Source organism: Nostoc sp. FACHB-280 (genome assembly GCF_014697615.1).
Classification (GTDB): Bacteria; Cyanobacteriota; Cyanobacteriia; order Cyanobacteriales; family Nostocaceae; genus Nostoc_B.
In genome coordinates, this window is record NZ_JACJSD010000050.1 from 1 (window position 1) to 49,841 (window position 49,841).

A 49,841-nucleotide genomic window follows, 5' to 3' on the forward strand; every position below is an offset into this window, starting at 1 on the left:
GATTTCGGCGTTTGAGTAAGGATTACGAGTTGTACACAGAGTTAAGTGAAGCGATGATTTATGGCTCATTGATTCGTCTGATGGTCAAGCGAATGGCATCTTAAGCTTTTGTTTACGAATCAGCTCTCAGTAATCAAGGAAAAATGCAGGCTATGTTTGAATTAGGCGATTTAAAGCAAACACGATTTTATCAAGAAGCTTTTCAGGAAGGCAAAGAACAAGGTAGACAGGAAGGTCAATGACAAGAAAAGTTGAGAATGGTCTCTCGCCTTTTGAGGTTGGGTTTGACTGTGGAACAAGTAGCGGCGGAACTTGATTTAAGTATTGAAGAAGTACAGCAAGCTGCACAAAATTCATGAGTAATCAAAATTAAGCAATATCTGGGTTTGATTGTTACTTCTTGGGAAGAATTATTGGTTAATTTTTGTTAATATTGGACACGGTGTTGGTACTTCGTCCTTAACCATCAATTTCCTACCCTGAGAGAAACTCGATGCTGCGACTCGAACATATCAGTAAAATTTATCCCACAGGCGAAGTCCTTAAGGATATCAACTGGGAAGTAAAACCAGGCGATCGCATTGGCTTAGTTGGCGTTAACGGTGCGGGAAAATCTACCCAGTTGAAAATTATCTCTGGGGAAATTGAACCTACCGCCGGCGACATTATTCGTCCTGCTAGTTTACATATTGCTTATCTCAATCAAGAGTTTGAAGTCGATCCTACCCGCACTGTTAGAGAAGAATTTTGGACAGTATTTAAGGAAGCCAACGAAGTACAGTTAGCTCTGACGCAAGTGCAACATGATATGCAAACTGCGACACCAGAGGAACTGGATAGACTAATTAACAAGTTGGATCGTTTGCAGCGTCAGTTTGAAGCTTTGGATGGTTACGGTTTAGAAGCACGCATCGGCAAGATTTTACCAGAGATGGGATTTGATCAAGAAGATGGTGATCGCCTCGTCAGTGCTTTTTCTGGTGGTTGGCAAATGCGGATGAGTTTGGGTAAAATCCTGCTGCAATCACCAGATTTATTACTGTTAGACGAACCGACTAACCATTTAGACTTAGAAACTATCGAGTGGCTAGAAAATTACCTCAAAGGCTTAACAACGCCAATGGTGATAGTTTCCCATGACCGCGAATTTTTAGACCGCCTGTGTACTCAAATTGTCGAAACTGAACGCGGTGTTTCTAGCACCTACTTGGGTAACTATTCTGCTTATTTGCAACAAAAAGCCGAAAATCAAGTAGCGCAGCTGAATGCTTACGAACGCCAACAAAAGGAAATTGAGAAACAACAAGCTTTTGTTGACAGATTCCGCGCTAGTGCTACCCGCAGTACCCAAGCAAAAAGCCGGGAAAAGCAACTCGAAAAAGTTGAACGCATCGAAGCACCCACATCTGGAGTCAGAACCTTACATTTTCGCTTTCCCCCTGCACCCCGCAGTGGTCGGGAAGTTGTGAAGATTAAGGATTTAACGCATATCTATGATGATAAAATCTTATTCCTGGGTGCAAATTTGCTGATTGAAAGGGGCGATCGCATCGCTTTTCTAGGCCCCAACGGTGCAGGGAAATCCACCTTATTGCGAATCATTATGGGTACGGAAACACCTAGTGAAGGCATCGTTAGCTTAGGCGATCATAACGTTATTCCGGGTTACTTTGAGCAAAATCAAGCTGAAGCTTTGGACTTGAAAAAGACCGTGATGGAAACAATTCACGATGAAGTTCCTGACTGGAAAAACGAAGAAGTTCGCACGCTGCTCGGCAAGTTTTTATTCTCAGGTGACACTGTATTTAAATCGGTTGAAGCCTTAAGTGGAGGAGAAAAAGCACGTTTAGCATTGGCAAAAATGCTATTGCGTCCAGCTAATTTACTGATTTTAGATGAGCCGACTAACCATCTCGATATTCCAGCTAAAGAGATGTTGGAAGAAGCACTGCAAAACTATGATGGGACAGCGATTGTAGTTTCCCACGACCGTTATTTTATTTCCCAGGTGGCTAACAAAATTGTGGAAATTCGGGATGGGGAATTCCGGGTTTATTTAGGAGATTACCACTACTACTTAGGAAAAATTGCCGAGGAAAAAGAAGAAGCCAAATTAGCGGCGATCGCTGCGGAAAAAGCTGCGAAGAAAGCAGCCAAAGCAGCCAAAACTTCTGGCAAGAAAAAGTAAAATATCAAGTTAGTAGTAGTACCTTTACTTAACTACTAACTAATTTATTCATTGGCGATATCACAAAATATATGCAACAGCTGCGAAAAGTAAAAAAAGTCTAAAAAATCTCTCAATAAGTCATAAATTAAGTTAATAAGCACAAATTCACTTGCACCTGTGGTTAGCAGTGGTATCATTCGGGTATTACAAAAAGTAAAGGGCAGTTTTACTATGACCAAAGCACCTGTTGCTCCTGTGGTGCTAGTCATTTTAGACGGATGGGGCTACTGCGAGGAGACACGAGGAAACGCTATCGTTGCTGCTAAAACGCCAATTATGGACAGCTTGTGGGCGGCGTACCCGCATACCCTCATCCGCACATCCGGAAAAGCCGTAGGCTTGCCAGAGGGTCAAATGGGTAACTCAGAAGTTGGTCATTTGAATATTGGCGCTGGGAGAGTTGTACCACAAGAACTTGTACGCATCTCGGATGCAGTGGAAGACGGTTCAATCCTTAGTAACCCTGCACTGGTTAAAATTTGCCAGGAAGTTCGTTCTCAAAATGGCAAGCTGCACTTAGTGGGTCTTTGTTCTGATGGCGGGGTACACTCACATATTACCCACCTGTTCGGACTACTTGACTTAGCAAAGGATCAGCGAATTTCAGAAGTTTGTATCCACGCGATTACTGATGGTCGTGATACCTCACCCAACGAAGGTATAAAAGCGATTCAGGCAATTCAAGATTATACTAATCGCGTAGGGATTGGGCGCATTGCTACCTTGAGCGGTCGTTATTATGCGATGGATCGCGATCGCCGTTGGGATCGTGTTCAAAGAGCCTATGATGTTATCACCCAAGATGGTGCAGGCGATGGACGAACAGCCGCACAAGTCTTGGAAGCATCTTACGCCGAAGGGGTGACGGATGAATTTATTAACCCAGTCCGTATTGCTCCCGGTGCAATTGCTCCCGGAGATGGGGTAATATTTTTCAACTTCCGCCCTGACCGTGCTAGACAGTTGACTCAAGCCTTTGTTAGTCCCGAATTTACAGGCTTTGAGCGACAGAGAATCCAGCCATTATCTTTCGTGACATTTACCCAGTACGATCCAGAGTTACCCGTGACAGTGGCTTTTGAACCGCAGAATTTAACCAATATTCTCGGTGAAGTCATTGCAAATCATGGCCTAAAACAGTTTCGGACTGCGGAAACAGAAAAATACGCCCACGTCACTTACTTCTTCAACGGCGGTTTAGAAGAACCTTTTGCGGGCGAAGACCGAGAACTTGTCAGCAGTCCAATGGTAGCGACTTATGACAAAGCGCCAGTCATGTCAGCCGCCGCCGTCACCGATGTAGCGATCGCTGCCATTCAAAAAGGCATATACTCCTTAGTTGTGATTAACTATGCTAACCCAGATATGGTAGGGCATACTGGTCAAATGCCAGCCACAATCACAGCGATTGAAGAAGTTGACCGTTGTGTAGGTCGCCTTTTAGAAAGCATTATCAAAGCAGGCGGGACAACAATGATTACCGCCGACCACGGTAACGCTGAGTATATGCTAGATGAAGAGGGTAACTCTTGGACAGCCCATACTACCAACCCAGTACCCTTGATTTTGGTGGAAGGCGAAAAAGCCAAAATTCCTGGACATGGTACCAATGTCGAACTACGTAATGATGGCAAGTTAGCCGACATTGCACCTACCATTCTGGATATTTTACAGCTACCACAGCCACCAGAAATGACAGGGCGATCACTAGTCAAACCAATAGAGTTTGACTTAAAACGCGATCGTACTCCTATGCCAATTGGTCTGTAAAATAGTGCTGAGTTGAAAGTGCTGAGTGCTGAGTAAAGTCAAAATTACTCAGCACTTAGACCTCAAAACTAATTATGCTAAGAATCTTAGGAGTTAAGATTTAAAAGTAATAAAATAGAGTTTTTGAAGCCTTAACTTCCGACATCTGTTTTCAAACCGCCATAAATGAGATTGCGAACATGACAGTTACAAATATCGTACAAATTGTTTGGGCATTAGCCGCCCTGGGAATGATTGTTTTAGTATTGCTGCATAGCCCTAAAGGCGATGGGATTGGTGCTATTGGTGGACAAGCCCAATTATTTAGCAGTACCAAAAGTGCAGAAAACACCCTCAACCGAATTACTTGGGCTTTAACAGTAATTTTTCTCGGCTTAACAGTGGTTTTAAGTGCAGGTTGGCTACCCAAATAAGTATAGGGAAATGGGGAAAATGACCCTAAACCCAACACCGAATATGAGAAAAATCCTAACAGCCTTTGTCTTAACTATAAGTACAGGGCTGTTAATTATTTTTGCTCACTTTTCATCTAGCGCCACTTCTTTACCTCAAGCAAAACCTCATCCCTTACCACTTACGCTAGTTCAGTGGAATGATAATACAAACAGTGGTGATTACTTTGCTCAAGTTGCAAAAACAGAAATAGGCTATTTAGTTTGGTCACAATTTCCAGTTAAAGTTTATATAGAACGACCAATAAATGTTAGCAATCAACAGGCGGAAGACTGGGTGAAAAGTGTTATCCAGGCTGTAAATGAATGGAATATTTACTTACCTTTAAAAGTAGTAGAAAAGCCAGAATTTGCTGATATTAAAATTGAGCGAAAAGCACCACCATTACAATTATCACCAGATAAAAAAATTCCACGGGCGCGTTCTGCGTTAACTACATACCAGTTGTATACCAAGAACAACCTTTTATTACACCGTTTTACTATTCTCTTGAGTCCTAGTCAGACTGGTAATTATGTTGTTGCATCCGCACGCCATGAACTTGGTCACGCCTTGGGAATTTGGGGTCATAGTCCATCACAAACTGATGCTTTATATTTTGCCCAAGTCCGCAACCCACCGACTGTTTCAGCTAGAGATGTGAATACTTTGAAGCAAGTTTATCAACAGCCAACAAGTTTGGGTTGGGCTTTAAAGGATGAATTTATCAACAGGTAGATTATTCAAGTCAATAGTCAAATAATGAAAAAGCCGTACCAAATTGTACTCGATACAAATATATTACTTACTGGTTTACGGTCTAACCAAGGGGCATCTTATAAGCTGCTCACAATGCTGAATGATAGCCGTTGGCAGTTAAATATTTCTGCTACTTTAGTATTTGAGTACGAAGAAATTCTCAAACGAGAAAAAGAGCAGCTTAGATTGAGCAATGAAGATATTGACACCATTATCGAAGCTATTTGTAGCATTGCCAATAAATGTAGTATTTTTTATCTATGGCGACCAATAGCACAAGATCCTGATGATGATTTTATCATTGATTTAGCTGTTGAATGCCAAGCCGATTTTATCATTACTTACAACCACAAAGACTTACAAAATGCAAAAAAATTTGGTATCAGGATAGTTTCACCCAAAGAATTCTTACAAATAGTAGGAGAAATCCAATGAATAACATAAATGTACAGTTACCGGAATCTTTGTATAAACAAATTGAAGCTTTAGCTGCCAAAGAAAATATTTCTATTGAACAACTTGTAGCTATTGCTTTATCAGCACAGGTTTCTGCCTGGATGACCAAAGACTATTTAGAAGAAAAAGCCAACCGTGGTAGTTGGGAGAAATTTCAGCAAGTTTTGAGTAAAGTTCCTGAAGTAGAACCAGAAGAATACGATAAATTTTAGAATTAGTAAAATATAGCGGTTCTCACTCTAGCGAGGTACAAGCAAGAATAATTAACCGCAGATGTAGACGCGCAAGCGGCTTGCCGCAGGCTACGCGGATGAACGCAGATGGAAACAGATACGTTTGTACCTCAGTAGAATAGGAAACTCTATAGCTGTAATGATTTGCTACAGTTGGTTTTAAATTTTGTATATTCACTTTATAAAAGCTTATAAATTAAAGAACTCTGAAGAGAAATTTGCCACTTTAATCAATCAATCACGCACTGAAAAATTTGCTCAACAGTTAGATTTAAATTTAAGAATGTTGGGGATTCTATACGTTCATTTCCTCTAAACTGTTTACCACGATATTCCCCTTCTTCACTTAAAGAGTAAATTGTGATTGTTGACTGTTTAGGGTCGCCTATTAACTCTTTACTACCCAAAGCTGCATAATCTACAATCCAATATTCTGGGATACCCATTTCTTCATAGTCAGCCAACTTTTTATGATAATCATCTCGCCAATTAGTACTGACAACTTCGATGACTAATGGGATGGAATCTGATTGACTGAGGATTGATTGTTTCTCCCACAGTGGTTCATTGATCAAATTAGAAAAATTCATTAATAAAACATCTGGATAGTAACCTGATATTTTATTTGTTGGCTTCACTGTAGCGGTTTTAGGTATACCGTAATTCAGCTTCAGACGAAGACACTCATACCCTAAAATCATTGTTAAAAATGCTACTATTTGCTCATGCTTCCCTGGTGGTGGCGGCATTTGAACAATCTCTCCATCGTGTAATTCATAACGAATATTTTCTGGTTGTGTAGCCAAAAAATCTAAAAATTCATTAAATGTAAATAATTTTTGGAGAGATTGTGTCATTCTTTCTACGTCAGTTTAAATATGAAATGTCCTAAGCTCCCCAACTCAGACGTACAGGTCGCTCGACTAAAACTTCCTTATACAATTCTTCTAACTGTGTAATATTTTTATTTAATGTATATCGCTCTAAAACGCGATTTCTAGCTTTTTGTCCTAGCAGAGTTGTTAATTCTGGATGATCTTGGCAGAGTGGTAGAAGGGTTTTTAATTGCGATCGCACTGTTTTAGTACTTAAAACTATACCAGCCCCTTTCTCTAAAACTTCTCCGTCCGCACCAACATCTGTAGCTATACAAGCCCCTCCACAGGCCATTGCTTCTAACAAAGACAAAGACAATCCTTCTACTAAAGATGGCAAAATAAACACATCGGCACCCCGTAAGATTTCGATGCGTCTTTCTTCTTCCGCCACAAAACCTAACCAAATAACGCCGTATTCTGCGCCATAAAATTGCTCTAAAGAAGCTCTTAAAGGGCCATCCCCTACAATTAATAACTTACTCCCCTCGCTCATTCCTGACTGTTTCCAAGCCCGCAAGAGAGCTTCGACATTTTTTTCTGGGGCTATGCGTCCTTGGTAAACAAATAAGCGTTCTGCTTGAAATTCTGCTTTAACTGTCGAATATCCTGGTGAATATTTAACTGTATCTACACCATTGGGAATAACTGCAATATTTTTGTCTCGTACACCCATCCGTGCCAATAATTCTCGCTGAATTTGCGAAAATACAATCACGCGATCGTAGTTATCTAAAAAAGGTGCGTACAACTGATAAGCTATAAGCTGGGTTCCCGATATCAGTTTTGCCCCTTTACCAGCAAACGGCGTATGAAAAGTAGCAACTAAAGGTAAATTTAGTTGTTCGCAAATTTCTGGCAAAACAAAATCCAGCGGCGACAAAGTTAAAGAAGCATGAACAATATCCGGCTTAATTTCTCTTAAAGATTCTGTTAAAACTTTTGTCGCTTTCAGTGCCGGAATTGTATAAACTTGAGATTTATAAATAAAAGGTAACGATACTTCTTGGAATTTCGGCCAGTTATCCGGTTCAGGTTCTTCTTGGGCAAAGTGCAGAAAACTAACTTCATGTCCCCTATCTAGTAAGGCATTGGTTATTTCTCGGCTATAGGTGACATTGCCACAAAACGGCGATTTTTTTCCAATCCAGGCTATACGCATTCTTTAAAATTAGTTATAAGAAAGCTGGTTTTATTTTATTTATGATTTTTGCGCCTTAGCTGTATTTGACTAGAACCTGATTTTACTAAACAATTTTGTGCTGAAAAAGCACCGATATCAACTATTACTCACTTTGCTGATTAGCTGATGAAAACAATCGATGTTCGGATTGATTAACTTTAATGAATAAGCTGTGAATTTTACACTTGGAATACAACTTTATTCTGCGTAATCTCAGGTTTATTCCCAGCGAAGAGGCACGAAATTATTGATGAGTTCAGTTTACCATGAAATCAAAGTCAATAATAAATTCTTGTTTTTGTCAAGCAGACTTATGGGAATTATACCAAGTTAAAATCCCACCAAAAAATGCGATCGCAGCTAGTCCCAAAAAGACAGCTTTCAATCCAACAAAGGTTTCGGCTACGCCTGCTAGTGCTAAAGGTAAAGTTAAGGCAATATTAATGACATTATTTTGCAAACCAAATACTTTACCCCGCATTTCTGGGGGAGTTTCTGTTTGAATTGCAGTTTGCATTGGAATGCCAACTAACGCGCCAAAAATCCCTAAGATAGCCACAAACAATAATACCAACCACAATTGTGTTGTAAATAAAGCCAAACCAATTAAAGATGCTGCCATTCCTAAACAACCATACAAGCCGAGTTGAGAATAGGAAAAGCGTTGTCCAAACTGTCCTAAAATTGTTGCGCCAACGGCAATTCCTACACCACCTGCTGCTAGTAAAAAGCCAAATTGCGAAGCTTTTAAATTCGGTATAACTTCTGCCATCCGCACTGCCAACACTGTTAAAGCGGCAAAGACAGAAAACAAAATAATCAGTCTGACTAAAGCATTCCGCACTTGATGATTAGCTTTGAGGTAAGCAAAACCATCACGTAAGTCTGAGAAAACATGAGGAAATTCCGTATCGGGAGCGTGGGGTTTTTCTTTAGTAGCCAATAACATTAAAATTACACCTGCGATCGCATAACTGCCACCTACTAAAATTTCTTTACCCAAACCATTGCTACCACCAAACTGCGCCCATATACTATCTGCGATCGCTAAAATCGGTTCACCGATGGCAAAGCCAATAATCACTGAAGCCATCATAGTTGTTGTATACAGGGAGTTTGCCGAAAGTAAGTGCTGTTCTTCGACTACCAACGGAATTGCTGCTTGTTCCGCTGGTGCAAAAAACTGTGTCAGTGTGGAAACCAAAAAAGTCACACCTAAAATTATGGCAAAACCTACTGGTAAAACTCCGATGGGTTGCCAATCATGAGTTAACCACAACAATAAAGGAATCACCAAAACCAAAATACCCCGCCAAATATTTGTTGCAACTAAAACTGCTTTTTTTGACCAACGATCTACAAATACTCCAGCCACCGAACCAAATAATACGGCTGGAATCGTAAATGCCATCATCAATGCTGATACCCAACCACTAATGCTTTGACTACTTGCTTGAAAGTGACTATTGATTAAAGCAATCATCAATACTAAGTACACTTTATCAGCCAGTTGGCAAAACACTTGCCCACCCCAAAGTGCTAAGAAATTCGGGTTTTTTAATACAGGTAAAAATCCCTGCTGTTGTACTTTGTCTGAATTCGCTTCACCGCCAGAACCATTCCCAACTGTTTTTTCGGTTGCAGCTGCGACTGGTAAACTTTTTTCCTTGCGACTGGGGGCAATATTGACAACTGTATCCGATGTCCATTCTTTATCATTGGTTGAAACATCGGGTTTAGAAATTTCTTGGTTGTAAATTTGACTATTTGTAGATATGGGAACAGACTTCAAATGATTAGTCACATTAGAAGTATTTGCCCGACTCGGTTTTTTGGTGTGGTTTGGTGATAAGGGAAGGATTTTTCGATCCAAATCAGATGGTTGCATCATGGTTGGTTGGCAGCAAAATAAGAATCTATCAGGGTAGCGGAGCGAATAGAATGGCCTAAATGATACTGAGCATACTGACGTAAAATCTGCTCAATCGATAACCAGCCATTATCTCTAATTCCATCAATTTGCATTATCTCTGGTTGTGACAGTTGTTGGAGCAGAGCCAATTCTTTAGCACTCAAACGACAGGAAATAACTGGAATTTCTTGTCGATGGACAACAGTCTCGTAACTAGGGATAGGAGAATTTGCTGATGGGGAAAATTCGGAATGATTTCTATTTTCCCATTTTTCTTTCTCGCGTTTTCTGCGTAAACTTTCCCATGCCTCTAAACAAATTACCCCACCAGCAGGAACACTAAATCCGACTTGCCAGTAGGGCTTAGTCAAGTCTGGCGTGAGAAGCTTTTGAGTTAAACAACAGGTTTGGATTTGTGGTGTTAGTCCTGCCAAAACTAAAAGTTGAAACACGCCCAAAGCCAGATATGCGTACACAGATGATATTTCAGCTTTTGGGATGATTTCTAATTGATGAAGATGTGCATTCAGTAACTCATAAAGTTCTTCTTGGGGTTGTTCACTCAAAGCCTGAGACAAGGCGATTTCTGCTAAATATTGACCTGCGGCTAATTTGCCTAAATCTTGAGCTAAACCAGGGTAGGTTTTTAGGGTTTGTGCTTGAGTAATTTTATCGAGCGATCGCCCTTTAGCAATCAGTAGTTCATTCACAACAAACATTCCACTCCGACCACCCAGGCTAGAGTTATGCTTACGCGCCCCTGGTGCAACTGCTCGAATCAGACCAAACTCTCGTGTCAAAATTGTCACTATCCTGTCTGACTCGCCCAGCACCTGAGTTTTAAGATTAATACCAGTTGCTTTATAAGTTTTACTCATGAATCATTAGTCATCAGTCACTAGTCATTAACAGCCAGTGTATGGGGTGGTTTCGCCGACTTTCTCACTGGCGTTCATTAGCTGCGGAGGAAAGACAAAGGACAAATGACTATTCCCCTTTCTCCAGATTATCGCGCTGGCGGAGCAAATCGATACCACGAGATGTCCCCAATCTTGTAGCACCCGCTAGGATTAAGTCTAAAGCTTGTTCGTGAGTCCGAATACCCCCAGAAGCTTTAATTCCTATGCTGTCTCTAACTATTTCTTTCAAAAAACGCACATCTGCTAATGTAGCACCGCCATTCCAACCTGTACTGGTTTTTAGAAATGCTGCACCCGCATCCATACATATTTCTGCTGCCAGCCTTTTTTCAGCATCTGTCAGTAGACTAGTTTCTAAAATTACCTTGACTGTTTGCCCTGTTTCTTCACAAATCTCAGCAATTTCTCGGTGAACTTCCTCTGTTTTCCCCACTTTCAACCAGCCTAAGTTAAGCACTAAATCTAACTCAGTAGCGCCATTTTCTACTGCTTCTTGCGCTTCATAAAGCTTAACGGCTGAAGTTGTGGCTCCCGTCGGAAAACCAATCACAGTACAAACTTTTGGCTTTTTGTTTTGTAGGAGTTCAGCTGCTTGTTTAACGTGGGTGGGGTAAATGCAAACCGCCGCAAAGTTAAATCTATATGCTTGTTCACACCATTGCTCAACCTGCTCTGGAGTAGCCGTTGGCGTTAACAGGGCGTGATCGATAAATGGCGCAATATCAATATCTGGATAGTCTGCTGCCATTGAACTTTTGCCTATGAATGATTATTAAGCTTTATAAAAAATTAAGACATTTATTATATATTAAACCACATTAACTAGGAATTTGACTCCAAAACTAGCTAATTATTCAGATTATATTTGGAGATATTTTGATTTTATTTAACTATTGTAACTAAATTTATGGATTTTTAGACAATTTGTGCTTGCAGCAATGCCACAGTTTTTTCTTAATTAACTCCTAAAAAATCAAGAATAGTTTTAGCTAATGCCTGAGACAGCAAGTAAGGTACACCATTACCAATGGATTTAAACATATTAGTCAAAGACATTAGATCAGGAAGTACAAAATTTTCTGGTAAAGATTGTATGGCTAAAGCTTCGGCTACAGAAATTCGCCGCATTTTATAAGGATGTAAATGTACTTCATTATTGCCATAGCAAGCTGTGGGAGAATAACGCCAACGGTGCAGACGTTTAAATGATTTTTTAGAATCATCTCCTTCATCAACAGTCGCAAATTTACTCATCCCGGCTCTGGGTTGAAAATAATGCTGAGTATTAGGATGATGCTGAACGTTATTTTTTCTAAACCAAAACTCCACAGTTAATTCGGGAATAATATGATCAGGACAAGGTAATAAAGAATCCACTTGAAATGATTGATATTTTGGCCAAGAACAAGCTGAGATTCTTACTTGAGAATGTGTTATGTATTTTTGCCATAACCCTAGATTTAGTTGTTTTTTTATTTGATTTTGATTGATAAAATACTGATGAAAACCTATCAAAATAATTCTTTCTCTATCTTGAGGTACACCATATTCAAGAGCATTAATTAAGCGTTCGGTTAAAACATAGCCAGCTTGCTGCAACCGAATTTTTAAAGATTCAAAAAATAACCGATGTTTTTTGGTTCGCCATAATCCTTTAACATTTTCAAATAAAAAGAAATCAGGCAGATTCTGGCAAATAAGTTCAATATAAACTTCAGATAGTTTCCCGTTACTGCCCAAGTAGCCTTGATTTTTGCCACCAACTGAAAAATCAGGACAAGGCGGCCCACCAATGAAACCAATAATATTATGAGACTTGCGACAATCTTTGACTAGTTCTAATAAACCTTGTGCTTGTATTCCCTCAAGCAACTTACTGACATCACCGGTTTCTCCATAATGATATCCATATTCAGGCAGTGGTAATTGAAGTAATTCTCTAGAATAGCGGTAAGCAGCCATGAAAGGTGAGAAAATTTCATTGACATACACAATCTTAAAACCGCTATGTTCAAAGCCTAAATCGAGAAAACCAGCACCAGCAAAAAATGAGAAAATTGCAGGGCGATCGCTATTCATTAGCAATTTTAATCAGGACACATTTAAATTTACCATTTATCGCATTGGTATCTCAATCACAAACTCAGTACCCTGATTTAATTCAGAATGATAAAATAAATTTCCTTGATGCTTGTCAACTACAATCTGGTAACTAATTGACAACCCTAAACCAGTACCACCACCTACATCTTTCGTGGTAAAAAATGGGTCAAATATTTTTTGACTAATATCTTCTGGGATACCACTACCATTATCTGCGATCGTAATTCTGATCATCCGGGATGCTGTCAGTTCTGTGCAAATTTTAATTTGAGGATGCTCATTATTTTGTCTATTTTGCTTATCTACAAAATTACCTCTAACAGCATCAATCGCATTACTCAAAACATTCATAAAAACTTGATTCAGTTGGCCTGCATAACAATTTACTTCTGGTAAATCAGCATATTCTTTAATTACAACAATTTCATGTAAAGTATTTTTTTCTTTTAATTGATTTTGCAGAATCATTAAAGTATTATCGATACCCTGATGAATATCAACAGGTTTCATATCAGATTCATCTAAGCGAGAAAAGTTCCGTAAACCTAAAACAATATCTCGAATCCGGGAACTACCCATTTTCATCGAATCTATTGTTTTAGGTAAGTCATCAACCAAAAATTGCAAATCTATTTCTTCAGTTTTTTCGGTAATTATCGGTGTTGGCTCTGGATATTCTTGTTGATATAAATCCATTAATTCTAGTAAATCACTTACATAATCACTAGTATGTACAATATTGCCATGAATAAAATTGATGGGATTATTAATTTCATGGGCAATACCTGCAACCATTTGACCCAAAGAAGACATCTTTTCACTTTGAATTAATTGGGCTTGAGTTCTTCTTAACTCCTGGAGTGCTTGTTGCAATTTATCATTTTTATCTTTAAGTTCATTTGTTCTTTCTGCAACTTTTGCTTCTAAATTATGATTATATTCTTCTAATTGCTGCTTAGTTTGATTTAAATTTTCATAGAGTATAGCATTCTCCAGAGAAATTGTAGCTTGACTGGTTAAAAGTTTGATAACTTCTAGGCGATCGTTTGTAAAGGCAGCTGTAGCTAAATTATTTTCTAAATACAGTATCCCAACTAATTGATTTTGATTAATCATCGGAATACACAACAAACTTTTTGGTTGCTGTCGTATAACATACATATCTGTTGCGAGAAATCCTTGATTTATTGCATCATCAATCACTAATATTTCTCGACTACGTTTAACATAGTTAATTACTGCCAGTGGCACATCACTGCAAGATTCTAAATCAATTGAAGTAAATTCTGTATAGACAGAGGCTAAATTAGCGATCGAACTAATAGCTCTGACAGTGAAACCGGAATTATCCGCTTCATTCAAAACTAGAACACATTTAGATGCACCTACATTCTCCATCACAACTGTCATCAGAGTTGACAGCAAATCTTTAAGATTAATTTCTCCTGATAGCGCCTGAGAAGCTTTAATTACCGATGCTAAATCTAGCATATCTGAAATACTAGTGTTAGAACTCACAAAAGTGTTATGACTGCTGAGAGAAGTCTGTACATTATGAGTCGATGATGTACTTAATTCTGGTTCTCTGTATTTCTTGATATCTTGGCTGAGTTTTTCTTCCTGAATAATGGAAACGAGTAAATAAGGATAGCGTTTTTGCAAATCTTGAGCTTTAGTTAATGCTCCCCAACGTACATAACCGTAGTAAGCATCAGTTAAGTAAGTTTTAGCAATCTTTTCTTTACCCCAAGTTAAATAGAAATTAGCAGCCAATTCATTAGCTAAGGCCTCTTCATGGATAAATTCATTTTCCTTTGCCGAAGAAATAGCAAGATCATAAAACTCTATTGCTTCTAGATATTGGTTTAAAACTCGATATCTTTCAGCTTCTACTAAATAAAATTTATTCAAGTAATTGCTAGATGAACTTATTGACCACCTTTGCATTCTTTCTTGATTCGCTCCAATCTTAGCCAACATTTCCGCCTGTTGAGCAGAGTCAACCTCATGATATATAGCTAACCGAGCTAGGGAATCATAAAAGAAAAATTGTGGAAATGTAAATTGACCAATTCCCCCAGATAAATACTTTTCTGCATTGATTGCATAATCAATGGCTTCATAATATTCCTTTAGTAAATAACATAGATGTAGCTTACATAAATAAAAATATAACAGAGCATTTATATCGTTAGCTTCTCTGTGGATAGAAAGTAATTTTTCCTCATTGTAAATTTCACCTATTAAAAAACAAGGATTTTGAACATTATCTTTTAAATTTAAAACTGTCTGTCGATATATTTCAATCCAGTAGAAAACCCTATCTTGCTTAATATGCTTAACAGCATAACTGTAGTTTGCCATTTCTATTTCTAGAGAGTTTAGTACTTTCCCACTAAAATATGAAATATAGCAGTATGCTTTTAGAGAATAGGCAGCAAATTCTAAATCACCAGCTTCTAAACCTAGCGAATAGGCTTCTAAAAGATATTTTAAAGATTCCCTAACAGGGTCTTGCCAATGTTTGACATGGGCGTTAAATGTCTGGATAACCTTAGCATTAATTTCTTTATTGTTGAATTTAGACAATAAGCTTGTAGCTAATTTGCCAAATTTATAGCCAGATTCAATATCTTCTACTACTCCACAAAGCATAAATCCATAACAAACATACACATACGATGAGAATGAAGAATTACCATATTCCAGAGATAAATTTATCTGTTTTAAAACCATCAAAGGAAATAGGTTAGGAATTACGGTGTAGGCTAAAGCAAGAGTACTAGATAAAACACGCATAACTGCTAATGCTGTTACATCTTGCATAATTGGTAAATCTATTAAACTATCAATACTCCTATTAATAAAGTATTGATTTGTTTCATTCATTGCCTGTTGAATGTCTAATTGGCTGGGATCTTTGGGAAACTCAACGCCGAATAATTTCAAAAAATCTAGTCCAGCTTGGACACCTTCTTGCGCTTTGTTTTGCGCTCCGTATGCCTGAATAGTAATCTCAATTACTTTAACTTTATCCAAGTTTGTCTTTGCATTAACTAAAACTAGTTGAACAAGTTCCTCTGCTTGTGTAAAGTCTCCATTTAAATATGCTGCTTCTGCTGCTGTTTCCCATAGCGATAAAGTTAGTCTATATTCAGTATTCCAACTAGATTTGGTAAGTAGTTTAATTCCTGTATCTAAATATTTCAAAGCTGCGGAATAAGCTGTTGAAGCTAAAGCTTTACGTCCAGCAGTAAGATTCATTTCGGATAGTTCATAACGCTGCTGTGGATTGGTAATCAAATCTATGGCTATATTAAATTGATTAACTAACTCAAAAATTTTTTCTTCTCTTTCTATTAAGGTAATATTTTTGATTAAAAGTAATCCAATTTTTAAATGAGTTAATTTTTTTTGTTCATTGGCAATTAAAGAGTAAGCTGCTTGCTGTACACGGTCATGTACAAATTTATATTTAGGAAGCTGATAATTATCAATAATTGATTTATTGACAGTATTATGATTAATAATTTCTAGTTTTGCATAATCATCATCTGATAAAAAAATATACCCATCACTTTGGGGAATGATTAGACCTTCTATTAACGATGGCCATAAATCTGATGCAGTATCAATAACAGATTTTTCACAGATAATAGCTAGAGTCTTTAAGTCAAACTCGTTGCCAATACAAGCTGCTAATTGTAAAATATTTTGTGTATTTTGTGGCAATTTTTCTATTTGAATTGCCATAAAATCTACAACATCATCTGTAAAAGTGAGAGTTTTAATTTTTGCTAGATTATATTGCCAATATCCCGCTTCAAAATTTAAGGTTATTAGCCCTTCATCATATAAGGCTTTGAGAAATTGTGTAGCAAAAAATGGATTGCCTTGAGTTTTAGCAAATACCATTTGTGTTAAAGGTATAGCTAAGACTTCTGAACAATGAAGTGTATCGGTAATTAAATAGTTTAAACTAGACTGATTTAATGGGCGAAGTTGAATTTGGCTGATTTGTGTTCCAGTTTTTTTAATTTCATTTAAAGTTAAAATTAAAGGATGAATATTGAAAACTTCATTATCCCTGTATGCACCAATTAATAATATGTTACCGGGGATGGATTCTGTACGGTTTGTTTCGCTTACAATGGCAGGAGAACTAGTTTCGCCCATTAAAAATTGGATAAATTTTAAAGAAGCATGATCTGCCCATTGTAAGTCGTCCAAAAATATGACTAGGGGCTGGTCTTTTGTGGCGAATACTTGGATAAATTTCTGGAGCAATAAGTTGAAACGATTTTGAGATGCACTTCCAGATAATTCTGTAATTTCTGGTTGTCTACCAATAATTCTTTCTAATTCAGGAATGACATCAATGATTATTTGTCCCTGTGTTCCTAATGCAGATAATATATTGTCTTTCCATTGTTGAATTTGAGTGTCACTTCCGGCTAATAATTGCCCAATTAAGCCACGTAAAGCTTGGATAAAAGCTGATAATGGAATGTCACGTTGAAATTGATCAAATTTACCTTTGATAAAATAACTACGTTGTCTAACGATTGGTTTATGAATTTCATTAATGACAGCTGTTTTGCCAATACCAGAGGAACCTGTAACTAATACTATTTCTGTTTGAGTATTAGCTACCCGCTCAAAAGTATTCAGTAAAGTTTCGACTTCGCGCTGTCGACCATATAGTTTTTCTGGAATATTAAATTGACTAGATATATCCTTCAGTCCTAATTCAAAAGGTAATATATTTCCAGTTTCTTGCCATTGTTTTTGACATATTTCTAAGTCATGCCTGAGTCCATGACCACTTTGATAACGGTCTTCGGCATTTTTGGCGATTAATTTACTAATAATATCAGATAGAATTGATGGAATATTAGGATTAAGAGAGTTAATTTTTGGTGGCTGTTTGGCAATATGAGAATACACTAGTTCCATTGGATCGGAACTGATGAATGGTAGATTTCCAGCCAATAGTTCAAAAAAAGTTATACCCAAAGAATAAAAATCACTACGGTAGTCAATAACTCGATTCATTCGTCCTGTTTGTTCAGGGGAAATATAAGCTAGAGTACCTTCTAAAATATTGGGATTCGTAAATGATTGAACTTCTTTTGGCAAAAGTGTAGAGATACTGAAGTCAATAAGTTTGATTTCTTCTGTATTTGGGTGAATTAAAATATTAGCAGGTTTGATGTCTTTATGAATAATCCGATTTCGATGGAGTAGTTCTAATGTTGTGGTAATTTTAACGGCAATATTAAAAAAATTGTTTAAAGAAAGGTCACTTTCGCCAATTTTATATTTTTCTAAGCGCCATTCCTTGAGAGATATACCCCCAAAATCTTCCATAGTCAGAACATAGCCGTTGCGATAGTTTTCTAGGCTATATGGTTTGACGATACCTGGAATTTCCAGATTTTGAGTGATAGTGTATTGATTACGAAACTGGGCAATTTCTGTAAAAGTGGGATATTCATTCCGCATCAATTTGAGAACGACGGGTTTTTGGTCTTTTTCTCTCACCCCACGATATACTAAGGTTTTACTACCAGAGTATATTTGCTCAGTAATTTGATAACCAAATATAGGGTATATCGTGTCTGATACTGTTAACATCTCAGCCTGTACTTATGTCTAATGACTATTGTTTCAGTATTCCCAAAAATAAATTACCAATATCATGAGAGTCGCAAAATTTTATTTAAGGTATTTATAATCACTATAGAGAATGTAATAAATGTATAAATTTTAATTAAAATCTAGGGCTAAAAAATACCTAATACTACTGTAGTAAAAAGCTTATATAGCAATCCTGTCTGAGTTGTGAAAAATATTCTTTTTAACGAACCGCAAAGGACACAAAGGACACAAAGAAAGAGAAAAAAGAGAAGAAAGAGAATTTATCAAATGATTTAGGATGGCTATATGTCAGATATAGTTATGAATTATGGAACAAGAATCTATCTTAAAAAGATAATCGAGTAGAGAGATCAAAAACTCTACTCGATTAATTTTGGCAATTTATTGACTACTAGTAATGTTATTTCTTTCTAGAAAATTTACAATTGGTAGTACTTTTCTAGTAAAAATCTAGAAAACTATACTATATTTAACCGAGATTGAATGAGAATTTGGAGAAACAACTATTAAAGACAACAGAAAGCAAGGCAAGTTTGAACTTTACTTAATTTTCTGTTTAATAAAGGTGACTACCTGGGCTAACTGTTTTTTCAAACCATCTATTTCAGTTTGCATTTGGGCTATTTTCTCATTCAGTGCTTTAATTTCTGCTAAAGAAGCTGCTTCAACAGGAGATGTTGAGGTTAGTGGCGAGTTGTCAATACTGGCTGTAGCTACTGTTTCATGTTCTGCGATCGCACTTGTACTAGTTGTACCTGTACTAGTGCCATTTTTGGCTGCACCTACTCCTACTAAAGCTGGTTCAGAACGTGGCAACTTGGCTTTAGCCATTGCCGATTTAATCGCATCAATCAGTTGCTTTTTATCAAATGGTTTACCCAGAAAATCAAAGTATTCAAATGGTTCGGGGATTTTTTCGGTAACTTCTTCCTTGCGACCAGACATGATCACTAAAGGAATTTTTCTTAGCTCCGGCTGGGCTTGAATTTGTTGAAAAACTTCCCAGCCACTCATTTTTGGCAGTAGGAAATCTAACATAATCAAGCTGAGTTTTTCTTGACGGATAAAATTAAGTCCTTCTACCCCGTCTTTTGCTTCCAATACCTCGAAGTTACCTGGAGGTAACATTTCTCGGACTTTTACCCTGACAACGGTAGTGTCATCGATAACTAAAATTTTGTTACTGGCCACGACTGATTTCTCTAACAGAAAATTTAAGTTGCATTACGGCTATGCCGCTTGACCTTGAGAGTCATCCCACTATATCTAAATTTGTTATGGATTGGGGGATAGTATATTTCGGTATAAATAGCTGGAGATTTATCTAGGATTTATGACTTCGTTACAACCAGGGGAATTTAAGTCCGAAATTATGGCTATGCCTAGCTGGTTACGTCGCCCTATTGGCAAAGCCAGTGAAATTTCCACCGTACAAAGCATTATTAAACAGCGCCAAATTCACACAATTTGCGAAGAGGGACGTTGCCCTAACCGGGGAGAGTGCTATGCCCAAAAAACGGCTACTTTTTTGCTGATGGGGCCAACCTGCACCCGTGCTTGTGCTTTTTGTCAAGTTGATAAAGGCCATGCACCGATGCCTCTTGATTTAGCAGAACCTCAGAAGATAGCAGAGGCAGTCCAACTTCTGGGATTAAATTATGTGGTGTTAACTTCTGTGGCGCGGGATGATTTGCCAGACCAAGGGGCGGGACATTTTGTCAAAACAATGGAGGCGGTGAGGCAGTTAAACCCTAGAACTCAAATTGAAGTACTCACACCAGATTTTTGGGGTGGTGCGGGTGTGGGTGAGGTCGGACAGCGCCAACGGATTGAATTGATTGTGAATGCCAAACCTGCTTGTTTTAATCACAATATTGAAACGGTACAACGGCTAGCTGGCCGAGTGCGTCGGGGGGCAAAATACGATCGCTCCCTGCAAGTCTTGGCTATAGTGAAAGAAATTGACCCGACTATTCCCACCAAGTCTGGTTTAATGCTGGGACATGGCGAAACTGTCGCAGAAGTTCTCGAAACAATGGCAGATTTAAGAACTATAGGCTGCGATCGCTTAACTATTGGTCAGTATATGCGTCCTTCCTTAGATCATCTGCCAGTACAAAAATACTGGACTCCAGAGGAATTTGATGAGCTTGGTAGTTTAGCATGGAAAATGGGCTTCACTCATGTCCGTTCTGGGCCGCTGGTTCGCAGTTCCTACCATGCAGGAGAAGATACAAGTGTGAAGCCTGAAGTCTGAATAAGCACTCATTACTCACCACCCCTCCCTCGCTAGACAAATATTTTTAACGAATCTTGGTAATTGGTGCAGCTATTTGGTATTTCTGAAAAAGTCATGACATTAAGGAGAACCTCTTATGGCTACTCAAAACAAAAGTTCCGCAGTGGCAGACAGTGGAGCAAAGCCTCCCTATCCATTTCGTACAGGTTGGGCATTGCTGCTTTTAGCTGTTAACTTTTTGGTAGCAGCCTACTATTTCCACATCATTGAATAATTAGAAGTGGGCTGGTGCTGCTCAAATCGTGCCTTTGAATAAACCTTTGGGGCGAATGAGCAGCACCAAAATCATAATTAGCAGGGCAATACCTTGCTTGTACTGTGAACCCAACCAAATGGTACTCACTTCCTGAGCAATGCCAATGATAAAAGCTGCGGCGATCGCTCCGTAGGGATTCCCAATTCCGCCTAAAATTACTGAAGCAAACAAAGGCAAAATTAAAAACCATCCCATATTTGGACGCACAGCAGTAATTAAACCGTACATACTGCCCCCTAAAGAAGTGAGGATGCCGGCAATCAGCCAAGTCCAAAGGATAACTTGTTCAACATTGATACCGGAAACTCTGGCTAAATCTAAATCATCTGCTACGGCTCGCATCGCTTTACCAATTTTGGTGTTTTGCAGGAGGTAATGCAGCCCCACAATTGCTAACACAGCTAGACCTAAAACCAGAAGTTGATTTTGGGGGATTTTGACACCAAAAAATTCCCAAGCAGAAGTGACAGGAACATTGTAGTTTTGGTTTTTGCCACCCCAAACTAAGATGATGCCATTACGTAAAAATAAAGCTAGACCAATAGAAATAATAATTAGCGTTGTGGAAGTAGCACGAATTAAGCGCATCTTTGACCACAACAACTTCTCCGCTAACAGCATAGCGGCAACGGTTCCAACCGCTGCCAAAATCATCGATAGCCAGATATTGACCCCAGCTGCATTTACCAACAGCGTCAAATAAGCTCCTAAAGTCAGAAAATCACCATGAGCAAAATTCGATAACCGTAAAATCCCGTAGGTAAGTGTCAGACCAACCGCAGCTAGAGCAATAATGCTCCCTAAAGCAATACCATTAACAATTAGTTGTATAACTTGTACATCCATGATTTTTAAGCAAATTAGTTACTCTCAAGAAATTAGACTTGGGTGATTTATTCAAAAACTATTGTTACGTCTGTTACCATAAACAGTAAAAATTAGAGTTTGTGAACAATCAAGATTTGTGAGCTAATATACATAGAATCTTGTTCGCAATTTTGCGCCAGGCTAAACTTGTTCAACGGTCTAGTTGACCATGCAGCAGTATTCAAGCTTACCAGAACAAAACTCACAGGTAGATGCAACGCCAAGTCTTTTGGCAACAATTCAACAACTCCGTGCCGAGTTGTGGTTAGAGTGCAGCTTGAACAAGTTGCAAAGTCGCCTGAATGATTACCTAGTTTCTGTTTCTGCGTCTACTGTACATGTAGAAGCAACAGCAGCAGAAATTTTTCAAACAGTGGTCGATGAACTCGATATTGCTTTGAATAATAGTAGAGTAGCGATCGCTCTGCCTCAACCACAAACAACATTGGCTCAAATTTGTTATGTTTCAAATTCTGCATCAGCCCTAGAAGTCACACCTCAAAAAGGCAAAAAACTACGGTTGAAATTAACGCAGATGGTGGAAGTTGCAGACTTGCAGAGCCTCGCTAGTCAACAACCACCAAGTGCTTGGCCTTTAACCAGTGATTCTGAGACGATTGGCTGGCTAATTATTGCTAAAGCACCACAAGAAGTTCTGACAGCATCACAAATACAACTGAAATCAGAATTATTCACCAGAGTCACCCAACAGCTGACTAATGCTCTGGCACAGTTGAAACAAATACAATCTTGGCAGCAAATTTCACAAAATATTGGTAGTTCTAATCAAGAACTCGAAAGAACCAATCAACTCAAAAATCAGTTCCTCGCTAATACCAGCCACGAAATTCGCACACCTCTGAGTTCGATTATCGGATTCACTCATTTACTGTTAGCTCAAGGTTACGAACCCAGCCGGGAACGTCATCAAGAATATTTAAATATTATTCAGTCGAGTGGTAAACACTTGTTAGCACTGATTAACGATATTTTAGACCTCTCCAAAATAGAAGCTAATCAATTAGAAGTCCAACCAGAAGAAGTCAATGTGCCAGAACTATGTCGTAATGTTTTGGCATTAGTCAAAGAGAAAGCCGCTAACAAAGGCTTAAAACTGCGCTTAGAACTCGACTCCAGCGTAACAACTTTAGTTGCTGACCCCTTACGCCTCAAGCAAATGCTGTTAAATTTGCTCTTCAATGCTGTGAAGTTTACTTGTAATGGTGAAGTGGGTTTAAAAGTAATCTCACAAGCTGAATTTGTCAATTTTACAGTTTGGGATACAGGGATTGGAATTTCTCAATTAGACCAAGAGCAACTTTTTCAACCTTATTTTCAGATTGCTAACTCGGTAACTAACCGTGATGAGGGTACAGGCTTGGGTTTAGTTGTCACCAAGAAACTTGCGGAAATTCACGGGGGTTCCGTAGAAGTAGAATCAGAACTGAATCAGGGTTCACGTTTTACGATTATTCTGCCTGTGAAACCAGTAACAGAAGTGCAGGAGTATCAGAAGGCTCAAATAGATACAACAGATATCACAGCCTTAGCTGCATCAAATGTCGTCCCTAGTTCTAACTTCCGAATTTTATTGGTAGAAGATGATTTACCCAATGGCCAGTTGATGCAAACTTATCTTGAGAGATTGGGTTATCAGGTAACTTGGATTAAAAATGCTACAGCAATGTGGTCAACTTTGGCACAGCAAACACCAGGGTTAATTTTAATTGATATTCAGTTACCCGATGAAAACGGGCTACAAGTGGTAAAACAACTACGTCATCACTCAGAGTATCAAAGGATTCCAGTCATCGCTCAAACTGCAATGGCGATGAAAGGCGATCGCGAAACTTGTATCGCATCAGGAGTCAATGAATATATTTCTAAACCACTGGATTTGCCACTCTTAGAAGCTTTGGTAGCTAAGTATATACAACTACCACCAGCAACGGAAGCATCGCCCAGCTAAAACACAGATTTCCTGTACACCTCTACAATGGAATTTGTGGGGAAATGTCAGGAATTCAAAATGAAATTGTCGGAAAAATTAGAGCAACTCAAAGCCTTATTTGGCGAAATGGAACGCGCCTTAATTGCTTATTCTGGCGGTGTAGATAGCACTTTAGTAGCGAAGATTGCTTATGATGTTTTAGGCGATCGCGCTTTGGCTGTAACAGCAGTTTCGCCTTCACTATTACCAGAAGAATTAGAAGACGCAAAAATTCAAGCCGCAACTATTGGGATTACGCATCAAGTTGTGCAAACAAATGAGATGGAAAATCCTAACTACACATCAAATCCCGTCAATCGCTGCTATTTTTGCAAAAGCGAACTACACGACACTCTCAAACCATTAGCTGTGGAGTTAGGCTACCCCTACGTAGTGGATGGGGTAAACGCCGATGATTTACACGATTATCGCCCAGGAATCCAAGCCGCCAAAGAACGAGGGGCGCGATCGCCTTTAGCTGAAATTGGTGTATCTAAATTAGAAGTTCGTCAACTGTCTCAACAACTTGGTTTACCTTGGTGGGATAAACCAGCTCAACCTTGCTTAAGTTCCCGCTTTCCTTACGGTGAAGAAATTACCGTAGCTAAATTACAAAGAGTTGGTAGAGCCGAAATTTATCTGCGGAAACTCGGATGGGATAATTTGCGTGTACGCTCTGAAGGTGATACCGCCCGCATTGAAATAGCCCCAGAAAAAATTAAAGATTTTGTCTTAGCTGTTGATTTATCTGCTGTAGTTGCTGCATTCCAAGAATTTGGCTTTATCTACGTCACCTTAGATTTAGAAGGTTATCGTAGTGGCAAATTAAATCAAGTCTTGAAGGTAAATTTAGAAGGCAGGAGGCAGGAGGTAGGAGGTAGGAGTTAAAAGCCGGATTCCACGTCCTCAAAGCGTCCTAATCTAGGATGTAGCGGTTCTCGAATCAGTGAGGTACAGGAAACAATAATTAACCGCAGATGAACGCAGCGAAAAGTTGAGCCAGTGCGTTGGGCGGGTTCTCCGACTCCCTCACTGGCGTTGTGTGGGCGGTTCTGCCGACTTGAGCCAACTTTTCAAGACAGATAAACGCGGATGAATTTGTATTCTACTCAAGTAAAAATCGCTACAAATAAAATATGTATATAACTAATAATATTGAGTTTTTTCCTTCTGCCTCCTGCCTCCTGCCTTCTGCCTTCTCAGGTAATTTCCGCTTCTACTGATACTAAAATGCAACCGTTGATTTTCCAAGTATCATCGCGTTGCTGTTCCATAAAATATAACGCCCTCAAAGGCATACCATGAGGACTCAACAATAATACAGGTTGAGTTATATTGTCTTGAATAATGGTAACTTTTTCAAACATCACGGAACGAGGACGATACACCGCCGGGTAATTTAGCATTACCATCCGCAGAAAATTTTCTGGGCTTTGAAATTGCTCTTGAATTCCCGGACTTGCGAAAGTAAAAGCAGTTTGAGCATCATCTTGCTGAAAAGCTGCCAATTGACTTTCAATCACAGAACGGATGGCAATAGCATCAGTATCATGAATTTCCATAAATTTTAAAACTGCGATCGCAATTTTCCATGTTCACGCTGAGTTAACTTATACTCGACTTGTTCTAATGCCGAACGCCAAACATCATATCCCTCTTGGGATAGATGTAATCCATCCGTAGTTAACTCTACACGCAAATTACCTTCAAAATCGGTAAACCAATCATGAATGTTTAAATAATTAGCTCCCTCTTGTTGAGCAATTAGGGACAATTGAAAATTAATCCGCCGAATTCGGCTATTAGAAATTGTTGGTAAGCTTGCTGGCAAAATTGATTGCACAATTATCTCAGTTTTTGGGTGTTCCTGTCGCAAACGGCGGATAATTTGGCGGTAATTTTGCAAAATAACTTCATCTTTTAGCCCTCGGCGTAAATCATTAATTCCCGCCATGATGTAAATGACTTCTGGCTTTGTAGAGGAAAATGCACTTAATCTTTTTAAAATTCCGCCAGAAGTATCACCCGATATACCTTGATTTAACCAAAGTTTGCCACTAGGTAGTTTTTGCGGGGGAAACCACAAACTTAAAGAATCCCCAACCATAATACTTAAATGATTGTTACCTTGACCTTTAGTCACAGCTTTGGCTTCTAAAGCTAATAAACTCTTCCAATCTTCGTAAGTTAATTGGCGCTGTTTATTAGACTCGGAAAAAGATGGCGAATCATCAGATATACGTGTATAAATTTGACCAGTCTTTAAAGCCGCCAGTCTTTGGTAATAAAGTTGATATCCAGATGTTAGCGGTACATTTGATGATGACGAACTGCGATGAAATAGGGATTCGATTGGCGCTAACAATCCTGGCTCACTAATTGCTGGGGAAGATTCATCAAGATTTGAAACTTTTTTATCGTCAACTATTGACTGAGAATACTTTAACGATTGTGAGGAAATGTCAACACTAGGAATAGTTTTTTCACTCACTGTTGAGTGCGAGTTTTTGATATGTTGTAAAGCTTGATATCTAAATTCTGGTAAAGATGTGTCAAAGCTAGGAAGATTTTTCTCACCTATCATTAACAGCGAATTATGTTTTGCTGTTCCCAGGTAACTAGAATTTGCTGGCAATTTGTTTGACAGAGGCGAAAGCGTCGATACTGGTATTGCCAATCCTGTTAACAATCCTACTGCTAACAGATAATTGTGCTTCATCGCTTTGTATTTCCTCATACTTAGTACTTTCCCTTATGACAGCATTTATTACCTGTGTTCAGGATGATTTTTTGGTGGCTAAGTTATTATTTTTATTTACACTCAGTAGTACTGTAAAGCAGTTTAACAAGATTACATTTGGAATTCATCATCTCTTTAACGCAACTTTTTCTAAAAGTAGATGTTTCTACGTAGTTGGCATGGCTTTACCTGAGCGTTTCAGTGAATTGGCAAATTAGTGATTTGCCGAGATTCGTGCTTTGCAGAAGCTTTATACTATGAGTTAAGCACTCAATATATTTACCGTAGTTAGCAGTAATCTTGCTTAGTATAGCAACAACTTGACGTAAATAAATATACGTAAGTTAATATTAATGCTTGATGGCAAGCTGATGTCCCTACTCCGATGTGGAGAGATGTAATCAATGAGGCTGTAATTGGTTTTGATCAGCGATCGCCAGCTATTTACTGAGTTAGAAATTTATCTCAACAGTAGGCAAGATTTACGGCAGTGAGCAAGATACAGCAAAAAGTAGCTAAAAATTAAGGTAAAACTTCTTTATAAATCAGCAGATTATGTTTAAATCAGTAATTATTCTTTTGGACTAAGTTAAATCGAATAACAGATATATAGAAGAACTTTAAGGGAAATGCTAAGATTTAGGCGGTGTCTTGAATGTTATATATTTGTTCTGTGGCTAGAGCTAGTACAGCGATCGGTGTTAGTCCGATTATCAAGGAGATTGTGCAGAAACAGGCACATTCAACTCGTTTAACTCTCAAAGAAGTCATCCTCATGGGGATGTTAGCGATCGATAAGCTTGATGATCAAAATCGTCAAGAATTGGCAGATCAGGTTCATAAAATGCAAGTAGATGGAGAGATTTAAGTAAAATTATTAAATTTTACTTTGAATCCTAAATAGATTTGGCTACTCAACAAACCGAAAACGACTCCCTGTAACATAATCCTGATTAATTTCAAAAGAAATCCATTGGCGTTTTAAAGTCTCAGCTACAAAACCAGTTGTGTTGGAACCAGCAAATGGATCTAAAACCAGATCACCCTCATCTGTTAGAAACTTGATAAAAAATTCAGCAAACCCCTGCGGAAACCTAGCCGGATGGGGCTGAATTCCCTTAGCTTTACAGCGACGTAAATAAAGACTATTAGATTCTGTGTTGGGAATTTCTAATAAATTTGGTGGAATTGCACCTTGATTGTCTTTTTGAAACTTACCCGAAATTTCATGGCCACTGGGGCGCATTTTTGCTTCATAACCATTTTTGAGTAATCGCTGCATACTTTGGCTATAAGGCTTTAAAACTTTCCGATTATCTGCTTTGGGGTTTGCCGTTTTTGATAACCACCAAACAACATTAACCGCATCTTTTACCCGGATTCTTCTAATTGTTACCCACTCAGCCGGCGTGGGTAGTCTTGCTGGGTTGTAATGATAAAATTCCTGTGCCAAAAAAAAGCCTACTTCCTTACACAACCTCAGCAACAATTCGTATTGATAAAGACTTCGTACAGGATTACCAGGAAGATATGCACCACCTAAATCTAAAACAAATGAGCCGTTATCTGCCAGCACTCTTTTAAATTCCGACGCAAAGGGTAGAAACCACTCAATATATTTTTCTGCACTCTCATTGCCATACTTTTTTTTGCGCGTCAATGCAAACGGCGGCGATGTCAAAATCAGGTTAACGCTGCTTTCTGGCAAAAATTTAATTAGTTGCAGACTATCGCCTAAATAAATTGAGCCGTAACTTTGAGTGTAGTAAGGTGTGAAATTAATAGGTTGTGGTGTATTCTCTGGTTCAGTTGCCAAGATTGATAAATATTAAAAACAAAATTACCCATCTTTAGATCCCCCTAAATCCCCCTTAAAAAGGGGGACTTTGAGAGACTCTTAGCCCCCCTTTTTTAAGGGGGGTTGGGGGGATCACATAGTTTGAAAACAGTGCCTATGGGGAATTGAATTATAGATATTCAAGTTTCTATTATAAAATCCTCTGGATCAATTCCCCAATTAACCCAGCGAATTGCTTCACGGGCTGACAGCATATTTGGGGGAACACGCAAAACATGAATAAAACCTGTACTGGGACAAGTCATTTTTAATAACAAAATCGGTTCAATATCAATAAAATCATTATCAATTCTTAATAGGCTATAGCCAGCCCAATTATCTAATTCAATAGCTTGTAAATCTTGGCAAATGCGACTGTAACCCATTCCCTGAATCAACACGCGCCGCAGTTCAGCATTAGTTTCTGTTAATAACCATTGGGCTTGCCATTGCTGTGGATGAACTTTACCGTATTTTTCAGTTAAGGTGACACCATGATAAGAGTAAAGGCTATAGCCATCAGCAAATTCAATCGCTGGTTCACCTTCAGCGTGCAGGCGGTTTTGATTATCGAAGCGGATATGAATCGGGCGATCGCATATAATTGCTATACGCTCATCAGGAAATATCCAACCACAATTTTTAATTAGATTTTGTATAACTAACCAATCTTGCTGAGATAAATCACAATTTAACTCAGATATACAAAAATCTATAAAACTAGCATCAACTACCCATGATTCAGGTGCTATGTATGTTAAGTCAAAAACACTAATATCTAATTCTTCATAAAGAATATCAAAATCTTGAGCTAGTCTGTTATTGATAATTCCACCAAATATTTTATCTAGCTCATCTCTTAACTTGCTAAGAAATTCTTGTTTAAGCAAAATAGCTAATTTTTTACTGATTATTTGAAATCTGATCTCTTTTCTTTGTGAAACAAGTATTTTTTCTTCAATTATGTAAGCTTCTTGATTAAATATAGACTTTTCTAATTGCACAATAAATTCTTCCAAAGCCGCATAAGGACTATCAAAAAATACAATCTGTGGCTCATCACAACCCAAAATTTTATAAACAGCATTCACCGCATCAGCCGCTTTCTCTCTATCAATTCGCTCAGTAGAAAGCGCAATTTTTCGCCACTTCTCTCGATAAACCGGAATCAAAGCTTCTTGCTCAGGCGTGAGTTTTTCAATCAGCAACATATCGCCAACCTTCCGGCTCATACTCACGCTGAATTTTGACTATCCAGTTACCTTGAGGGATAGGAATGGCCTGATGTTCTTCGTGAGTTAAAAACGCCGTCTCCGACATAATTGGTATTACACAGTTGAATTTATTTTCACCCACATACTTATCTTTCAAGTTTCTATTATAAAATCCTCTGGATCAATTCCCCAATTAACCCAGCGAATTGCTTCACGGGCTGACAGCATATTTGGGGGAACACGCAAAACATGAATAAAACCTGTACTGGGACAAGTCATTTTTAATAACAAAATCGGTTCAATATCAATAAAATCATTATCAATTCTTAATAGGCTATATCTAGCCCAATTATCTAATTCAATAGCTTGTAAATCTTGGCAAATGCGACTGTAGCCTATACCTTGAATTAACACACGCCGCAGTTCTGCATTAGTTTCTTTTAGTAGCCATTGAGCTTCCCATTGTTGTGGATGAAGTTTACCGTATTTTTCAGGTAAGGTGACACCGTGATAAGAGTAAAGGCTATAGCCATCAGCATATTCAATCGCTGGTTCACCTTCAGCGTGCAGGCGGTTTTGATTATCGAAGCAGATATGAATCGGGCGATCGCATATTATACAAGCTTTTTTATACAAAAAAATCCAGCCACAAGATTGAACTAAAAAAACGTAATTAAACCATTCTCTCTGGTTGTGATGGCATTGCAAAACAGAAATACAGTAATCAAACGCAGAAGCATCCACAGCTAATGCTTCTGTTTTTAAGCAATTCAGAACTAGTTCAGTATCAAGCGTTTCTCCTATTTGCTTATCTAACTGCCAACCAATAGTATTGATTTGTCCTGATAGTCTACCACTAGTTTCATTCAGCAAATAAGTTAGAAGTTCAGGCTTTAACTGTTCATAAATTTGACTTAAAAAATCAACCCATAATTCTTGACAAAGTTGTTCACTTAGTTTGTGGTATGAATGAATTAAAGCTGCATAAGGACTAGCACAAAAAATAATTTCAGGCTCATCTAAATCACTATACGCATATATTTTCTTAACTGCCTGCGCTGCTTTTTCTCTATCAATTCGCTCAGTAGAAAGCGCAATTTGTCGCCACTTCTCTCGATAAACTGGAATCAAAACTTCTTGCTCAGGCGTGAGTTTTTCAATCTGCGACATATCGCCAACCTTCCGGCTCATACTCACGCTGAATTTTGACTATCCAGTTACCTTGAGGGATAGGAATTGCCTGATGTTCTTCGTGCGTTAGCAAAGCTATATCTGATAAAACGCGCAGATATAGCGTACCATCCTTTTCATATAACTCTGCTTCTCCCTCGCTAATTTTATGCTTGTGTCCTGTAACCTCACCTTCTGCCAAAATTAAATCAAGTTTCTTTTGTCCGTCAACCTGCTCCACAGGTAGTAAAATAACATCACCTTGGCGAATCGCTTTCATAGTCTTAACTTTGAGCTATACAGTAATGAACCCTACTTTGCTTTTAATCGCAATTTTGATTTAATTTTGGCACAACCTAAAAAATTCTAGAGGTCGCAGCACGCCAGCCAGAACCGCAGCAAAAGAATGTCAGATTGGGTTTTCCTATCGTTTCACCCAACTTTGCACCCCCACCCCCTGATAAAAAAAGTATCGCGCTACTACACTTGAACAGTATTTTGCCAACGGTAGTCGCCAATTATGCCTGAGATAAGTTAAAGATTGAAATAGTTGGAAATTAACCACCAACGTTTCTTTATCTTATGCTCTAAGAAAGACTGCTTCTGAAGTTTTGCGAATTTTCGCATTTCCAGGCAGTTTGTGTGAGGATGAATTCACAGCCACCAAGCTCGAATTTTCTCTTGACATTTCACAGAACTTGCTTCAATTTGACTGTTTAGCTTGACAGCTATTCTTTTTTTTGAAATTTCCATGTCAACTCTCGTCATCGTCGAATCTCCCACCAAAGCTCGTACCATTCGCAACTACCTACCAAAAGACTATCGGGTAGAAGCGTCTATGGGTCATGTCCGTGACCTCCCCCAGTCAGCAAGTGAAATCCCCACGACCATCAAAGGGGAAAAATGGGCGCAGCTAGGGGTAAATGTGGACGCAGACTTTGAACCGGTGTATGTTGTCCCCAAAGACAAAAAGAAAGTTGTTACTCAGCTCAAAGATGCCTTAAAAGAGGCAACTGAACTCATCCTGGCAACTGACGAAGACCGGGAAGGAGAAAGCATCAGTTGGCATTTATACCAATTGCTTAAGCCCAAAGTTCCGACCAAGCGGATGGTGTTTCACGAAATCACCCAAGAGGCGATAAAAAAAGCCTTGAAAAACTGCCGCACTATTGATGAACAACTAGTCCGCGCCCAAGAAACACGCCGAATTTTAGACCGCTTGGTAGGATATACACTCTCGCCCCTGCTATGGGAAAAAATCGCCTGGGGATTATCTGCTGGGCGAGTCCAGTCTGTAGCAGTGCGGTTATTGGTGAAAAAAGAACGCCAACGCCGCGCCTTCCGGGAAGGGACATATTGGGATTTAAAAGCGTATTTAGAACAAGCAAAAGCACCGTTTACCTCCCAGTTAGTGACCTTGGGTGGGACAAAAGTTGCCAGTGGCAGTGATTTTGACCCCAACACAGGACAAATTGCGGCTGGGCGCAATGTGGTGTTACTCACAGAAGCCGATGCTGTAGCGTTGAAAGAACGGTTAACAGGCAAAACCTGGAATGTTACCGAGATGGAGGAACGGCCAGTTACCCGTAAACCGTCGCCACCGTTCACCACCTCCACCTTGCAACAAGAAGCCAACCGGAAACTGAGGCTGTCAGCACGGGATACGATGCGAATTGCTCAAAACTTGTATGAGCAAGGGTATATTACCTATATGCGTACAGACTCGGTGCATTTGTCAGAACAGGCGATCGCAGCTGCTCGTGATTGTGTAGAAAAGCTGTACGGTAAGCAATATCTCAGCCCCCAACCCCGACAATACACCACCAAATCTAAAGGCGCACAAGAAGCCCACGAAGCCATCCGCCCCGCCGGAAATACCTTCCGCACACCCCAAGAAACAGGCTTAAGCGGTCGAGAACTGGCTGTTTACGACTTAATTTGGAAGCGTACCGTCGCCTGTCAAATGGCTGACTCCCGCCAAACCCAAATTACTGTACAGTTGCAAGTTGAAGATGCTGGCTTCCGTTCCTCTGGGAAACGCATCGACTTTCCTGGTTACTTACGCGCCTACGTCGAAGGTTCCGACGACCCTGAAGCCGCGCTAGAAGACCAAGAAATTATCTTGCCTAACTTGAAAGTTGGGGATCATCCAAACTGTAAAGAAATCGAAGCAATTGGTCACGAAACCCAACCCCCAGCCCGATACACCGAAGCCTCTTTGGTGAAAACCTTAGAAAGTGAAGGTATTGGTCGTCCTAGTACCTACGCCAGCATTATCGGCACAATCATTGATAAAGGTTATGCCCAATTGGTGAATAATGCTTTAATTCCTACCTTCACCGCCTTTGCTGTCACCAGCTTATTAGAAAAACACTTCCCCGATATTGTCGATCCTAGTTTTACCTCCAAAATGGAGCAAACCTTAGATGACATTGCCGAAGGTGAAGCTAACTGGCTACCTTACCTGCGGGAATTTTATCTCGGTGACAAAGGTCTAGAAACCTTAGTTAAAGAACAAAAAAGTCAAATTGATGCGACTAAAGCTAGAACCGTAGAACTCGAAAATTTACAGGCGAAAGTCCGTATTGGCAAATATGGCCCTTACATCGAAGTAGAAAACGGTGATGCTGTAGTCACAGCCTCCATTCCCAAAGATTTAACCCCGGCTGACCTCGACCCTAAACAAGTAGAAGTTTTACTCAAGCAAAAAACCACAGGCCCCGACGAACTTGGTCGCCATCCCGAAACAGGTGAGCCGATTTATATCAAAATTGGGACTTACGGCCCTTATGTCCAATTAGGTGACAAAACCGAAGAAAATCCTAAACCAAAACAAGCTTCCATTCCCAAAAACGTGCCGCAAGAAAACGTCACTCTAGAAATGGCTGTTGGTCTTTTAGCACTTCCCCGCACTTTGGGAACCCACCCAGCGACAGGAGGCAGAATTCAAGCTAGTATCGGCCCCTATGGCCCTTACGTAGTTCACGACCAAGGCAAAGAAGGCAAAGATTACCGTTCGTTAAAAGCGGCGGATAATATTTTAACAGTTTCTTTAGAAAGAGCCTTGGAAATATTATCAGAACCGAAAAAAGGAAGGAATTCGGCTAACAGTAAGTCCAAAGCGGCATTAAAGGAACTAGGGAACCATCCCGAAGATGATTCACCAGTGAATATTTATGATGGCCCCTATGGCCCTTATATCAAGCATGGCAAAACTAACGTCAGCATTCCCGAAGGACAGTCGGTGGAAGAGATGACCCTATCTCAAGCCCTGGAATTGTTAGCCAGTAAAGCTTCATCTGGGAAAAAATCTACCCGCAAAACCAGTAAAACAACTAGTACCCGCGCTAAATCAACTGCTAAGTCATCTAAGACCACGGCTAAAAAGAGTGAGGGGTGAGGTTGACTTAAGTCTCAAGAAATATCAGGGTGTAGGGGTGTCAGGGTGTAGAACAGCACCGAACGATTAAAATTGCGGCTACAGGAACAAAGCCTGCCTTCGCAGGCTGAAATTTCTCATTATTTGGCTACTCAGTACTCACCTTCGACTACTTCGGCTGCGCTCAGTACAAGTGCGCTCAGTGTCAAGCAACCAGCATTTTCAAGCTGATAAAGTGTGCAACAGTCTATTAAGTTTAGAAATCATAACTAATGACCAATGACAAATGACTAATAACCAACGATTAACGGCTCTTGACTATTTTGACAACATACCCATCTTGCGGGAGATGCAGTTCATTGGGCTGTGGATGTGATACTCTAAAAAGTAAGGGAAATCACAACTTGCAACTTTTAAAATGGCTAACCCAGAATCAAAAATTCGGGAATCAGCCAAGTTAGCAGCAAAACGTGTAATAATAAGCCAATTTCCGCGTAGCTGTTAATTAAAGTAGGTAGTAATTCAGGAGCGGTCAGTTCATGGACTATATAGAAAAGGTACTGGAAAGGCTGAAGGAAATGGCACGCAAGCTAATTGAAGCCCTGCTTGGGCCGGAAGCTGAACCGGAACCGGAACTGATTCCGATTCCAGTCAATGAACGTTCCCGTCGTCGTTAAACCTGAAGGAACGGACAATTGCAGGTGCAACCTTTAAGCATTTTGGTACTGCATGGGCCAAACCTAAATTTGCTGGGAAAGCGAGAGCCAGGAATTTATGGTGCTGTAACTTTGGCTGAAATTAACCTTTTATTGCAAGAACAAGCGGCAAAGATGCAAGCAAGTGTGTTTGCCATGCAGTCTAATCATGAAGGCGCTTTGGTAGATGCGATTCATGAAGCTTTAGGTCAACACCAAGGAATTTTAATTAATGCTGGAGCGTATACACATACTAGTGTGGCACTACGAGATGCGATCGCAGCAGTTAATTTACCAGCAGTTGAAGTACACCTCAGTAATATTTACCGTCGAGAAGATTTTCGCCATCATTCTTATATAGCGCCTGTCGTAATTGGTCAAATTAGCGGTTTTGGCGCACAAAGTTATTTTTTAGGCTTACAGGCTTTAGTGCATCATTTACGAAAGGATGAAGTGTAGCGGGGTATAAAGTACTTATACCAATTCTATAAAAAGGCTGCATATAAACCCTCAGACTGGAAGTCTGGGGCTATATAAACGAAGCCTGCCTCCGCAGGCTAATTATATGCTGCTTTATATCGATTTGGTATAACTTATGCTGCGACTGCTATAAATTGTTAAGGCTGAAATTTCAGGCTTAACACTTTACACTTCATTCTTGAGATATGCGCTATTCACTGTTCAGCCGCTTTAGAGGTACTATACTCGGAGCGTTATTAGGTGCAAATTTAGCTAAATCGGGAGACAAATCACCTCAAGCTGTCTCAGATATTGGCAAGTTAATGCTACTGGGTACTGAAAGTTTGGTGAAGCTAGGCAAGTTAGATTTGGATGACTGGAAACAGCGTCAGCAAGAAGAATTGCCTAGTTTTCATCTTAATAATAATGCTGCCACTTCTGAAATTATTATAGCCACTTTACCAGTGGCACTTTTTTTTCATGACAACTTGCTGAAGTTAAGGAATAATTTACTACACACGTACCAACTTTGGGGAGAAGATCCAGTGGTACGGGATGGAATATTAGCAGTAGGCTACGCGATCGCTTTATCTTTAACCGAAAAATTAGAACCGGAAACTCTCATAGCCCAAATTATTAGTTTTGTTGGCGAAACACCAACATCATTACCAAAAAAATTATTACAAGTTAATGATTTGTTATCTAAACATGCGGGGTTAGAAACAGCTAAAGCAGATTTAAATACCAAAGACAAAACTAGCAGTGCGATCGCATTGGCATTTTACTGCTTTCTCAGTACACCAGAAGACTTTCGCTTAACGGTTTTACGAGCAAATCAACTGTTACCTTCCCCAATGATAGGTGCGATCATAGGTGCTTTATCGGGAACCTACAATAGTACAGCCGGAATTCCTTCCCAATTGCGAGTTCTGTATTTATCAGCCGATAACTCTACTGGGATACTGGTCAATTATCCACAGATGTTAGAATTAACCGATGCACTTTTAGCTGTATGGTCAGGAGTATATAACCTGTCCCTACATCCCAAACCATTGACTTTAGACGGATGTGTGATGCTGGACAAACAAAATTTTGTTTCTGTCTTTGCTGCACCGCGCGTCATTCGCTCACGTTAATTAAGCCTTGATCAATATAACTACTTACATAAAATTAAATTTATAAACGCCCAACGGTACCCAGAACAATGACAAAATCGTTCAAAACTCAGACTGGAATTATCGCAGTCGGTTTAGGCTGGGTACATGAAAAACGTTCTTCCGTGGTGTTTGCGATCGCAGTTGTTTCTTTAACCGGGGTACTGGGTCATAAGCTATACAACCGACCCCAACTGCAAGTAGGAACCTATGCACCACAAACTTTTAAAGCACCTTACTCTATCAGCATTGAAGATAAAAAACAAACTGAAGCTCGACGGAAAGATGTTAGTAAAAGCTTTATACCAGTCTTAATGGTTGATGAAAAGACCACCAACAAGATTAGCCAAAAATTGCAACAAATTCTCGACCAAGGTAATGAAATTCGTTCTGTTGCTGGGCCTTTTCCTTTTTTTGACACCGCAGTTTTATCTTTACCTACCCAGCAATATCTACGTGCTTGTTCCGACGCAGAATGGAAAGCACTATTAGCCACTGTCGAAAACAAGAGTAAACAAAAATTAGAACTCTCACTAGAATTTTCCCAAAAACATCACTTCCCTAAATATCCTCCTTTATTTCCATCTGCCACAGGATCATCCACGGAGCAGAACCAGCCAATAACTATTATCCCGACTGTACCATCTCAGTCGCCTCAACCTAGCAACATTACCCAAAGCAAAGACTTTCAAATAGCTGTAGGAGAATTAGAAGCTTACCGAATCACTACCTCAGCCCAAAATTTATCTTCTTTAATGCGGCAAATATCGAAAATCCGCCAAGCTTACATCCAAGCTAAGTCACAATTTTTACAGCTAGACACAAATAACCCAGGGATAATTTATCAAGAAACAGTCATCTTAGATTTATCAGACGATGATTGGTCAAACACTTACACACAAATCAACCAAATTGCCGATCGCATTTTGACTCAGGGTATTCCCGAAGGATTACCACCGAAAATTTTACAAAATGCTGTTAATACTCATGTCCAAGATGTTGTGCCGAAAGATGCTGAAGCTTTAGCCTCTAAGCTGTTGTTGGCAGTTTTAGAACCCAACTTAAAAAAAGATGAAGAAAAAACTCAACTACAAGCTAAAGAAGCCGCAGAAGGAGTTTCACCAATCATAGTAACGGTGCATCAAGGTCAAATAATTATCCGCAAAGGTCAAAAAATTACGGAGTGGCAATTTGATGTTTTAGAAAAGTATAAATTAATTCGTCGGGAAAATAATTGGCTAGGTCTGGCGAAGTTAGCAGTGATAGTTACGGGCGCAATTGGGATTTTTGTTTGGGTAGAAAAGCGCCATAAGTACCGATTAAGACAACGCGATCGCCTATTAATATTGCTGCTAACTTTGAGTACTCCTGGTGTGATCGCGATGGGAATATTTCATACTAGCTGGAGTGCTGTTGGTCTACTATTAGGCAGCTTTTATGGACAGACTTTGGGGGCAACAGTCATAGGGTTATTGTTGCTAGTTATACCCTCAAGTTTGGAAGTTAGTAAAGTCGCCTTGGTAGCTGGTGCAACTGGAGGAATATTAGGTAGTTACATCGCCCAAAAACTGCGATCGCGGGAAGAATTAGCGTTATTAGGTGTAGCGATTGCAGCCACCCAAGGTAGTGTTTATCTCATTGTGAGTTTATTAATAGGTACAGCATTTAGTACAGGCTGGTACATGGTATTTCAAGCAGCCGGACTGTTTGCTTTATCCGGTTTAGCTTGGAGTATCATTGCCTTGGGTGTAAGTCCTTATTTAGAAAAATTATTTGATTTAGTTACACCAATTCGGTTAGCAGAACTAGCAAATCCTAACCGTCCCTTATTAAAAAAACTGGCTACAGAAACACCTGGAACTTTTCAACACACTTTATTTGTCGCCACCCTTGCAGAAGCGGCGGCGAAAAAATTAGGTTGTAATGTCGAATTAGTCAGGGCTGGGACTTTATACCACGATATTGGTAAAATGCACGATCCTTTGGGTTTTATTGAAAACCAAATGGGGGGGCCGAATAAACACGAAACCGAAATTCAAGACCCTTGGAAAAGTGCCGAAATTATTAAAAAGCACGTTAGTGAAGGGTTAGTGATGGCGCGTAAACATTCTTTACCGACAGCAATTCAAGCATTTATTCCCGAACACCAAGGTACAATGCTGATTGCTTATTTTTACCATCAAGCACAGCAGCAAGCCCAAGCCGACCCCAGCATCAAATTAGACGAAGCTGATTTCCGCTACGATGGCCCTATTCCCCAATCACGAGAAACGGGAATTGTGATGTTAGCAGATGCTTGTGAAGCCGCCTTGCGATCGCTCAAAGAAGTTACACCCGAACAAGCTTTAACCACACTCAATAATATTTTGCGTGCCAGATGGCAAGACAATCAACTGCAAGAATCTGGACTAACGCGGGATGAAATGAAGCAAATTGCCGAAATTTTTGTTGAAGTTTGGCAGCAATTTCACCACAAGCGTATTGCTTATCCGAAGTTAAAGGTTAGTAATAAGTAGTCAATGCTAGGCTACATATATCAAGATTGAGGAACAAATATGACTGCTTTGATTCTTGACCTCAGCCCCGTCATTGAGTTAACGGATGAGCAGTTTTTTCAAATTTGTCAAAATCATCGAGACCTACGTTTTGAGCGGACAGCGCAAGGAGAAATCATTATTATGCCGCCTACGGGATGGGAAAGTGGAAATCGTAATAGTCGTTTAAGCCAACGATTGAATAATTGGGCAGATATTGATGGTACTGGCTTAGTTTTTGATTCTTCTACGGGTTTCATTCTTCCTAATGGTGCAACACGATCGCCTGATGCGTCTTGGGTAAAAAGAGAAAGAATCGCAGCTTTAAATCCCGACCCTGCCAAGTTTTTACCTATGGCTCCTGATTTCGTGATAGAGTTGCGCTCTGCTACAGATAGCCTAGAAAGATTGCAACTTAAAATGCAGGAGTATATGGATAACGGTGTGCGTCTAGGCTGGCTAATTGATCCGCAAAATCAACGAGTCGAAATTTATCGACAAGGACAAGAAGTTGAAATTTTACAATCTCCTGGTAGCTTGAGTGGAGAGGATGTTTTACCAGGGTTCATTTTGGATTTAGCACAAATTTTGAGTTAGGCGTTTCACTACCACTTCACATCAATAGACCTCTTGTATAAATATTTTTTTGCCTCACGCAAAGACGCAAAGACGCAAAGGAAAAGGCGAAAATCAGGACTTTTGCAAGAAGTCTCATAATTACTGCTGACTCAAGATTAAAAATGCTGTTTGGCATAACCCGACAATAAAACCTAAAACACCACCTAAAGTTACGATCGCCTGCAATTCATTTTTGACGATTCCTTCGATGGCTGCTTCTAAATCAGCCGGAGAAGTTGACTTTACACGGTCAATAATTACTTGGTCGATGGACAAAATTGGAATAACTTGCGCCACAATAGCTTCTAAATCTTTTTCTAAATAACGTTCTAAAATCAAAGCTAATTCTAAGCTGACAACTTCTAAAGAAGAATTGACCACAGGTGAAGCACTCAAGCGATTCAGCAACAATGTAGCAATATTTTCCCAATTTACAGAATCAGTGAATCCTTGTAGCAAATCGCCACCAGTACTTTGAATATAATGGCGGACTGTTTCGCGGGTGGTTTTCCGCAACTGTCTGACTGTCCCAATGGGTAAATTTTGTAGTGATAAATTTTGCAGGATTTTTTTCAGGCGATCGCGCACTTGTAAATCTTGGGTTAATTCTTGCAACCTCGCATTTGTGGCTTCTTTTTCATCCAAACAAAAAGTTCTCAGTCGAGTAAGGGTATTGCGTAAGCCGAACAAATTAGCGACTACCCAATAAGTACCGCTTGTTTTTTCCCGAAAGCTTTCATCGATAATTTGGATTGTGCGATCTGTTAAAAAATCAACTATCGCCTGACGTAAAATATCAGGAGGTAAAACTGTCTGCAATAACCAATCAGCTAATCTTGTAGCTTGTTCATCGGTTAATTGCAAATCTAGCAGGACTTGATCAAAAATTTGATTGATTTGCGCTTCTAAAAAGTCTTCTCTTCTGGCTAAAACTTTTAACAAGCGTGGCAAAGATTCGCCCAATAAATCACGCAAAATTCCGGCGACTATTTTAGCACTTTTTTGGTCTTTATCTGCTTTAATTTGTTCAATTGCTAACCGTAACAACCACAGAATTGCCCCTTGGACTCGCTCTGTTTGTAATAAGCGCCGCGCCAGCTTTTGTAATTCTTCTGGCGTGAGCAGCGAACCCATAATGGTATTAGAAATATTTTTCGCCAAACGCTCCTGGTTGCGAGGAATCAAACCGGGAGTAAAAGGTACTCGTCGTCCACCAATATAAATTGCTCGGTAGGGACGAAATAACATTTTGATGGCTATATCGTTTGTAAAATAGCCAATTACCCCACCTAATATCGGGGGAGATACATAAAGCCAAAGATGAGACCAATCCACAGTATTTTGGACTTGCCAATTTTGAATTTGGAAATTTAGACTCTGATATTGATTTCTCAATGACTTCTGCTTCTTTGCCAGCAGAGGCAATCAAACATCTCAAATCTAAGATTTACCAATTACCAACACTCCCATCATACCGTTCACAATGGGGTAATGTGTAACCGATGCAAAACCAGCTTGTCGAGCCAATTCTATTTGCACATCTCCTGTCGGAAAGCGATCTAAGCTGGGACTGATGTAGGCATACTGTTCTTTCAAGCCCAGACGTTCAGCCATTGGTACAACTATTGAATTTAAGTACCATTGTTGAAACGCTCTTAATTGCTGGTTGTTTGGGCGATGAAAATCTAAAATTGCTGCTTTTCCACCGGGCTTGAGAACCCGGTGAATTTCTCTCAGGCTTTGGGGAATATCGGTAACATTTCTTAACCCATAACCCATTGTGGCCGCATCAAATTGGTTATTCTCAAAAGGTAAATTGAGAACATCAGCTTCTACCCAAGTGATGGCAGGTTGGGGGTATTGTTGTTGAGAGCGTTCTTGAGCATTGGCGAGTAGGTTGGGTGAAAAATCCACACCATAAACATATCCTGTATTGCCTACACGCCGTGCTAAACGCAACGCTAAATCACCACTTCCACAACACAAATCAATACAGGTGTCTCCAGGTTTAGCGCCACTCCATTTAATCGCCATTTCTTTCCATATCCGGTGTTGTCCCAAACTCAACCAATTATTTAGCTGGTCATATACGGGAGCAATACTGTCAAAAATGGCACGAACTTCTTGATTCATTGGTGATTGGTCATTCGTCATTGGTCATTGGTCATTCGTCACTTGCCAATGACAAAGGACAAATGACAAATAACTACAAAGTTGACTGATAGCAACGACTACTAGTCAGAGCGATCGCTACTAGTTGAGCTGATAAATTAATCAGGTTCAGTTCATCTTCTCGCAAAGAGCAAGGTTGTTGCCATTGGAGTGACAACACACCTAACATATCATTCCGGTAGGTAATTGGGATAACTAAATGTGCTTGCACACCAGTTTCTTGGTAGTGGGATGCGCCAGCAAGTTTAGGATCTTTAGCGACATTTAAGGCCACTTGGATTTGTCCTGTAGCGATCGCTTCGTTTACCAAGGGGTCTTTGTCTAGCCAGTTGAGAGTAGTACCAGCACGGCTATGAGAACCAGAAACGCCTGCTAATTGCTTTCCTTCTAGCAACTGCAAAATACAGCCATCAGTGGAGAAACTATCACTAAAGGCTGTCGCAATAGGTTTGAGAATGGATTCTAAAGTATCTGCGGCTTGTGTAACTTGCACTAACACAGACAATAATGCCATTTGAGCATTGGCACGGCGTAATTCTTCTGTGCGTTGCTTTAACAAATCATAGGTTTCTGCGGCTCTTTGGACGACCGCCTTGAGTTCGCCAGGGTCCCAAGGTTTGGTGATATATTTATAGACCTGTCCAGCGTTGATGGCTTCTACCAAGTCTTCAATATCCGTAAAGCCTGTCAGAATAATCCTGACTGTATCAGGAAACTGCGGCACAGTTTTGCTCAGAAACTCTGTCCCCTTCATTTCTGGCATTCTTTGGTCAGAGATAATGACTGCCACTTCGCCTTCTGCTGCCAAAACTTCTAGGGCATTGATACCGCTATCAGCTTTTAAAACGTGAAAGTCGCGCCGAAAAGTCCGATACAGTAAATCGAGATTATCTGGCTCATCATCCACTACTAATATTTTGAGTTTTTTTGCTCTCTCTAAAGTAGCTGTTTGCCGACGACTTGTATTTAATTCCTGCGTGGGATTATCCATGAGATAATTCCTGTAAATAATTTACTATAGTGTTATATTCCACACCAAGCTTAGTTGATAAATGGTGCGTAAGCCTTGCGTGAAGGTACTGATCAGTTCTAATCCAGAACTTGCGTGTACTATTGATAACCTATAATTTTGTTTGGTGCTAGAGTGAGAGATAGTTTGCGATTAAAGATTAGAATAAGACTTGCCGATTAAGTATCGGTAGTTTCATCTGTTCAAGTTGCTCCTCCCAATTATGACTGACTTACCACTAAATGCCCCAAACCCTGAAACCTCTGGAAATGATAACGCCCAGGAGTTATTGCGTAAGCTAAGGCAAAAGCAAGGTAATTGGGTGGAATGGGGAACAGCGATCACCACTCTGCAAAAGTCTGGCTATAATCAACAAGAAATTTTTGAAGCAACTGGATTTGAGCCAATTCAACAAAATCAAGTTGTGGTGGGCGCTCAAGTTTACAATTCTATAGAAAAAGCCGGGGCATCAGAAGCGGCGCGATCGCACTACAGTACGAGAGGTAGTGATGTTTTATACGAATTACGCTTGCTTTCTCAAGAAGAAAGAGCTGCGGCGGCAGAATTAACTTTTATACATAAACTTGATGTTGATGGGGCGAGAGAAATAGCTAAGGCCATTAAAGATTATTCTTGGTTACGCACTTTACCCGAAGGATTTTCGGCGGATGCGGGGGATGCGGTGGCTTATCAAGCTTGGAAATTAGCCAGACAAAATTCTGATTTGACAGAGCGATCGCGTTTAATAGCTAAAGGCTTGCGTTTTGCTCACACAGATTCCGCGAGAAAGCAACTAGAGCAACTTTTGGTCGATTTTACTGTTGTACCCAAGCGTCCGGCTCCATTGCTGCCATTTTACCGCTTTGACTCTGAAGATGAACTACCACGGATTTTAGCGGTGGCGGGGAAATTGCCTCTAACACCCCAAGATTTGCAAGCCGTACCTTTAATTACAGCTAGTGAACCATTCCAAATGGTCAAGTTTGCAGGCGAACAAGCATGGGTTCCCTTACCGGGTTGGCAAGCGTTGTTAAATGCCGAAGATCCAGTAGTGATATTAGCAGATAGCGATCGTCTGCCCAATCAAGCCCAAACACAAAACAGACGAGAAGAAGTACTCTTAGTTGTTGACCGCGCTCAAAGACAATGGGACAACTCTAGCTATTTTGTGATTGATAATAATGGAAATATAGATATTCAATGGTTAGAAACAGAACCAGAAATTTCTATCTTGGGTAAATTAATTGTCATTGTGCGTCCAAAGAAAATTTTGGACGAGGAAGTAACTAAAGAGCCTTGGTTAATTGATGAATAATAACTTCCTCAATTTCTGCTCTACTTATCAGACAATGAGCAAGATTTGGTGGATTCTCCCCCACACCCCCGATTGGGGGACGGTTGCGTCCCCCAAACCCCCTCCAAAATTATTTTTTCGTTTTTTGTTGAGTCATTCTTTTTTGAGTTTGGTTGTGATTGAATTTTCTGATGTGAACCGTATTGTGTTATCGCAAGGCTTAACTTACTGATAAAGGCGGTGCGTTACGGCTAATTATCACTCTCTGAAGTTCCCAAATCCTTGCATAGCCGTAACACACCCTACTTAATATTTGCTTTATCAATAACCTCTAATCAGTCGATTAATCAAACTTAAATAATCGTCTAACTCTTCATACTCAGTTAATTCTTGTTCCTCTTCGTTAGTAAGTGGAACTTCTTTTTGTTTAGCTAGTAAGCTGTTAAGCATTTAAATTGGGTATAATAAAAAGCTGAATTCAGTACATAGTAAGACTTTTAACTTCTGCCTTCTGCCTCCGGTTGGTGAGCGAACTTGTACTAAGCGCAGCCGAAGTAGCCGAACCACTGCCTCCTACTATACAACGATAAAGTTGATAGGGAATGCCTATCCGATAATGTTTTGTCGGGTCTATATTACAAACTATTTGCCCAGAAGATAACTTAACTTGTGGTTGATAATCCCGTCTTCGCAAACCAGGGGCGACTATCCATAAGTTTAGCTGAGATACATCTGGTACAGAGAATTGTGCAAGCTTCTGCCAAAAAGGAATTACAGTCGAGTTTTGATTAATAAAAGCAAAATTATCTAATTTATTTGTATTTCTTAATTGTTCTAAAGCTAAAGCAAAACTTAATCCTAATGCCACATCTTGATAACTGCCATATCCAGTAACTAACATGATTGGGATAGTTGGATTTAAATTCATGTTTTGAGCCACCTTTTCCGGTAGGAAAGGCTTTTGAAAAGCGAGGTTAAAATTCACAAAAATACAGCTGATAATACTAATAGTTAAAAAAACTAAAATGAATTTTTGATTCTTCCTACTAAAATCAATCCCTGCTGCTAATAAAGCACAAAAGCTAGGGTAATAAACAAAATGATATCGGGGAACTACAGAAATATCTTTCTGGAAAATGTAAATAATAATTGAAAATTCTAAAACTACGCCAATAGTAAAAGTTAATAAAGTAATAGTTGAGATATAATTTTGATTATTGGATAATAAAAAATGTAATCCTTGAAAAACTTTGCGTCCTGTCCAAATAGAAAAAGACACCATGATTAAAACACTAATGATTGCCACTGGTAGAAGTTGATGTTCTACCGGGAAATTAATGATCATCAAGACCCAGTTAATCAAAGTTTGATACAAGGGGGAAAAGTAGCTAGGAGTTGGCAACCAATTTGTTTCTGTACGCCGGATATGATTGAAGACAACTAGTAACCAAGGAAGAAAACTGATGCTAATAGTAGTCAGAGAAATTAATAAAAATAGCCAGATTTTTTTGATAATTACAATATTAAGTTGATATCGATAAGCTATAAATATTAAAGTGGCAATTTCTGAAATAAAAGCGAGAGCGAAAAAATAGTGGACATAAAAACCAAGAATATTCACAACTGTCCAAGATAGCCAAACCCAAAACCGCAAACGCGATCGCTCAAATATATCGCGCTGAATCTGGATCAATCCGAGTAACGACAAAGTAATCAGAAACATTGGCGCAGTATAGTGTCTCGCCTCTTGGGAAAGGTAGACAGCAAAGGGGGAAGTCGCCATCACCAAAGCAGCGATAATTCCCGATGACTTGGAAAAAGCAATGCGATTTAAGCAATACATCGCTGGGATTGTGGCGACACCTAATAACGCAGGTAGCGATCGCAATTTTGTCACCCACTCTGTTCCTAAAGGAGTCATCCAACTTAACCACCGATACATCGCACAAAAAAATAAAGGTGGGTGGGTAGACTGGGTATCAACATTAGTGGCGATTTGTGAACAACTGACACCAGGATGAAAAGTAAAAATTTCCTGAACACGCTCTAAAGGAAATAAAACATCTAAAGGCAAATCATGATAATTTTTACCTAAACTAAAGATGGCTGTAATCACTTCGTCCATCCACAAAGGTTTTAAATCTAAATGCCAAAAGCGCAAAATTGCACCCAGAGCGATCGCCCCAACTAAACCGAGATAATGTCTACTATTAGTCATTTGTTATTTGTTATTGGTCATTGGTTAAAAGTAGGAAGCAGCAGACCAAATAATTAAATTTTAGACTTAATACTTTTTATTCTCTCAGCCTCGGATGGTGATATGTCAGATACCAACTTTACTGCTACTGTGCCTTTAGAATCTGCTCCATCGGAATTATCTCAGTCATCGCAACAGGTTTTGTCTTTGCGCGAAAAAATATTGGCGATTCGTAACGGCTTACGCCAAGGACAACAACAGATGGCTGACTGGGAATCGGGGCCATTAGCGGTTTCTGCGGTTCCGGGTGCGGGGAAATCGACGGGGATGGCGGCGGCGGCGGCGATCGCAATTGCGCGTCAGTATGAACGTTTGGCGCGATCGCGTTCCTCGGTTCATCGTCAGTTAGTAGTTGTGACCTTTACTCGTTCTGCGGCTGCCAATATTAAAGCGAAAATTCGGAAATATTTACGTGACGATTTATCTTTGCCGCAAACAGGTTTTGCGGTTTACACATTACATGGTTTGGCACTGAATATAGCCAGTCGTTATCCTGATTTATCGGGGTTAGAGTTAGAAAATCTGACATTAATTACCCCTAGTCAAAGCCATCGCTTAATTCGCACAGCCGTCGAACAATGGATTAATAATAATGCTGAAATATACTTCCGGTTACTGGAAGGACAACAATTTGACGGCGAAGAAACAGAAAGATTGCGTCGTCAATCGGTATTGCGAACTGAAGTTTTACCAGATTTAGCAACGACAGTCATTCACGAAGCCAAAAGTTCAGGAATATCGCCAGAACAACTACAAAACTGGAGTCACGAAACTTCAGATAATTACGCCATTTTAAGCATAGCGGCGGGATTGTACGAACAATACCAAAACTTAATGCGATCGCGCGACTTCATCGACTACGACGATATGATTCTCGCCGCCCTGCGCGTATTAGAAAATAACAGCGCCCGCCGCATTGAACAAAATCAAGTTTTCGCCGTTTTTGAAGACGAAGCCCAAGATTCTAGCCCTTTGCAAACTCGGTTGTTAGAGATTTTGGCAAGTGATGATCATGGGGATGAGGGAGACAGGGGGGACAAGGGAGACAAGGGGGACAAGGGAGACGAGGGGGTTTCTTTCAACTCTCAACTCTCGGTTGGTGAGCGAAGTCGAACCACCACTCCCCACTCTCGGTTGGTGAGCGAACTTGTACTGAGCGCAGCCGAAGTAGCCGAACCACCACTCCCCACTCAATACTCAGCACTCAACCTTGTGAGAGTGGGGGATCCTAACCAAGCAATTAACTCCACGTTTACACCAGCCGACCCGATTTATTTTCGGCAATTTTGTGAAGAGTGCGATCGCGTGGCAAAATTGGCAACGATGAATCAAGCTGGGCGCAGTACAAGAATTATTATTGCTGCGGCTAACTTTGCGCTGGAATGGGTGAATAGTTTTTATGGTGCGAAAAATCAAAAATCGCCACGTCTTCCGGCTGCTTCTCCCTTCCGTCAGCAGATAATTTACCCAGTGAGTACGAATGATCCGCAAAAAAATGCTAACCCAGCAGCAGAGGGTAAAGGACTGGAACTATATACACCCCGCGATATTCATCACACAGTCGAACTGCTGGGTAAAAGAGTAGTTGAGTTATTCACGCCAGACCCTAGTAATACCCGTGCGGCGGTGTTAGTGAGGGAAAATCGCCAAGGTCGATGGTTAGCAGAAATGTTAGCACCTCTATGTAAAGAGCATAATATTACACTTTACGATGTGGGTGAGCGCGATCGCCGTTCTCATGTACCCCAAGAAATTTTGGCATTGTTGCAATTTTGCGATCGACCCCACTCACCAGATTACCTGAAAGCTGCCTTAGAAGTACTGGTACAACGGCAATTAGTTCCCACCCAAGACCTCAACGCCCTCGCTAGTTTACCGGAAGAATTTTTATACCCAGGCCCCTTAGCTGCACCCCAAGCCGAACCAGTCGAAAAAGCGGCTCATTTGTGTCGTAGCTTACTCCGCGCCCGTTTGGAATTACCGCTTTATCAATTGATATCCTTTCTCGCTTTGGCGTTGAATTATGACCAAGCAGAATTAGCAACTGCTGACAAACTTGCAGAACGAGTCAATCAGCAAATATCTGGTGGTAGTTCAATGGGTGCAATGCTCTCAGCTTTAAGCGAAATTGTCAATTCCGAACGCTTTGAACCTGTGGAAACCGAAGATTTGGAAGCACATTACACCCGTGCAAATCAACTCACCATTATTACCATGCACAAAGCCAAAGGGTTAGATTGGGACTATGTTTTCATTCCCTTTCTGCATGAGAATTTGATTCCTGGTCGCTTTTGGGTTCCACCGCAAAGCCAGTTTTTAGGAGACTTCACCTTATCAGAAGTCGCCCGCGCCCAAATTCGCGCCGCACTCCACGGAGAATCGGGTATACCAGATGTCAGCCAAGCTTGGGAACAAGCCAAACACTTAAAAACTGCGGAAGAATATCGTTTACTTTATGTGGCGATGACACGCGCCAAACGTTTGTTATGGATGTCTGCGGCGCAAAAAGCACCTTTCACTTGGAGTAAACCAGATAATTTACAAGAACAAGCCCCTTGTCCTGTGTTTCCAGCGTTAAAGCGCCAGTTTCCTGAATATATGATGAGCTAGAAATGTAGACTTTGATGCAAAACTAAAATAGATTTCTGCACAACTGTTTGAAAACTAGAATTTTAAGCCTCACGCAAAGCCGCAAAGACGCAAAGAGTTACACAAGATCATTTGTTTAGTTTATGCAAGAGGTTTAATGATGTTGTTTTGTTTGAACAATAGTACAAATACGGTTGTTAAAGTTTTTATATGAGACAAATTGAGTAATTGCGCTAATGTCTGTACAGAGAAATTTAAGAGAAATTTATATGGATTACAGCTAAGATTAGTGAGAATGCTAAAAAATTTATCTTTTACTTTGTACGTAACTACACTGTTACTTATCGCAGGATGTAATGGTGTTCAAAAAGCTGAATCTAATACTTCATCTACAACAACAGAAGCAGCTACAACTCCTACAGAAACAAATCAAGCTGTATCTCCAACACCAGAAGTAGCCGCAACTCCTACAGAAACAAATCAAGCTGCATCTCCAACACCAGAAGCAGCATCAACCACAGATACATCTTCGTCAGTATCTAAAGACATTGAGCGTTTACAGCGAAATCAAGCTTGTCCAGGATGTGATCTTAGTGGAGCAAACTTAGCAGATGCCAACCTGGGAGGTATAGATTTAAGTGGTGCTAATACCAAGTCTAAATGAGCGTGCATAGAACTGTAGAATAAAGAACATGGAAGAAAAAGACTCATGAGGAAGCAATGGCACGCCCTTTCAATCTAGAAGTTCAAGAAAGTGCTGAGTATTTGTCAAAA

41 protein-coding genes and 1 pseudogene are annotated in these 49,841 nt (G+C 39.8%); 21 read left to right on the forward strand and 21 right to left on the reverse strand.

Annotation, left to right across the window (positions count from 1 at the left end; all coding sequences use genetic code 11):
- The 7 genes and pseudogenes from H6G75_RS26950 to H6G75_RS26985 form a co-directional block, all read left to right on the forward strand.
- Positions 1 to 104 (forward strand): annotated as a pseudogene (locus H6G75_RS26950) (IS5/IS1182 family transposase); the annotation flags it as partial.
- Between the two features lie 389 nt (positions 105 to 493).
- Positions 494 to 2,188, forward strand: a complete 1,695-nt coding sequence (locus H6G75_RS26960) for an ABC-F family ATP-binding cassette domain-containing protein (RefSeq protein ID WP_190982978.1) — start codon at positions 494 to 496, stop codon at positions 2,186 to 2,188.
- A 213-nt stretch (positions 2,189 to 2,401) separates the two neighbouring features.
- The gene (gene gpmI / locus H6G75_RS26965) at positions 2,402 to 4,000 is read left to right on the forward strand and encodes a 2,3-bisphosphoglycerate-independent phosphoglycerate mutase (RefSeq protein WP_190982979.1); all 1,599 of its coding nucleotides are present in this window, start codon (positions 2,402 to 2,404) and stop codon (positions 3,998 to 4,000) included.
- Between the two features lie 179 nt (positions 4,001 to 4,179).
- Positions 4,180 to 4,413 (forward strand): preprotein translocase subunit SecG, encoded by a 234-nt coding sequence (secG, locus tag H6G75_RS26970; protein WP_190588759.1) that lies wholly within the window; start codon positions 4,180 to 4,182, stop codon positions 4,411 to 4,413.
- Between the two features lie 10 nt (positions 4,414 to 4,423).
- Positions 4,424 to 5,170: a peptidase gene (locus H6G75_RS26975; protein ID WP_190982980.1), complete on the forward strand. Its 747-nt coding sequence runs from the start codon at positions 4,424 to 4,426 to the stop codon at positions 5,168 to 5,170.
- A 24-nt stretch (positions 5,171 to 5,194) separates the two neighbouring features.
- Entirely contained in the window at positions 5,195 to 5,626 is a 432-nt protein-coding gene (locus H6G75_RS26980; protein WP_190982981.1) for a putative toxin-antitoxin system toxin component, PIN family, read from the forward strand.
- Positions 5,623 to 5,859: a ribbon-helix-helix protein, CopG family gene (locus H6G75_RS26985; RefSeq protein ID WP_190982982.1), complete on the forward strand. Its 237-nt coding sequence runs from the start codon at positions 5,623 to 5,625 to the stop codon at positions 5,857 to 5,859. Before H6G75_RS26980 ends, H6G75_RS26985 begins: the two co-directional genes overlap by 4 nt.
- A gap of 251 nt (positions 5,860 to 6,110) precedes the next feature.
- Here H6G75_RS26985 and H6G75_RS26990 read toward each other — a convergent pair whose 3' ends face one another.
- The 8 genes from H6G75_RS26990 to H6G75_RS27025 all read right to left on the reverse strand — a co-directional run bounded on the left by H6G75_RS26990 (position 6,111) and on the right by H6G75_RS27025 (position 19,725).
- Positions 6,111 to 6,737 (reverse strand): Uma2 family endonuclease, encoded by a 627-nt coding sequence (locus H6G75_RS26990; RefSeq protein ID WP_190982983.1) that lies wholly within the window; start codon positions 6,735 to 6,737, stop codon positions 6,111 to 6,113.
- A 31-nt stretch (positions 6,738 to 6,768) separates the two neighbouring features.
- The gene (locus H6G75_RS26995) at positions 6,769 to 7,917 is read right to left on the reverse strand and encodes a glycosyltransferase family 4 protein (RefSeq protein WP_190982984.1); all 1,149 of its coding nucleotides are present in this window, start codon (positions 7,915 to 7,917) and stop codon (positions 6,769 to 6,771) included.
- Between the two features lie 322 nt (positions 7,918 to 8,239).
- Positions 8,240 to 9,826 carry an MFS transporter gene (locus H6G75_RS27000; protein ID WP_190983008.1) on the reverse strand — a complete coding sequence of 529 codons (1,587 nt, stop codon included), beginning with the start codon at positions 9,824 to 9,826 and terminating at the stop codon, positions 8,240 to 8,242.
- Positions 9,826 to 10,728 (reverse strand): DNA repair protein RecO, encoded by a 903-nt coding sequence (recO, locus tag H6G75_RS27005; RefSeq protein ID WP_190982985.1) that lies wholly within the window; start codon positions 10,726 to 10,728, stop codon positions 9,826 to 9,828. Before recO ends, H6G75_RS27000 begins: the two co-directional genes overlap by 1 nt.
- Before the next feature lie 109 nt (positions 10,729 to 10,837).
- Entirely contained in the window at positions 10,838 to 11,518 is a 681-nt protein-coding gene (gene deoC / locus H6G75_RS27010) for a deoxyribose-phosphate aldolase (protein WP_190982986.1), read from the reverse strand.
- Between the two features lie 206 nt (positions 11,519 to 11,724).
- Complete coding sequence (locus tag H6G75_RS27015; protein ID WP_190982987.1) at positions 11,725 to 12,849, reverse strand: DNA cytosine methyltransferase; 1,125 nt, start codon at positions 12,847 to 12,849, stop codon at positions 11,725 to 11,727.
- A gap of 36 nt (positions 12,850 to 12,885) precedes the next feature.
- Positions 12,886 to 18,510: an ATP-binding sensor histidine kinase gene (locus tag H6G75_RS27020; RefSeq protein ID WP_190982988.1), complete on the reverse strand. Its 5,625-nt coding sequence runs from the start codon at positions 18,508 to 18,510 to the stop codon at positions 12,886 to 12,888.
- Positions 18,511 to 19,074: 564 nt separating this feature from the next.
- Positions 19,075 to 19,725 carry a response regulator gene (locus tag H6G75_RS27025; protein ID WP_190982989.1) on the reverse strand — a complete coding sequence of 217 codons (651 nt, stop codon included), beginning with the start codon at positions 19,723 to 19,725 and terminating at the stop codon, positions 19,075 to 19,077.
- Between the two features lie 142 nt (positions 19,726 to 19,867).
- Between H6G75_RS27025 and lipA the strand changes: the two genes are divergently transcribed.
- The gene (gene lipA, locus H6G75_RS27030; protein ID WP_190982990.1) at positions 19,868 to 20,791 is read left to right on the forward strand and encodes a lipoyl synthase; all 924 of its coding nucleotides are present in this window, start codon (positions 19,868 to 19,870) and stop codon (positions 20,789 to 20,791) included.
- A 118-nt stretch (positions 20,792 to 20,909) separates the two neighbouring features.
- On the forward strand, positions 20,910 to 21,047 hold the full coding sequence (locus H6G75_RS27035; RefSeq protein ID WP_190982991.1) for a photosystem I protein PsaX: 138 nt from the start codon (positions 20,910 to 20,912) through the stop codon (positions 21,045 to 21,047).
- 21 nt (positions 21,048 to 21,068) lie between these two features.
- On the opposite strand, the gene H6G75_RS27040 is transcribed toward H6G75_RS27035, so the two are convergent.
- Positions 21,069 to 21,935 (reverse strand): branched-chain amino acid ABC transporter permease, encoded by an 867-nt coding sequence (locus H6G75_RS27040; protein ID WP_190982992.1) that lies wholly within the window; start codon positions 21,933 to 21,935, stop codon positions 21,069 to 21,071.
- A 190-nt stretch (positions 21,936 to 22,125) separates the two neighbouring features.
- Here H6G75_RS27040 and hrmK point away from each other — a divergent pair, with 190 nt between their 5' ends.
- Together hrmK and larE are read left to right on the forward strand one after the other, a co-directional pair.
- Positions 22,126 to 23,925, forward strand: a complete 1,800-nt coding sequence (gene hrmK, locus H6G75_RS27045; protein ID WP_190982993.1) for a hybrid histidine kinase/response regulator HrmK — start codon at positions 22,126 to 22,128, stop codon at positions 23,923 to 23,925.
- Positions 23,926 to 23,985: 60 nt separating this feature from the next.
- On the forward strand, positions 23,986 to 24,834 hold the full coding sequence (larE, locus tag H6G75_RS27050; RefSeq protein WP_190982994.1) for an ATP-dependent sacrificial sulfur transferase LarE: 849 nt from the start codon (positions 23,986 to 23,988) through the stop codon (positions 24,832 to 24,834).
- A gap of 311 nt (positions 24,835 to 25,145) precedes the next feature.
- On the opposite strand, the gene H6G75_RS27055 is transcribed toward larE, so the two are convergent.
- Both H6G75_RS27055 and H6G75_RS27060 read right to left on the reverse strand, forming a co-directional pair.
- Positions 25,146 to 25,508, reverse strand: a complete 363-nt coding sequence (locus tag H6G75_RS27055; RefSeq protein ID WP_190982995.1) for a DUF4864 domain-containing protein — start codon at positions 25,506 to 25,508, stop codon at positions 25,146 to 25,148.
- A gap of 5 nt (positions 25,509 to 25,513) precedes the next feature.
- The gene (locus H6G75_RS27060) at positions 25,514 to 26,665 is read right to left on the reverse strand and encodes an SGNH/GDSL hydrolase family protein (RefSeq protein WP_190982996.1); all 1,152 of its coding nucleotides are present in this window, start codon (positions 26,663 to 26,665) and stop codon (positions 25,514 to 25,516) included.
- Positions 26,666 to 27,341: 676 nt separating this feature from the next.
- Here H6G75_RS27060 and H6G75_RS27065 point away from each other — a divergent pair.
- Positions 27,342 to 27,554, forward strand: coding sequence for a hypothetical protein (locus tag H6G75_RS27065; protein WP_015113380.1), 213 nt, complete (start codon positions 27,342 to 27,344; stop codon positions 27,552 to 27,554).
- 42 nt (positions 27,555 to 27,596) lie between these two features.
- On the opposite strand, the gene H6G75_RS27070 is transcribed toward H6G75_RS27065, so the two are convergent.
- The 5 genes from H6G75_RS27070 to H6G75_RS27090 form a co-directional block, all read right to left on the reverse strand.
- On the reverse strand, positions 27,597 to 28,502 hold the full coding sequence (locus H6G75_RS27070) for a site-specific DNA-methyltransferase (RefSeq protein WP_190982997.1): 906 nt from the start codon (positions 28,500 to 28,502) through the stop codon (positions 27,597 to 27,599).
- Positions 28,503 to 28,663: 161 nt separating this feature from the next.
- On the reverse strand, positions 28,664 to 29,734 hold the full coding sequence (locus H6G75_RS27075) for a DUF6745 domain-containing protein (RefSeq protein WP_190982998.1): 1,071 nt from the start codon (positions 29,732 to 29,734) through the stop codon (positions 28,664 to 28,666).
- Positions 29,721 to 29,879, reverse strand: coding sequence for a hypothetical protein (locus tag H6G75_RS27080; protein WP_190983012.1), 159 nt, complete (start codon positions 29,877 to 29,879; stop codon positions 29,721 to 29,723). The genes H6G75_RS27075 and H6G75_RS27080 overlap by 14 nt, the downstream gene beginning before the upstream one ends.
- A gap of 11 nt (positions 29,880 to 29,890) precedes the next feature.
- Positions 29,891 to 30,907: a DUF6745 domain-containing protein gene (locus tag H6G75_RS27085; protein ID WP_190982999.1), complete on the reverse strand. Its 1,017-nt coding sequence runs from the start codon at positions 30,905 to 30,907 to the stop codon at positions 29,891 to 29,893.
- A complete protein-coding gene (locus tag H6G75_RS27090; RefSeq protein ID WP_190673056.1) occupies positions 30,894 to 31,187 on the reverse strand; it encodes a hypothetical protein in 294 nt (97 codons plus the stop codon). Before H6G75_RS27090 ends, H6G75_RS27085 begins: the two co-directional genes overlap by 14 nt.
- Positions 31,188 to 31,658: 471 nt before the next feature.
- Between H6G75_RS27090 and topA the strand changes: the two genes are divergently transcribed.
- The 6 genes from topA (at position 31,659) to H6G75_RS27120 (ending at position 39,725) form a co-directional block, all read left to right on the forward strand.
- Complete coding sequence (topA, locus tag H6G75_RS27095) at positions 31,659 to 34,307, forward strand: type I DNA topoisomerase (protein WP_190983000.1); 2,649 nt, start codon at positions 31,659 to 31,661, stop codon at positions 34,305 to 34,307.
- A gap of 557 nt (positions 34,308 to 34,864) precedes the next feature.
- Positions 34,865 to 34,963 (forward strand): DNA topoisomerase I, encoded by a 99-nt coding sequence (locus H6G75_RS27100; protein WP_162491113.1) that lies wholly within the window; start codon positions 34,865 to 34,867, stop codon positions 34,961 to 34,963.
- Between the two features lie 24 nt (positions 34,964 to 34,987).
- Positions 34,988 to 35,440, forward strand: coding sequence for a type II 3-dehydroquinate dehydratase (gene aroQ / locus H6G75_RS27105; protein ID WP_190983009.1), 453 nt, complete (start codon positions 34,988 to 34,990; stop codon positions 35,438 to 35,440).
- 206 nt (positions 35,441 to 35,646) lie between these two features.
- Positions 35,647 to 36,576, forward strand: coding sequence for an ADP-ribosylglycohydrolase family protein (locus H6G75_RS27110; protein WP_190983001.1), 930 nt, complete (start codon positions 35,647 to 35,649; stop codon positions 36,574 to 36,576).
- Between the two features lie 68 nt (positions 36,577 to 36,644).
- A complete protein-coding gene (locus H6G75_RS27115; protein WP_190983002.1) occupies positions 36,645 to 39,110 on the forward strand; it encodes an HD family phosphohydrolase in 2,466 nt (821 codons plus the stop codon).
- Positions 39,111 to 39,149: 39 nt separating this feature from the next.
- The gene (locus tag H6G75_RS27120; protein ID WP_190983003.1) at positions 39,150 to 39,725 is read left to right on the forward strand and encodes a Uma2 family endonuclease; all 576 of its coding nucleotides are present in this window, start codon (positions 39,150 to 39,152) and stop codon (positions 39,723 to 39,725) included.
- A gap of 120 nt (positions 39,726 to 39,845) precedes the next feature.
- Here H6G75_RS27120 and H6G75_RS27125 read toward each other — a convergent pair whose 3' ends face one another.
- The 3 genes from H6G75_RS27125 to H6G75_RS27135 all read right to left on the reverse strand — a co-directional run bounded on the left by H6G75_RS27125 (position 39,846) and on the right by H6G75_RS27135 (position 42,909).
- A complete protein-coding gene (locus H6G75_RS27125) occupies positions 39,846 to 41,081 on the reverse strand; it encodes a DUF445 family protein (RefSeq protein WP_190983010.1) in 1,236 nt (411 codons plus the stop codon).
- Between the two features lie 105 nt (positions 41,082 to 41,186).
- Positions 41,187 to 41,879: a bifunctional demethylmenaquinone methyltransferase/2-methoxy-6-polyprenyl-1,4-benzoquinol methylase UbiE gene (ubiE, locus tag H6G75_RS27130; protein WP_190983011.1), complete on the reverse strand. Its 693-nt coding sequence runs from the start codon at positions 41,877 to 41,879 to the stop codon at positions 41,187 to 41,189.
- A gap of 73 nt (positions 41,880 to 41,952) precedes the next feature.
- Positions 41,953 to 42,909 carry a response regulator gene (locus tag H6G75_RS27135; RefSeq protein WP_190983004.1) on the reverse strand — a complete coding sequence of 319 codons (957 nt, stop codon included), beginning with the start codon at positions 42,907 to 42,909 and terminating at the stop codon, positions 41,953 to 41,955.
- A 241-nt stretch (positions 42,910 to 43,150) separates the two neighbouring features.
- Here H6G75_RS27135 and H6G75_RS27140 point away from each other — a divergent pair, with 241 nt between their 5' ends.
- Positions 43,151 to 44,242 (forward strand): RuBisCO accumulation factor 1, encoded by a 1,092-nt coding sequence (locus H6G75_RS27140; RefSeq protein WP_190983005.1) that lies wholly within the window; start codon positions 43,151 to 43,153, stop codon positions 44,240 to 44,242.
- Positions 44,243 to 44,542: 300 nt separating this feature from the next.
- On the opposite strand, the gene H6G75_RS33630 is transcribed toward H6G75_RS27140, so the two are convergent.
- Both H6G75_RS33630 and H6G75_RS27145 read right to left on the reverse strand, forming a co-directional pair.
- Positions 44,543 to 44,671, reverse strand: coding sequence for a hypothetical protein (locus H6G75_RS33630; protein ID WP_277884112.1), 129 nt, complete (start codon positions 44,669 to 44,671; stop codon positions 44,543 to 44,545).
- A 28-nt stretch (positions 44,672 to 44,699) separates the two neighbouring features.
- Positions 44,700 to 46,439: a glycosyltransferase family 39 protein gene (locus H6G75_RS27145; protein WP_242051659.1), complete on the reverse strand. Its 1,740-nt coding sequence runs from the start codon at positions 46,437 to 46,439 to the stop codon at positions 44,700 to 44,702.
- A gap of 102 nt (positions 46,440 to 46,541) precedes the next feature.
- Here H6G75_RS27145 and H6G75_RS27150 point away from each other — a divergent pair, with 102 nt between their 5' ends.
- Both H6G75_RS27150 and H6G75_RS27155 read left to right on the forward strand, forming a co-directional pair.
- Entirely contained in the window at positions 46,542 to 49,088 is a 2,547-nt protein-coding gene (locus tag H6G75_RS27150) for an ATP-dependent helicase (RefSeq protein ID WP_190983006.1), read from the forward strand.
- 274 nt (positions 49,089 to 49,362) lie between these two features.
- Positions 49,363 to 49,731, forward strand: coding sequence for a pentapeptide repeat-containing protein (locus tag H6G75_RS27155; RefSeq protein WP_190983007.1), 369 nt, complete (start codon positions 49,363 to 49,365; stop codon positions 49,729 to 49,731).
- Positions 49,732 to 49,841: the final 110 nt, after the last annotated feature.

Excerpts from the sequence above, each read along its gene's own strand:
- H6G75_RS27110 (WP_190983001.1), top strand. The coding sequence starts at position 35,647 with ATGCGCTATTCACTGTTCAGCCGCTTTAGAGGTACTATACTCGGAGCG.
- H6G75_RS27055 (WP_190982995.1), bottom strand. The coding sequence starts at position 25,508 with ATGGAAATTCATGATACTGATGCTATTGCCATCCGTTCTGTGATTGAA.
- H6G75_RS27120 (WP_190983003.1), top strand. The coding sequence starts at position 39,150 with ATGACTGCTTTGATTCTTGACCTCAGCCCCGTCATTGAGTTAACGGAT.
- H6G75_RS26990 (WP_190982983.1), bottom strand. The coding sequence starts at position 6,737 with ATGACACAATCTCTCCAAAAATTATTTACATTTAATGAATTTTTAGAT.
- recO (WP_190982985.1), bottom strand. The coding sequence starts at position 10,728 with ATGAGTAAAACTTATAAAGCAACTGGTATTAATCTTAAAACTCAGGTG.
- gpmI (WP_190982979.1), top strand. The coding sequence starts at position 2,402 with ATGACCAAAGCACCTGTTGCTCCTGTGGTGCTAGTCATTTTAGACGGA.
- H6G75_RS27115 (WP_190983002.1), top strand. The coding sequence starts at position 36,645 with ATGACAAAATCGTTCAAAACTCAGACTGGAATTATCGCAGTCGGTTTA.
- secG (WP_190588759.1), top strand. The coding sequence starts at position 4,180 with ATGACAGTTACAAATATCGTACAAATTGTTTGGGCATTAGCCGCCCTG.
- H6G75_RS33630 (WP_277884112.1), bottom strand. The coding sequence starts at position 44,671 with ATGCTTAACAGCTTACTAGCTAAACAAAAAGAAGTTCCACTTACTAAC.
- topA (WP_190983000.1), top strand. The coding sequence starts at position 31,659 with ATGTCAACTCTCGTCATCGTCGAATCTCCCACCAAAGCTCGTACCATT.
- H6G75_RS27015 (WP_190982987.1), bottom strand. The coding sequence starts at position 12,849 with ATGAATAGCGATCGCCCTGCAATTTTCTCATTTTTTGCTGGTGCTGGT.
- H6G75_RS26985 (WP_190982982.1), top strand. The coding sequence starts at position 5,623 with ATGAATAACATAAATGTACAGTTACCGGAATCTTTGTATAAACAAATT.
- H6G75_RS27090 (WP_190673056.1), bottom strand. The coding sequence starts at position 31,187 with ATGAAAGCGATTCGCCAAGGTGATGTTATTTTACTACCTGTGGAGCAG.
- H6G75_RS27000 (WP_190983008.1), bottom strand. The coding sequence starts at position 9,826 with ATGCAACCATCTGATTTGGATCGAAAAATCCTTCCCTTATCACCAAAC.
- larE (WP_190982994.1), top strand. The coding sequence starts at position 23,986 with ATGAAATTGTCGGAAAAATTAGAGCAACTCAAAGCCTTATTTGGCGAA.
- H6G75_RS27085 (WP_190982999.1), bottom strand. The coding sequence starts at position 30,907 with ATGTCGCAGATTGAAAAACTCACGCCTGAGCAAGAAGTTTTGATTCCA.
- hrmK (WP_190982993.1), top strand. The coding sequence starts at position 22,126 with ATGCAGCAGTATTCAAGCTTACCAGAACAAAACTCACAGGTAGATGCA.
- H6G75_RS27155 (WP_190983007.1), top strand. The coding sequence starts at position 49,363 with ATGCTAAAAAATTTATCTTTTACTTTGTACGTAACTACACTGTTACTT.
- H6G75_RS27100 (WP_162491113.1), top strand. The coding sequence starts at position 34,865 with ATGGCACGCAAGCTAATTGAAGCCCTGCTTGGGCCGGAAGCTGAACCG.
- H6G75_RS27135 (WP_190983004.1), bottom strand. The coding sequence starts at position 42,909 with ATGGATAATCCCACGCAGGAATTAAATACAAGTCGTCGGCAAACAGCT.
- H6G75_RS27020 (WP_190982988.1), bottom strand. The coding sequence starts at position 18,510 with ATGTTAACAGTATCAGACACGATATACCCTATATTTGGTTATCAAATT.
- H6G75_RS27140 (WP_190983005.1), top strand. The coding sequence starts at position 43,151 with ATGACTGACTTACCACTAAATGCCCCAAACCCTGAAACCTCTGGAAAT.
- deoC (WP_190982986.1), bottom strand. The coding sequence starts at position 11,518 with ATGGCAGCAGACTATCCAGATATTGATATTGCGCCATTTATCGATCAC.
- lipA (WP_190982990.1), top strand. The coding sequence starts at position 19,868 with ATGACTTCGTTACAACCAGGGGAATTTAAGTCCGAAATTATGGCTATG.
- ubiE (WP_190983011.1), bottom strand. The coding sequence starts at position 41,879 with ATGAATCAAGAAGTTCGTGCCATTTTTGACAGTATTGCTCCCGTATAT.
- H6G75_RS26980 (WP_190982981.1), top strand. The coding sequence starts at position 5,195 with ATGAAAAAGCCGTACCAAATTGTACTCGATACAAATATATTACTTACT.
- H6G75_RS27075 (WP_190982998.1), bottom strand. The coding sequence starts at position 29,734 with ATGTTGCTGATTGAAAAACTCACGCCTGAGCAAGAAGCTTTGATTCCG.
- H6G75_RS27065 (WP_015113380.1), top strand. The coding sequence starts at position 27,342 with ATGTTATATATTTGTTCTGTGGCTAGAGCTAGTACAGCGATCGGTGTT.
- H6G75_RS27145 (WP_242051659.1), bottom strand. The coding sequence starts at position 46,439 with ATGACTAATAGTAGACATTATCTCGGTTTAGTTGGGGCGATCGCTCTG.
- H6G75_RS26975 (WP_190982980.1), top strand. The coding sequence starts at position 4,424 with ATGGGGAAAATGACCCTAAACCCAACACCGAATATGAGAAAAATCCTA.
- H6G75_RS26960 (WP_190982978.1), top strand. The coding sequence starts at position 494 with ATGCTGCGACTCGAACATATCAGTAAAATTTATCCCACAGGCGAAGTC.
- H6G75_RS27035 (WP_190982991.1), top strand. The coding sequence starts at position 20,910 with ATGGCTACTCAAAACAAAAGTTCCGCAGTGGCAGACAGTGGAGCAAAG.
- H6G75_RS27040 (WP_190982992.1), bottom strand. The coding sequence starts at position 21,935 with ATGGATGTACAAGTTATACAACTAATTGTTAATGGTATTGCTTTAGGG.
- H6G75_RS27060 (WP_190982996.1), bottom strand. The coding sequence starts at position 26,665 with ATGAAGCACAATTATCTGTTAGCAGTAGGATTGTTAACAGGATTGGCA.
- H6G75_RS27150 (WP_190983006.1), top strand. The coding sequence starts at position 46,542 with ATGTCAGATACCAACTTTACTGCTACTGTGCCTTTAGAATCTGCTCCA.
- H6G75_RS26995 (WP_190982984.1), bottom strand. The coding sequence starts at position 7,917 with ATGCGTATAGCCTGGATTGGAAAAAAATCGCCGTTTTGTGGCAATGTC.